General features: G+C 68.8%; 51 protein-coding genes, 1 tRNA gene and 1 pseudogene (1 of these 53 running past the window's edge). 39 read left to right on the top strand and 14 right to left on the bottom strand.

Annotated features, from left to right (window positions below; genetic code table 11):
- From ftsH to folP, 3 genes are all read left to right on the top strand, one after another.
- A protein-coding gene (gene ftsH / locus ASD38_RS10100; protein ID WP_056440965.1) for an ATP-dependent zinc metalloprotease FtsH crosses the window boundary here: on the top strand, positions 1 to 974 show its 3' portion. The gene continues 901 nt to the left of window position 1, outside the view; the window shows 974 of its 1,875 coding nt (coding positions 902–1,875); the start codon falls outside the window, past its left edge; its stop codon occupies positions 972 to 974.
- A gap of 125 nt (positions 975 to 1,099) precedes the next feature.
- Positions 1,100 to 1,576 carry a YbjN domain-containing protein gene (locus tag ASD38_RS10095; protein WP_056440968.1) on the top strand — a complete coding sequence of 159 codons (477 nt, stop codon included), beginning with the start codon at positions 1,100 to 1,102 and terminating at the stop codon, positions 1,574 to 1,576.
- 159 nt (positions 1,577 to 1,735) lie between these two features.
- Complete coding sequence (gene folP, locus ASD38_RS10090) at positions 1,736 to 2,602, top strand: dihydropteroate synthase (protein WP_056459768.1); 867 nt, start codon at positions 1,736 to 1,738, stop codon at positions 2,600 to 2,602.
- Here the strand turns inward: folP and ASD38_RS10085 are convergent.
- Positions 2,599 to 2,961, bottom strand: a complete 363-nt coding sequence (locus ASD38_RS10085) for a DUF2200 domain-containing protein (RefSeq protein WP_056459763.1) — start codon at positions 2,959 to 2,961, stop codon at positions 2,599 to 2,601. The genes folP and ASD38_RS10085 overlap by 4 nt on opposite strands.
- A 308-nt stretch (positions 2,962 to 3,269) precedes the next feature.
- Positions 3,270 to 3,599 (bottom strand): hypothetical protein, encoded by a 330-nt coding sequence (locus ASD38_RS10080; protein WP_056440975.1) that lies wholly within the window; start codon positions 3,597 to 3,599, stop codon positions 3,270 to 3,272.
- 268 nt (positions 3,600 to 3,867) lie between these two features.
- Here ASD38_RS10080 and ASD38_RS10075 point away from each other — a divergent pair, with 268 nt between their 5' ends.
- The 5 genes from ASD38_RS10075 to ASD38_RS10055 all read left to right on the top strand — a co-directional run bounded on the left by ASD38_RS10075 (position 3,868) and on the right by ASD38_RS10055 (position 8,520).
- Positions 3,868 to 4,488: a GNAT family N-acetyltransferase gene (locus tag ASD38_RS10075; RefSeq protein WP_056459762.1), complete on the top strand. Its 621-nt coding sequence runs from the start codon at positions 3,868 to 3,870 to the stop codon at positions 4,486 to 4,488.
- Between the two features lie 67 nt (positions 4,489 to 4,555).
- Entirely contained in the window at positions 4,556 to 5,938 is a 1,383-nt protein-coding gene (locus tag ASD38_RS10070; protein ID WP_056459759.1) for a M20/M25/M40 family metallo-hydrolase, read from the top strand.
- Between the two features lie 200 nt (positions 5,939 to 6,138).
- Positions 6,139 to 6,957, top strand: coding sequence for a bifunctional hydroxymethylpyrimidine kinase/phosphomethylpyrimidine kinase (gene thiD / locus ASD38_RS10065; RefSeq protein ID WP_056459756.1), 819 nt, complete (start codon positions 6,139 to 6,141; stop codon positions 6,955 to 6,957).
- Entirely contained in the window at positions 6,954 to 7,538 is a 585-nt protein-coding gene (locus tag ASD38_RS10060) for a nucleotidyltransferase family protein (protein ID WP_056459753.1), read from the top strand. The genes thiD and ASD38_RS10060 overlap by 4 nt, the downstream gene beginning before the upstream one ends.
- 97 nt (positions 7,539 to 7,635) lie before the next feature.
- Positions 7,636 to 8,520, top strand: a complete 885-nt coding sequence (locus tag ASD38_RS10055) for a PhzF family phenazine biosynthesis protein (RefSeq protein WP_056459751.1) — start codon at positions 7,636 to 7,638, stop codon at positions 8,518 to 8,520.
- A 23-nt stretch (positions 8,521 to 8,543) separates the two neighbouring features.
- On the opposite strand, the gene ASD38_RS10050 is transcribed toward ASD38_RS10055, so the two are convergent.
- Both ASD38_RS10050 and ASD38_RS10045 read right to left on the bottom strand, forming a co-directional pair.
- Positions 8,544 to 8,918, bottom strand: a complete 375-nt coding sequence (locus tag ASD38_RS10050) for a hypothetical protein (RefSeq protein WP_056440994.1) — start codon at positions 8,916 to 8,918, stop codon at positions 8,544 to 8,546.
- A 264-nt stretch (positions 8,919 to 9,182) separates the two neighbouring features.
- Complete coding sequence (locus ASD38_RS10045; protein WP_056440997.1) at positions 9,183 to 11,066, bottom strand: ATP-binding protein; 1,884 nt, start codon at positions 11,064 to 11,066, stop codon at positions 9,183 to 9,185.
- Positions 11,067 to 11,237: 171 nt separating this feature from the next.
- On the opposite strand from ASD38_RS10045, the gene ASD38_RS10040 reads away from it, so the two are divergent.
- The 5 genes from ASD38_RS10040 to ASD38_RS10020 all read left to right on the top strand — a co-directional run bounded on the left by ASD38_RS10040 (position 11,238) and on the right by ASD38_RS10020 (position 15,733).
- Positions 11,238 to 11,573 carry a hypothetical protein gene (locus tag ASD38_RS10040; protein ID WP_056459748.1) on the top strand — a complete coding sequence of 112 codons (336 nt, stop codon included), beginning with the start codon at positions 11,238 to 11,240 and terminating at the stop codon, positions 11,571 to 11,573.
- 57 nt (positions 11,574 to 11,630) lie between these two features.
- Positions 11,631 to 12,056, top strand: coding sequence for a hypothetical protein (locus tag ASD38_RS10035; RefSeq protein ID WP_056441003.1), 426 nt, complete (start codon positions 11,631 to 11,633; stop codon positions 12,054 to 12,056).
- Between the two features lie 135 nt (positions 12,057 to 12,191).
- Positions 12,192 to 13,364 (top strand): phosphoserine transaminase, encoded by a 1,173-nt coding sequence (locus ASD38_RS10030; RefSeq protein WP_056441006.1) that lies wholly within the window; start codon positions 12,192 to 12,194, stop codon positions 13,362 to 13,364.
- Between the two features lie 136 nt (positions 13,365 to 13,500).
- Entirely contained in the window at positions 13,501 to 15,081 is a 1,581-nt protein-coding gene (serA, locus tag ASD38_RS10025) for a phosphoglycerate dehydrogenase (protein WP_056459745.1), read from the top strand.
- A gap of 286 nt (positions 15,082 to 15,367) precedes the next feature.
- Entirely contained in the window at positions 15,368 to 15,733 is a 366-nt protein-coding gene (locus ASD38_RS10020; protein WP_056459743.1) for a VanZ family protein, read from the top strand.
- Positions 15,734 to 15,885: 152 nt separating this feature from the next.
- Here ASD38_RS10020 and ASD38_RS10015 read toward each other — a convergent pair whose 3' ends face one another.
- On the bottom strand, positions 15,886 to 16,647 hold the full coding sequence (locus ASD38_RS10015) for a crotonase/enoyl-CoA hydratase family protein (protein WP_056441017.1): 762 nt from the start codon (positions 16,645 to 16,647) through the stop codon (positions 15,886 to 15,888).
- A gap of 99 nt (positions 16,648 to 16,746) precedes the next feature.
- Here ASD38_RS10015 and ASD38_RS10010 point away from each other — a divergent pair, with 99 nt between their 5' ends.
- The 3 genes from ASD38_RS10010 (at position 16,747) to ASD38_RS10000 (ending at position 22,633) form a co-directional block, all read left to right on the top strand.
- The gene (locus tag ASD38_RS10010) at positions 16,747 to 17,526 is read left to right on the top strand and encodes an ImuA family protein (protein WP_056459740.1); all 780 of its coding nucleotides are present in this window, start codon (positions 16,747 to 16,749) and stop codon (positions 17,524 to 17,526) included.
- A gap of 169 nt (positions 17,527 to 17,695) precedes the next feature.
- Positions 17,696 to 19,126 (top strand): Y-family DNA polymerase, encoded by a 1,431-nt coding sequence (locus ASD38_RS10005; RefSeq protein WP_156390720.1) that lies wholly within the window; start codon positions 17,696 to 17,698, stop codon positions 19,124 to 19,126.
- 126 nt (positions 19,127 to 19,252) lie between these two features.
- Positions 19,253 to 22,633, top strand: a complete 3,381-nt coding sequence (locus ASD38_RS10000) for an error-prone DNA polymerase (protein WP_056459737.1) — start codon at positions 19,253 to 19,255, stop codon at positions 22,631 to 22,633.
- Between the two features lie 16 nt (positions 22,634 to 22,649).
- On the opposite strand, the gene ASD38_RS09995 is transcribed toward ASD38_RS10000, so the two are convergent.
- The 4 genes from ASD38_RS09995 to ASD38_RS09980 form a co-directional block, all read right to left on the bottom strand.
- Positions 22,650 to 24,497 carry a response regulator gene (locus ASD38_RS09995; protein WP_056459734.1) on the bottom strand — a complete coding sequence of 616 codons (1,848 nt, stop codon included), beginning with the start codon at positions 24,495 to 24,497 and terminating at the stop codon, positions 22,650 to 22,652.
- Positions 24,498 to 24,685: 188 nt separating this feature from the next.
- Positions 24,686 to 26,656, bottom strand: a complete 1,971-nt coding sequence (locus tag ASD38_RS09990; protein ID WP_056459731.1) for a nucleoside-diphosphate sugar epimerase/dehydratase — start codon at positions 26,654 to 26,656, stop codon at positions 24,686 to 24,688.
- A 106-nt stretch (positions 26,657 to 26,762) separates the two neighbouring features.
- Positions 26,763 to 27,989, bottom strand: coding sequence for a molybdopterin molybdotransferase MoeA (locus tag ASD38_RS09985; RefSeq protein ID WP_268760964.1), 1,227 nt, complete (start codon positions 27,987 to 27,989; stop codon positions 26,763 to 26,765).
- A gap of 178 nt (positions 27,990 to 28,167) precedes the next feature.
- Positions 28,168 to 29,010 carry a ferredoxin--NADP reductase gene (locus ASD38_RS09980; RefSeq protein WP_056441029.1) on the bottom strand — a complete coding sequence of 281 codons (843 nt, stop codon included), beginning with the start codon at positions 29,008 to 29,010 and terminating at the stop codon, positions 28,168 to 28,170.
- A gap of 284 nt (positions 29,011 to 29,294) precedes the next feature.
- On the opposite strand from ASD38_RS09980, the gene ASD38_RS09975 reads away from it, so the two are divergent.
- The 9 genes from ASD38_RS09975 to ASD38_RS09935 all read left to right on the top strand — a co-directional run bounded on the left by ASD38_RS09975 (position 29,295) and on the right by ASD38_RS09935 (position 34,874).
- Complete coding sequence (locus ASD38_RS09975) at positions 29,295 to 29,684, top strand: hypothetical protein (RefSeq protein WP_056441032.1); 390 nt, start codon at positions 29,295 to 29,297, stop codon at positions 29,682 to 29,684.
- Positions 29,685 to 30,118: 434 nt separating this feature from the next.
- Positions 30,119 to 30,194 (top strand) — tRNA-Trp (locus ASD38_RS09970).
- 63 nt (positions 30,195 to 30,257) lie between these two features.
- The gene (gene secE / locus ASD38_RS09965) at positions 30,258 to 30,587 is read left to right on the top strand and encodes a preprotein translocase subunit SecE (protein ID WP_056441035.1); all 330 of its coding nucleotides are present in this window, start codon (positions 30,258 to 30,260) and stop codon (positions 30,585 to 30,587) included.
- A gap of 8 nt (positions 30,588 to 30,595) precedes the next feature.
- Positions 30,596 to 31,153, top strand: a complete 558-nt coding sequence (gene nusG / locus ASD38_RS09960; protein WP_056441038.1) for a transcription termination/antitermination protein NusG — start codon at positions 30,596 to 30,598, stop codon at positions 31,151 to 31,153.
- A gap of 311 nt (positions 31,154 to 31,464) precedes the next feature.
- Entirely contained in the window at positions 31,465 to 31,710 is a 246-nt protein-coding gene (locus ASD38_RS09955; RefSeq protein ID WP_056459728.1) for a hypothetical protein, read from the top strand.
- Positions 31,711 to 31,751: 41 nt separating this feature from the next.
- Positions 31,752 to 32,210, top strand: coding sequence for a GNAT family N-acetyltransferase (locus ASD38_RS09950; protein WP_056441042.1), 459 nt, complete (start codon positions 31,752 to 31,754; stop codon positions 32,208 to 32,210).
- 212 nt (positions 32,211 to 32,422) lie between these two features.
- A complete protein-coding gene (gene rplK / locus ASD38_RS09945) occupies positions 32,423 to 32,854 on the top strand; it encodes a 50S ribosomal protein L11 (protein ID WP_007661528.1) in 432 nt (143 codons plus the stop codon).
- Positions 32,855 to 32,858: 4 nt separating this feature from the next.
- Positions 32,859 to 33,548 (top strand): 50S ribosomal protein L1, encoded by a 690-nt coding sequence (rplA, locus tag ASD38_RS09940; RefSeq protein WP_056441045.1) that lies wholly within the window; start codon positions 32,859 to 32,861, stop codon positions 33,546 to 33,548.
- A gap of 111 nt (positions 33,549 to 33,659) precedes the next feature.
- Complete coding sequence (locus ASD38_RS09935; RefSeq protein WP_056459725.1) at positions 33,660 to 34,874, top strand: NAD(P)/FAD-dependent oxidoreductase; 1,215 nt, start codon at positions 33,660 to 33,662, stop codon at positions 34,872 to 34,874.
- Here the strand turns inward: ASD38_RS09935 and ASD38_RS25110 are convergent.
- Positions 34,868 to 34,991 (bottom strand): annotated as a pseudogene (locus tag ASD38_RS25110) (hypothetical protein); the annotation flags it as partial. The gene ASD38_RS09935 and the pseudogene ASD38_RS25110 overlap by 7 nt on opposite strands.
- Before the next feature lies 1 nt (position 34,992).
- Positions 34,993 to 36,354: an alpha/beta fold hydrolase gene (locus tag ASD38_RS09930; protein ID WP_056459721.1), complete on the bottom strand. Its 1,362-nt coding sequence runs from the start codon at positions 36,352 to 36,354 to the stop codon at positions 34,993 to 34,995.
- 478 nt (positions 36,355 to 36,832) lie between these two features.
- On the opposite strand from ASD38_RS09930, the gene rplJ reads away from it, so the two are divergent.
- The 8 genes from rplJ to ASD38_RS09895 all read left to right on the top strand — a co-directional run bounded on the left by rplJ (position 36,833) and on the right by ASD38_RS09895 (position 48,537).
- Positions 36,833 to 37,351, top strand: a complete 519-nt coding sequence (gene rplJ, locus ASD38_RS09925) for a 50S ribosomal protein L10 (protein ID WP_056441053.1) — start codon at positions 36,833 to 36,835, stop codon at positions 37,349 to 37,351.
- 44 nt (positions 37,352 to 37,395) lie between these two features.
- Positions 37,396 to 37,779 (top strand): 50S ribosomal protein L7/L12, encoded by a 384-nt coding sequence (gene rplL / locus ASD38_RS09920; RefSeq protein ID WP_056441056.1) that lies wholly within the window; start codon positions 37,396 to 37,398, stop codon positions 37,777 to 37,779.
- A gap of 183 nt (positions 37,780 to 37,962) precedes the next feature.
- A complete protein-coding gene (locus ASD38_RS09915; protein ID WP_056441058.1) occupies positions 37,963 to 38,343 on the top strand; it encodes a hypothetical protein in 381 nt (126 codons plus the stop codon).
- A 55-nt stretch (positions 38,344 to 38,398) separates the two neighbouring features.
- A complete protein-coding gene (locus tag ASD38_RS24305; RefSeq protein ID WP_200941426.1) occupies positions 38,399 to 38,557 on the top strand; it encodes a hypothetical protein in 159 nt (52 codons plus the stop codon).
- Positions 38,558 to 38,900: 343 nt separating this feature from the next.
- On the top strand, positions 38,901 to 42,983 hold the full coding sequence (rpoB, locus tag ASD38_RS09910; protein ID WP_056441061.1) for a DNA-directed RNA polymerase subunit beta: 4,083 nt from the start codon (positions 38,901 to 38,903) through the stop codon (positions 42,981 to 42,983).
- 98 nt (positions 42,984 to 43,081) lie between these two features.
- On the top strand, positions 43,082 to 47,272 hold the full coding sequence (rpoC, locus tag ASD38_RS09905; protein ID WP_056441064.1) for a DNA-directed RNA polymerase subunit beta': 4,191 nt from the start codon (positions 43,082 to 43,084) through the stop codon (positions 47,270 to 47,272).
- A gap of 101 nt (positions 47,273 to 47,373) precedes the next feature.
- On the top strand, positions 47,374 to 47,916 hold the full coding sequence (locus ASD38_RS09900; RefSeq protein ID WP_056459718.1) for a hypothetical protein: 543 nt from the start codon (positions 47,374 to 47,376) through the stop codon (positions 47,914 to 47,916).
- Positions 47,917 to 48,018: 102 nt separating this feature from the next.
- Positions 48,019 to 48,537 (top strand): hypothetical protein, encoded by a 519-nt coding sequence (locus tag ASD38_RS09895; RefSeq protein ID WP_056459715.1) that lies wholly within the window; start codon positions 48,019 to 48,021, stop codon positions 48,535 to 48,537.
- On the opposite strand, the gene ASD38_RS09890 is transcribed toward ASD38_RS09895, so the two are convergent.
- Complete coding sequence (locus tag ASD38_RS09890) at positions 48,534 to 49,433, bottom strand: LysR family transcriptional regulator (RefSeq protein WP_056459712.1); 900 nt, start codon at positions 49,431 to 49,433, stop codon at positions 48,534 to 48,536. The genes ASD38_RS09895 and ASD38_RS09890 overlap by 4 nt on opposite strands.
- 94 nt (positions 49,434 to 49,527) lie before the next feature.
- On the opposite strand from ASD38_RS09890, the gene ASD38_RS09885 reads away from it, so the two are divergent.
- Positions 49,528 to 50,151 carry a glutathione S-transferase family protein gene (locus tag ASD38_RS09885; RefSeq protein ID WP_056441077.1) on the top strand — a complete coding sequence of 208 codons (624 nt, stop codon included), beginning with the start codon at positions 49,528 to 49,530 and terminating at the stop codon, positions 50,149 to 50,151.
- A 67-nt stretch (positions 50,152 to 50,218) separates the two neighbouring features.
- Positions 50,219 to 51,067, top strand: coding sequence for a pyridoxamine 5'-phosphate oxidase family protein (locus tag ASD38_RS09880; protein WP_235523814.1), 849 nt, complete (start codon positions 50,219 to 50,221; stop codon positions 51,065 to 51,067).
- Positions 51,068 to 51,083: 16 nt separating this feature from the next.
- Here the strand turns inward: ASD38_RS09880 and ASD38_RS09875 are convergent, their stop codons facing one another.
- On the bottom strand, positions 51,084 to 51,860 hold the full coding sequence (locus ASD38_RS09875; RefSeq protein ID WP_056441081.1) for a hypothetical protein: 777 nt from the start codon (positions 51,858 to 51,860) through the stop codon (positions 51,084 to 51,086).
- Between the two features lie 114 nt (positions 51,861 to 51,974).
- A complete protein-coding gene (locus tag ASD38_RS09870; protein WP_235523813.1) occupies positions 51,975 to 52,679 on the bottom strand; it encodes a hypothetical protein in 705 nt (234 codons plus the stop codon).
- Between the two features lie 389 nt (positions 52,680 to 53,068).
- Between ASD38_RS09870 and rpsL the strand changes: the two genes are divergently transcribed.
- From rpsL to ASD38_RS23330, 4 genes are all read left to right on the top strand, one after another.
- Positions 53,069 to 53,440 (top strand): 30S ribosomal protein S12, encoded by a 372-nt coding sequence (gene rpsL, locus ASD38_RS09865; RefSeq protein WP_007661566.1) that lies wholly within the window; start codon positions 53,069 to 53,071, stop codon positions 53,438 to 53,440.
- A 13-nt stretch (positions 53,441 to 53,453) separates the two neighbouring features.
- The gene (gene rpsG, locus ASD38_RS09860; protein ID WP_007661568.1) at positions 53,454 to 53,927 is read left to right on the top strand and encodes a 30S ribosomal protein S7; all 474 of its coding nucleotides are present in this window, start codon (positions 53,454 to 53,456) and stop codon (positions 53,925 to 53,927) included.
- A gap of 114 nt (positions 53,928 to 54,041) precedes the next feature.
- Positions 54,042 to 56,120, top strand: coding sequence for an elongation factor G (gene fusA / locus ASD38_RS09855; RefSeq protein ID WP_056441086.1), 2,079 nt, complete (start codon positions 54,042 to 54,044; stop codon positions 56,118 to 56,120).
- Positions 56,121 to 56,238: 118 nt separating this feature from the next.
- The coding region (locus tag ASD38_RS23330) for a GTP-binding protein (RefSeq protein ID WP_199225306.1) at positions 56,239 to 56,336 on the top strand (98 nt) is incomplete at its 3' end.

The following is a 56,336-nucleotide window of genomic DNA, read 5'->3' as shown; positions in this document are numbered from 1 at the left end:
ACGTGCTGGACCCGGCCCTGCTGCGTCCGGGCCGCTTCGACCGCCAGGTCGTGGTGCCCAATCCGGACGTCATGGGCCGCGAGAAGATCATCCGCGTGCACATGAAGAACGTGCCGCTGGCCGCCGACGTCGACGTCAAGACCCTGGCCCGCGGCACCCCCGGCTTCTCGGGCGCGGACCTGGCCAACCTGGTCAACGAGGCGGCCCTGACCGCCGCGCGCAAGAACCGCCGCATGGTCACCATGCACGACTTCGAATACGCCAAGGACAAGGTGATGATGGGCGCCGAGCGTCGCTCGATGGCCATGAGCGAGGACGAGAAGAAGCTGACGGCCTATCACGAGGGCGGCCACGCCCTGGTGGCCCTCAACGTCGCCATCGCCGACCCGGTCCACAAGGCCACCATCGTGCCGCGCGGCCGGGCCCTGGGCATGGTCATGCAGCTTCCCGAGGGCGACCGCTACTCGATGAGCTACGACATGATGACCTCGCGTCTGGCCATCATGATGGCCGGCCGGGTGGCCGAGGAGCTGATCTTCGGCAAGGAGAAGATCACCTCGGGCGCCTCCAGCGACATCAGCGCCGCCACCAGCCTGGCCCGCAACATGGTCACCCGCTGGGGCTTCTCCGACGAGCTGGGCACCGTGGCCTACGGCGACAACCAGGACGAGGTGTTCCTGGGCCACTCGGTGGCCCGCACCCAGAACGTCTCGCCCGACACCATGATCAAGATCGACAGCGAGGTCCGTCGCCTGGTCAAGGGCGGCGAGGACGAGGCGCGCCAGATCCTGACCGAGAAGCTCCCCGAGCTGCACCTGGTGGCCAAGGCCCTGCTGGAGTTCGAGACCCTCAGCGGCGACGAGATCATCAACGTGATGAAGGGCGTCCAGCCGACCCGGATCGAGGACGAGAGCAACAAGATGCCGACCGGGCCGGTGGCCTCGGTGCCGGTGTCGACGGGCGTCACCGCCTAGGGCTTGGGTCCAGACAGCGTTGGAAAAGCCGGACCGGTTCGCCGATCCGGCTTTTTCTTTGCCTGCCGCATCGACGGGGCTAACCTGCGCCTTGGCCGCGACGAGCGGCGGGGGAGGGGTTTGAGATGAAGACGGTGATGATCGCCCTGGCGGCCGCCATGGCGCTTTCGACCGGCGCCGGCGCGGCCCAGGCCCAGAGCATCGACAAGGACGGCATGACCGGTCCCGAAGTGTCGGCGTGGCTGCAGAAGGGCGGCTACAAGGCCGAGCTGACCAAGGACGGCAGCGGCGATCCGATGATCAACAGCGCCGCCGAGGGCCAGACCTTCAAGATCTATTTCTACGACTGCAACGACGCCAAGCGCTGCAAGGCCTTGCAGTTCTCGGCCGGCTTCGACCTGAAGACTCCGCTGGCGCTGGAGAAGGCCAACACCTGGAACCGCAAGAACCGCTATCTGAAGGTCTATCTCGACGACGACGGCGACCCCTACGTCCAGTACGACGTCAATGTGAACGCCGGCCGCACGATCTCGGGCCTGGACGACGACTTCGGCGTCTGGACGGGGATGATCGGGGATTTCACCAAGTTCATCGACTGGTAGGGCTGGAGACGCCCCCTCCGTCGGGCTTCGCCCGCCACCTCCCCCGTTTCACGGGGGAGGAGAGGCCGCCGCATCCTCCTCGCCCGCGAAGCGGGGGAGGTGGCGCGATGCGAATACGCATCGTGACGGAGGGGGCGTCGCGGGCCTAAAACCCCAACCATGACAGCCCAGCCCGTCCGCCCCCGCGTCATGGGGATCGTCAACGTCACGCCCGACAGCTTCTCTGACGGCGGGCGGTTCTTCGATCCCGCCGCGGCCCTGGACCAGGCGCGGCGGCTGATCGACGAGGGGGCCGACATCCTCGACATCGGCGGCGAAAGCACCCGGCCCGGCGCGACGCCCGTACCGGCGGCCGAGGAGATCGCCCGGGTCGTGCCGCTGATCGCGGCGATCCGCGCCGTCAGCGACGTGGCGATCTCGATCGACACCATGAAGCCCGCCGTGGCTCGCGCCGCCGTCGCCGCCGGGGCGACGATCTGGAACGACGTCGCCGCCTTGCGCTTCGCCCCAAGGACTTCGGAGATGGGCACTTCGGAAATGGGCGCCCCCGAGGTCGCCGCCGAGCTGGGCTGCGAGGTGATCCTCATGCACATGCTGGGCGAGCCCGGCACGATGCAGGACGATCCGCGCTACGACGACGTGGTCGCCGAGGTCGAGGCCTTCCTGCTGGCCCGGGCCCTCACGGCCATGGCCGCCGGGGTCGAGCGCGAGAAGATCTGGCTGGACCCGGGCATCGGCTTCGGCAAGACCCCCGCCCACAACCTGGCCCTGCTGGCCGCCCTGCCGCGCTTCGTGGCCCTGGGCTATCCGGTGCTGCTGGGCGCGAGCCGCAAGCGGTTCATCGCGACGCTGGACCCGTCGGGGGCCGAGCCGACGGCGCGTCTGGGCGGCTCCCTGGCCGCTCATCTGCACGGCGCGGCGGCGGGCGTGGCGGCGGTGCGGGTCCACGACGTGCGCGAGACGGTCCAGGCCTTGGCGGTGTGGGGCGCGATCGGGGGCGCCGCCCAAGGTCGCCCGCGGCCCTAGGCGGGCGCCTGGCGTCGCAGGATCTTGTCCATCGCCTTGCCCTTGGCGAGTTCGTCGACGAGCTTGTCCAGGTAGCGGATCTCCCGCATCAACGGCTCGGCCACCTCCTCGACGCGAACGCCGCAGACCAGACCCTTGATCTCGGTCCGCGCGGGATTCAGTTCGGACGCCCCGGCGAAGAAGGTCTCGAAGTCCGATTTCTTCGCCAGATGGGCGTCGAATTCCGCCCGACTGAAGCCGGTCAGCCAGAGGATGATCTCGTCGACCTCGGCCTTGGTCCGCCCCTTCCGCTCCGCCTTGGCGACATAGAGCGGATAGACGCTGGCGAAGCTGGTCGTGTAGAGGCGGTGCTTGGTCATCACGATCTGGTCCGCTGGGCGAAGACCCGCATCCCCCGGCTGGGGCCGCGCCTGAAGCCTTGGCGGATCGGAGCGCCGGGGTCTGGCCGTGTCAAGGCGCGGACTCTGGCGGCCTGGCCGCCGCGGGCGGACGTTTGACCTGGATCCGCTCCCTAGCCGCCGTCATCCCGGGCCTTGTGCCCGGGACCCCTCTGTCCGCCGCAAGGGCGGAGGAGTGGCGCGCTGGCGCGCCAAAGCGCTTCACCGTCGGCTGAACCAGGGGTCCCGGGCACAAGGCCCGGGATGACGGAGCTTTATGAAAAAGGTCCTCACAACCGCCCGCGCCGTCCGCCCTTGAGCTTTTCGAACGCCCGGCGGGCCTGTTCGGCCTGGGCGGCGACGGGGGCGAGGGCGGGGGCGAGGTCGGCGAACGCCGGCGCCGCGGCGGCCATGGCCGGCGCCGCCCGCGCCATCGGCAAGATCAGCGCCACCTTCCGCGCGACGGCGGCCAGCTCGCCGCAGGCCTTGGCCTTGTCGCGGGCCCGGCGGATCTCGGCGGGGTCGTCGCTGTGTTCGAGGATCGCCCAGGCCGCGTCGAGGGCGGCCATGAGCTTGGCTTGCAGGGCCTGGCACCAGGCGGGGATGTTGGTTTGGGTCATGCCCTGAGTGTGCGGCCGTCCTGGAGGGTGGGGATCGGAAACGTGCGTTTTTGTGTAAGAGGTTGGATTCACGTGGGTTTGTGTCGGGATGTGCGGGGATAGACGCCTTCGCGCTCACCTCCCCACCGTCATCCCGGGCACAAGATCCGGGATGACGAAGCGAAAAGAAGAAGAGGGTCACCCCTGTGGATAACTTTCACGACCCATCCCGGCCTGGCCACGCGCCGCGCCCATGCTAGCCTTCCCAAAAAGAGGGGGAGGCTCGTTGATGCTTCGGATCGAACCGGCCGAGGGGCTGCGCCAGGCGGCGCGTGACGACTGGCGGACGCTGGGGGCGATCACCGCCGAGGCCTTCGCCGAGGACCCGGTCGCGACCTGGACCTTCGACGGCAAGCCGTGCCTGAGGCCGGTCTTCCAGCGCCTGGCCCGCGACGTCTACCTGCCGCGCGGCGTCTGCCACCTGGCGGACGGCGCCGATGGGCGCGAAGTCGGCGCGACCATGTGGCTGCCCCCGGGACCGAGCAAGGAGCTGCCGCCGCTGTCGCTGCTGGGCGCGGCCGCCCGGCTGCTGGTCGACGGCGGACCCCGGGCCATGGGCCGCGCCCTGGCCGTCGACGCCGAGATGACGCGGCGCAAGCCCAAGGCGCCGCACGTCTATCTGTTCTCCATCGGCGTGATGGCCGCCGCGCGCGGCAAGGGCCTGGGCCGGCGGCTGCTGGCCCCGGTCCTGGCGGCCTGCGACGCGGCGGGCCTGCCGGCCTATCTGGAGAACAGCAATCCGCTCAACACCCCGCTGTACCAGGGGGCGGGCTTTCGCACGCTGGAGGTCTTCGCGCCCGCGCCCGGCGCCCCGCCGCTGGCGGCCATGTGGCGCGATCCGCGCGGCTGACCCCGCACCCGGCCCTTGCGTCCGGCGGCGGAACCGCCAAGCTGCCTCGTCTGTCCGGGGAGACTCCATGCGTTCCGTTCTCGTCCTCGCCGCCGCCCTGGCCCTGGCCGGTCCCGCCGTCGCCGCGCCGGCCGCCGCCCCAAACCCCGCCCCAAGCCCCGCCAAGCCGCAGCCCGTCCTGAAGACCATCGCCGCCGACGTCGATCCCAAGGCGCTGGAGGCGACGATCCGCGCGCTGGTCGGCTTCGGCACCCGCCACACCCTGTCGGACACCACGTCCGACACCCGGGGCATCGGGGCGGCGCGGCGCTGGACGGCGACGCGGTTCGCGGCGATTTCCAAGGCCTGCGGCGGCTGCATCACGGTGGAGATGCCGACCAAGACCTTCACCGGCAAACGCGCCCCCAACGGCGTCGAGATCGTCGACGTGCTGGGCGTTCAGCGCGGGACCACCGACCGCGAGCGGGTGGTGATCATCGCCGGCCACATCGACAGCCGGGTCAACGACGTGATGGACGCGACCACCGACGCGCCCGGCGCCAATGACGACGCCTCGGGCGTGGCGGCGGTGCTGGAGGCGGCGCGGGTGCTGTCCAAGCACAGGTTCCCCGCCACCATCGTCTACGCGGTGCTGTCGGGCGAGGAGCAGGGCCTCTACGGCGGCCAGCTGCTGGCCGAAACCGCCAAGGCCGAGGGCTGGAAGGTCGAGGCCGACCTGAACAACGACATCGTCGGCAATGTCCACGGGATCGGCGGGGCGGTCGACCGCGCCCACGTGCGGGTGTTCTCAGAGGGCACCAAGGCGGTCGAGACCCCGGAACAGGCCGACGCCCGGCGCTACAACGGCGGCGAGGTCGACAGCCCGTCGCGCAACCTGGCCCGGTTCATGGACGGCCTGGCCGAACGCTATGTGCGGGACCTCGACGTCGTGATGGTCTATCGCACCGACCGTTTCGGCCGGGGCGGCGACCAGGTCCCGATGCTGGAGGCCGGCTATCCGGCGGTGCGGGTCACCGAGGCGGCCGAGCACTATGACCGCCAGCACCAGACCGTGCGCGTCGAGAACGGCCGGGCCTATGGCGACGTGGTCGAGGGCGTCGACTTCCCCTACCTGGCCCAGGTGACGCGCCTGAACGCCGTGACCCTGGCCGCCCTGGCCTCGGCCCCGGCCCCGCCGTCGGGCGTCAAGATCGAGGGCGCGGTCAGCGCCGACACCAAGGTCTCGTGGGCGCCGGCGGCGGATGCGGCTGGCCACCGCGTCTGGTGGCGCGGCACGACCGAGCCGACCTGGAGCCACGCGCGGTCGGTCGGGGCCGAGACCTCGACGGTGCTGACCAATGTGGTGATCGACGACTGGTTCTTCGGGGTGTCGAGCGTCAGCGCCGACGGCTGGGAGAGCCCGGTGGTGTTTCCTGGGGCGGCGGGGAGTTTCGAGAGCGGGGCGAAGTAGGGACGTGGGATCACACCCACTTGCCCCCACCTGACCGCTTCGCGGTCTGTCCGCCCCCATAGGGGGCGGAGGACGAACGCGGCTCCTCTTCCCCCTATGGGGGAAGACGGTCGCGAAGCGACCCGTAGGGGGCAAGTGAGTGAGCCACTTGCCTAAAACCGCCTACCCCGCACCCCCCACTTCCCGCTAGAACCACCCTCATGACTCAAACACATCAGGGCCGGGTGCTCGTTCTCGCCGGATCGGATTCCGGCGGCGGGGCGGGGATCCAGGCCGACATCAAGACCATCACCGCCCTGGGCGGCTACGCGGCCACGGCGATCACCGCGATCACCGTGCAGAACACCCTGGGCGTGACCGGCGTCCACCCGATCCCGCTGGACGTCATCGAGGCCCAGGCTCGCGCCGTGCTCGACGACATCGGGGCCGACGCCTTCAAGACCGGCATGCTGGGCGACGTCGCCACGGTCGAGGTCGTGGCCCGGGTGCTGGACAGCGCCAAGGAGGTTCCGGCCGTCATCGACCCGGTGATGGTCGCCAAGGGCGGGGCCTCGCTGCTGACCGACCAGGCGGTCGGGGCGCTGAAAAGCCTGCTGATCCCCCGCGCCGCCCTGCTGACCCCCAACGCCCCCGAGGCCGCCGCCTTGACGGGCCTGAGCGTCGAGACCACCGACGACCTGCGCCGGGCCGGCGAGGCCCTGCTGGAGCTGGGCGCCCACGCGGTGCTGATGAAGGGCGGGCACGTGCCAAAAAGCGAAAGAGGGGCCGAGCGCGTGATGGATCTGCTGATCACCCGCCTGGGCGAGACCGCGTTCGAGGGCGAACGGATCGAGACCCGCCACACCCACGGCACCGGCTGCACCCTGGCCAGCGCCTGCGCCACGGGCCTGGCCCAGGGCATGAGCCTGACCGAGTCGGTCGCCCGGGCCTGGAACTATGTCCACGAGGCCATGCTGCGCGCGCCGGGGTTCGGCGCGGGCCACGGACCGCTGGACCATGCCTGGATGACCCGCAAATGAACGCTCTGGACTCCCGCCTCGTGGACATCATCCGCGGCGTGCCGACCACGATGCAGGTGCTGCGGACGGTCCGCGACCTCGAGCTGCCCGATGCGATGATCTTTTCCGGCGCGGTCTACCAGCCGGTCTGGAACCACCTGACCGGCCGGGCGCCCGACTACGGGATCAAGGACTACGACGTGGCCTATCACGACGATTCCGACATCTCGTACGAGGCGGAGGACGTGGTGATCCGGCGCGTGGCGGCCCAGTTCGACGAACCGCTGAAGAGTCTGGTCGAGGTGCGCAACCAGGCCCGCGTGCACCTGTGGTTCGAGAAGAAGTTCGGGGCCGACGAGCCCTATCCGCCGCTGCTGACCAGCGCCGACGCCCTGAAGCGCTTCGTGGCCACGGCCTTCTGCGTGGGCGTGCGGATGGAGGCCGACGACAGCCTGTCGGTGTTCGCGCCGTTCGGGTTGGAGGACCTGTTCGCGATGCGCCTGCGGCCCAATCCCCTGAGGGTAAAGGGCGCGGGCGGCTGGGAGCGCACGACCGGCTCGGCCCAGGCGCGGTGGCCGGAGATCACGGTGGAGGGGCAATAGGGTCCGGAAAACATTGTCATCCGAGACAATGTTGCCTTTGATCCTGTGACGCCTTGGCCCTAGGACCGCGAGAGCCGCCGTTTTCCGGAGCCTCGCCATGCGCCAGTGGACCATCGACGCTTTCGCCTCGGGCCCGTTCAAGGGCAATCCGGCCTGCGTGGTCGAACCGTTCGACGCCCAAGACGGTAAAGGATGGCCGGACACGGCCTGGATGCAGGCTCTGGCGGCCGAGAACAATCAGGCCGAAACCGCCTTCCTGCTGAAGACCGCCGATCCGGCGCGCTTTGCCCTGCGCTGGTTCACGCCGACCGTCGAGGCGCCGATCTGCGGTCACGCCACCCTGGCCAGCGCCCACGCCCTGTTCGAGGAGCTGGGCGTCGACGCGCCGCTGCTGACCTTCGACACCCTCGCGGGTGACCTGACGGTGCGCCGGGCGGACGGGGTGTTCGGCGGGCCGGGGCTGGAGATGGACTTCCCGGCCGACCCGCCGCGCCGGGTCGAGGCCGGGCCGGACCTGGCCAGGGCCCTGGGCGTGACGCCGCTGGAGGTCTGGGCGGGCCAGTATCTGCTGGCCGTGGTCGCCGACGAGGCGACGGTGCGGGGGCTGTCGCCGGACCTGGCGTTGCTGAACACCATCGGGGCGGACCTGGCCAAGGGCGGGGCGGGGCAGGTGATCGTCGCCGCCTTGGCCGATCCTGGGGCCGATCCTGGGGCCGATCCGAGCCGGGACTACGCCGTGGTCAGCCGGTTCTTCGCGCCGGGCTGCGGCATTCCCGAAGACCCGGCCACGGGGTCGGCCCACTGCATTCTCATGCCGTTCTTCGGCGATCGGCTGGGCGCGGCGACCCTGCGGTTCCATCAGGCCTATCCCGGCCGGGGCGGGGACCTGGAGTGCGAAAACCGCGGCGCGCGCGTTCTTCTGCGCGGCCGCGGCTTCACCATGGTCGAGAGCCGGTTGAGGGTGGAGCCGGCGCTCGGCTAGGCCTCTCTCGAGGCGTCCGGGTCTTAGTAGCGACGGCCGTAGCCGTAGTCGCGGTCGTGGCGCTCGTAGCGGATCTGGGCGCTGATGCGGTCGTAGCGGCGATCCAGGTCGGCGCGTTCCCAGCCGCTCAGGCCGCCGCGACGATAGCGGGCTTCCAGGCGGGCGGTTTCACGCAGGTCGCCCTTCAGGCGCCAGGCTTCGCCACGGGTCAGGCCGCCGCTGCGGATGCCCACGTCGATACGTTGGTCGAGGCGGGCGACGCGGTCGCCGCCGACATCCTGGTAGCCGCGGTCATAGCCGCGATCATGGCCATAGCCATAGGCTTGGGCCGAGGCGACGGCGGGGACGACGGCGGCGACGGCCGAGGCCGCGGCGATCGAAAGCAGGATCTTTTTCATCGGTACGGTTCCTCTCGAAATGTTTTCCGACGCCCGACGGGACGACGTTGACCTCAAGAGACCACACCCAGGCTGAAGCGGTTCTGAGCCGCTCGTTATGTTGTGTTCAGGTAGGTGAATGCCCCAACGATCCGCTCATCCCGGCGAATGCCGGGACCCAGATCCTGTAGCGGGGAGTCTGATTGGAAGGGCACCGAGCTCTTGGAGCCCATCACACCACCATTCCATCTGGGTCCCGGCATTCGCCGGGATGAGCGGCGTTTTTTAAGCCGCCGCGACCTTCGAGCTGTCGCGCCGGGCGGCGGCCACGGCGGTCTCGATCGCGTCGTAGAGCTTGGTGACCTCGATCGGCTTGGCGACGTGGCCGTCCATGCCGGCGGCCAAGTAGCCTTCGACCTGGTGGACCAGGGCGTTGGCGGTGACCGCCACGATCGGGATGCGCTTGCGGTTCTCGCTGATCTCGAGCGAGCGGATGGTGCGGGCGGCCTCGACGCCGTCCATCACCGGCATGTGGATGTCCATCAGCACGATGTCGTGGCCGCCGCGCTTCCAGGCCTCGACGCAGGCCGCGCCGTCGGCCACCAGCTCGACCTCGGCGCCCAGCGGGGCCAGGACGGCGGCGATGACCTTCTGGTTGGTCGGATTGTCGTCGGCGGCCAGCACGCGCAGGCGGCGCTCGGATTCGATCGGCGGCGGGGCGGCCTGGACCGGCGCGGGGGCGGGGGCCTCGCCGCGGGGCATGGCCACCACGACGGTGAAGGTCGAGCCCTGGCCCGCGCGGCTCTGCACATGGACGCCGCCGCCCATCAGGGTGGCCAGCTCGTTGCAGATCGACAGGCCCAGGCCCGAGCCGCCGAACCGGCGGGTGGTCGAGCTGTCGGCCTGGACGAACTTGTCGAACAGGCGCGGCAAGGTTTCGGCGTCGATGCCGATGCCGGTGTCGACGACGTCGACGCGCAGGCCGCTGCCGTCGTCGGCCGAGGCGAAGCGCACCGAGACGCTGCCCTCCAGCGTGAACTTCAGGGCGTTGGAGACCAGGTTGCCCAGGATCTGGCGCAGACGGTCGGCGTCGCCGCGCCACGAACCCAGCGCTTCCGGCGCGACGAAGACCCCGAACTCCAGGTTCTTGGCCCGCGCCTGGGTGGCGTAGGATTCCCGGATCGACAGGGCCAGGCTGGCCAAGTCGAAGTCGCGCTCCATCAGGTCCAGCCGGCCGGCCTCGATCTTCGACAGGTCGAGCACGTCGTTGAGCACCGACAGCAGCAGGCCGCCCGACTCGCGGATCACCGACAGGCGCTCGCGCTGGGCGGCGGAGAGCTCGCCCATGGCCATCACCTCGGTCATGGCCAGCACGCCGTTCAGCGGGGTGCGGATCTCGTGGCTCATATTGGCCAGGAAGTGCGACTTCAGGACGTTGGCGGCGTTGGCGTCGTCGCGCGCCTTGACCAGTTCGGCCATCGCCCCGCGCAGGTCGTGATCGTTGACCTCCAGCCGCGCGACCAGGTGGTTGAAGCTGTCGGTCAGGCTCTGGAAGACGTCGTCGTCGGCCGCCTGCTCCACCGGCTTGAAGCGGCCGTCGGCGGCGACCTCGCGCATGGCGTTTGACAGGCGCTCCATCGGCTTGGTCATGCGGCGGGCCAGGCCGTTGGCCAGAAGGATCGCCAGGCCGGCCGAGCCGAAGAACAGGGTGCCGGTCAGGGCCAGGTCGCGGGCCATGATGTCGCCCAGGCTGGGGCGGCGGGCCGACAGGGACAGCGAGCCGACCCGCCGGTTGCCCAGCTTGATCGGGCGAACCAGGGTGTCGACCTCGGCGTCCTTGGCCGCGCCGACCTGGGCGACCACCTGGCCGTTCATGTCGGTCAGCCGCACGGACACGACGTTGGGCGCCTTGGCCACGGCCTCGAGGGCGCGATAGGCGCCGACCGTATTGTGATCGGCCATCGGCGCGGCGGCGCCGGCCGCCACCATCTGGGCCAGGATCTCGTGGTTGGCCTGGGATTCCTGGCGGGCGACGCTCCACTGCTGGAGCATGAAGCACAGACACGCGGCCAGCAGCGCGGCCACGGTGGTGGTCAGCGCGACAGCCGAGATTCGCGCTTGCAAGGGCGCGTGCGTCGCGGCTCCGGAGCTGCGGCTGTCGTCGATCATTTCCCGTCCCAGGAGAATCCTAGAGGTCCATCTTCCCGCAATCTTACTAACGCTTCGCTTCCAAGATACCGCCTTGCGACCGCAAAACAACGCTAACGCGTGTTTCTCATTGCGCCCGTCTTAACTTTTCGTTTACCTCTTCCCTTAGTCTTTCATTAAGGAGATGGGGCGTTGGAAAAGATTTTCGTTGTCAAACGTGTGGCCGCGAAGCTGCATGGAACGGAAGCGGCGATCGACGCCGCGATGGTGCAGGCCGCTGAAATGATGGCGGATTTGGTTCAGGCTCGTAAGGATCTGGGCCTGGCCGCGACCGTCGGCGCGACCACGACCGCCAAGGTCATGTCCGCCCTGGCCGCCCTGTCCGAAGCCCGCACCGCGATGGTCGATGCTCACGCCGAACTGGATCAAACCCGTCTGCGCCTTGGCGTCCGCACCAAGATGATGGGCTGGGACAAGATGGAAGGCTCGGCCCAGGTCGCCGACGAGCGCATCGCCGAAGCCAGCTAAGCAATATTGCAAGAGTTTAATCCCTAGGGTCTCTAATTCGCGCTAGAGACTCTAGGGATGCATATTCAGCTCGTCGCAATTTTGGGATGGACGGCCACCTTAGCGGTGTGCGGTTTGGCCTGGATTCGCGGCGGCCCGGCCGAGCGGTGGGGTTCGCTCATCGTGTTGGCCGGATCGATCGTCTATTCCTTGATCCAACTGTTCCTGCCGCCCGCCTCTCAGTCGGTCGTCAATCTGTTGTGCGAAGGAATCTACGGTTTCGCCTTCTTGACGTTGGCCCTGCGTTACACCAGCCCCTGGCTGGGCGGCGCGATGTTGCTGCAAGCGATCCAGTTCAGCCTGCACGCCTACTATATCGTCGGCGAACGTCCGCACGACACCACCTACGGCATGGTCAACAATCTGAACTCCATCGGCGTGCTGATCTGCATCCTGCTGGGCATCGTGTCGTCCTGGCGCCGCCGAACCCGCGCCGCAAAATAATTTCCCGGGTCGGACGATTTGTCCGCCGCGCGGCAAAATCTCTCCTTGCCTTCGCCGCCGAAACGAGGTTTCTCGCCGGCGGGCCACATCCCCCCAACGGGATGCAGTCCATCTGTAAGGATGGGAGACATCGATATGACGACCCTCGCCAAGCCGGCGATCCGCCCGGCTCGCCCCGAGTTCTCTTCCGGCCCCTGCGCCAAGCGCCCAGGCTGGACCCCCGAAAATCTCAGAAACGCCGTGCTCGGCCGGTCGCACCGCTCGAAGCTGGGCAAGGGCCGCCTGAAGGCCGCCATCGACCAGACGCGCGAAGTGCTGGAAGTCCCCGCCGACTTCCTGATCGGCATCGTCGCCGGTTCGGACACCGGCGCCGTCGAGATGGCGATGTGGTCGATGCTGGGCGCCAGGCCCGTGCAGCTGCTGGCCTTCGAGTCCTTCGGCAAGGACTGGGTCACCGACGTCACCAAGCAACTGAAGCTGCCCGACGTCGAGGTGCTCGACGCGCCCTACGGCCAGCTGCCCGACACCTCCAAGGTCGATCCGGCCAAGGACCTGGTCTTCACCTGGAACGGCACCACCTCGGGCGTCCGCGTCCCGAACGCCGACTTCATCTCGGCCGACCGTGAAGGCGTCGTCATCTGCGACGCCACCAGCGCCGCCTTCGCCCAGGAGCTGGACTGGACCAAGCTGGATGTCGTGACCTTCTCCTGGCAGAAGGCCCTGGGCGGCGAAGGCGCGCACGGCGTGCTGATCCTGTCGCCCCGCGCCGTGGCCCGCCTGGAGAGCTACACCCCCGCCTGGCCGATGCCGAAGCTGTTCCGCATGACCAAGGGCGGCAAGCTCGCCGCGGACATCTTCGAGGGCGCGACCATCAACACGCCTTCCATGCTCTGCGTGGAAGACGCCCTGGACGCCCTGAAGTGGGCCGCGTCCATCGGGGGCCTGGAAGCCATGCAGGCCCGCGCCGACCAGAACCTGGCGGTCATCGCCGACTGGGTCGCGCGCACCCCGTGGGTAGAGTTCCTGGCGGCGACGCCGGAGATCCGCTCCAACACCTCGGTGTGCCTGAAGGTCGTCGATCCCAAGATCGCCGCCCTGCCGGAAGACGCCCAGGCCGACTTCGCCAAGAAGCTGGCCGGCCTGCTCGAGAAGGAGGGCGCGGCCCTCGACATCGGCGGCTATCGCGACGCCCCGGCCGGCCTGCGCATCTGGTGCGGCGCCACCGTCGAGGCCTCGGATCTCGAGGCCCTGACGCCGTGGCTGGACTGGGCGTTCGCCTCGGTCTCGGCCGAACTGGCCGCCGCTTAAAGCTCGCAATGCGCCCTCCCTCCCCCTTGATGGGGGAGGGGCAGGGGTGGGGGTGAACCCCGCCACCTCAGCACGCACCCCCATCCCAACCCTTCCCCCATCAAGGGGGAAGGGCTCGAAATCGGAGAACACCTCCATGACCGCTCCCCGCGTCCTCATCGCTGACAAGCTCAGCCCCGCCGCCGTCGACATCTTCAAGAACCGCGGCGTCGACTTCGACATCAAGACCGGCCTGACCAAGGACGAGCTGATCGCCGTGATCGGCGACTATGACGGCATCGCCATCCGCTCGGGCGCCAAGCTCGACAAGGACGTGATCGCCGCCGCCAACCGGCTGAAGGTCATCGCCCGGGCCGGCATCGGCGTCGACAATGTCGACATCCCGGCCGCCACCGCCAAGGGCGTGGTGGTGATGAACACCCCGTTCGGCAACTCGATCACCACGGCCGAGCACGCCATCGCCATGATGTTCGCCCTGGCCCGCCAGCTGCCGGCGGCCGACGCCAGCACCCAGGCCGGCAAGTGGGAGAAGAACCGCTTCATGGGCGTGGAGCTGTACGCCAAGACCCTGGGCCTGATCGGGGCCGGCAACATCGGCGGCATCGTCGCCGATCGCGCCCTGGGCCTGAAGATGAAGGTCGTGGCCTACGACCCCTTCCTGAGCCCTGAGCGCGCCATCGAGATGGGCGTGGAGAAGGTCGAGCTGGAGGACCTGCTGGCCCGCGCCGACGTCATCACCCTGCACACCCCGCTGACCGACAAGACCCGCAACATCCTGTCGGCCGAGAACCTGGCCAAGACCAAGAAGGGCGTGCTGATCGTCAACTGCGCCCGCGGCGGCCTGGTCGACGAGGCGGCCCTGCGCAAGCTGCTGGACGACGGCCATGTGGGCGGCGCGGCCTTCGACGTGTTCGTCACCGAGCCGGCCAAGGAAAACCCGCTGTTCGGTTCGGACAAGGTGGTGGCCACCCCGCACCTGGGCGCCAGCACCAACGAGGCCCAGGAGAACGTCGCCCTGCAGGTCGCCGAGCAGATGAGCGACTACCTGCTGACCGGCGCGGTCACCAACGCCCTGAACAGCCCGTCGATCACCGCGGAAGAAGCCCCCAAGCTGAAGCCGTTCGTGGCCCTGGCCGAGAAGATCGGCGCCCTGGCCGGCCAGATGGTCGACTTCGGCATCTCCGCCATCGACATCGCCTTCGAGGGCGAGGTCTCCAAGCTGAACGTCAAGCCGATGACCTCGGCGGCCCTGGCCGGGATCCTCAAGCCGATGCTGGCCGAGATCAACATGGTCTCCGCGCCGGCCGTGGCCAAGGAGCGCGGCATCACCGTCTCGGAAAGCCGCCAGGAGGTCAGCCCCACCTATGACAGCCTGATGCGCGTGACCATCACCACCGAGAAGGGCAAGCGCGCCTTCGCCGGCACGGTGATCGCCGGCGCGCCGCGCATCGTCGAGGTCAAGGGCATGGAGCTGGACGCGGGCTTCTCGCCGGCCATGCTCTACATCAACAACCTGGACAAGCCGGGCTTCATCGGCGCCCTGGGCATGCTGCTGGGCGAGGCGGGCGTCAACATCGCCACCTTCAACCTCGGCCGGCTTTCCGCTGACGAAGATGCGATCGCCCTGGTCGGCGTCGACCAGGCCCCGGACGAGGCCCTGCTGGCCAAGATCCAGGCCCTGCCGCACGTCAAGGAAGCGCGAGCGCTGACGTTCTGACGGGCTCTCTGATCCTTCTCCCCTTGCGGGAGAAGGTGGCCCGAAGGGCCGGATGAGGGGTCTCTCAAAACCATCCGCCGCGCCCAGCCTGACCGCTGGGCGCGGCGTTTGCGTTGGTGCGGCCCCTCACCCGGCGTCCTTCGGACGCCACCCTCTCCCGCAAGGGGAGAGGGAAGAGGGTGCAGATCCCGTGCAGCCGGCGAGGCGATGCGACGAAGACGCCGTCCCGCCATTTTCAAGCCTCACCGGACCGGCTAGGTGCGAGGGAGCCCAGCCAGGAGCCCCGATGTCCATCCGCGCCCGCAAGATCAACCGCCTGGTCTTCATCGTCTTCCTGGCCGCCTCGGCCTACGCCCTGGCCCGGGCCTTGCTGCCCGACGACGACAGCCTGGGCCTGATCCCCTGGGACAAGGCCAAGCACTTCATCGTCTTCTATGTGTTGAGCGTCCTAGCCAGCCTGGCCCTGCCGCAGAGCCGGCTGCACCGCATCGGCCTGGTGATCCTGGCGTTCGGCGGGGGGATCGAGATCCTGCAGGGCCTGGTCGGCCGCGACGCCTCGTGGTTCGACCTGTTCGCCGACGCCTGCGGCATCAGCGCCGCGTTCGGGCCGATGCTGGTCAGCCAGTGGTGGCGCAAGGCCGCGCGGTTTTAGTTCTCAAGAATCCGCTCATCCCGGCGAATGCCGGAACCCAGATCCTATAGCTGAGTGGCTGATTGGAAGGGCGATGCGCGCTTGGCGTCATCCCCACGGCCATTCCATCTGGGTCCCGGCATTCGCCGGGATGAGCGGATCATTTGGAGGGTTCAGAACTTTCCCCCGCGCCCCTCGCCGTCCTTGAACCGCGCGGCGCCGGCCCGGGCCTCGCGGCGCAGCGGCTCCAGCCCGCCGATCCCCTCGACCTTCAGCGCCTCCTCCAGCGAGACGTCCCACTGGGCGAAGGCCGAGGCGCGGTCGGCGCGCAGGCAGACCTGCGGGAAGGCGGCGATCTGGGCGGCCAGGGCCTGGGCGGCGTTCAGCGCCTCGCCCGCCGGCACGACGCGGTCGGCCAGGCCCCAGCTCAGCGCCTCGGCCGCCTCGACCGCCCGGCCGGTCAGGATCATGTCCAGCGCCCGGCCCTGGCCGACGATGCGCGGCAGCCGCACCGTGCCGCCGTCGATCAGCGGCACGCCCCAGCGCCGGCAGAACACCCCGAAGATCGCGCTTTGCGAGGCCACCCGCAGGTCGCACCACAGGGCCAGCTCCAGCCCGCCGGCCACCGCGTGGCCCTCGACGGCGGCGATCACCGGCTTGGACAGCAGACGTCGGGTCGGCCCCATCGGACCCTCGCCGACCGGGTCGTAGCGCTCGCCCTCGCCGGACGCCGCGACGGCCAGGTCGAACCCGGCGCAGAACGTCCCGCCCGCCCCGGTCAGCACGGCGACGGCGGCCTCCGGATCGGCCTCGAAGGCGTCGAACGCGGCCCGCAGTTGCAGGGCGGTGTCGGGGTTCACCGCGTTGCGCTTTTCGGGGCGGTTGATCGTGACGGTCCAGACCGGGCCGTCGGTGCTGAGTTCGACTTCGGTCATCTTGGGCCTCCGCGCGTCCTGGCGGACACCATGAGCGGCTCTGCTTGACTCTCCAAGCCGAGAAGATCAGAACAAAAGTGGAACATTGGAGTGTGGAGCATGCCCGGGGCGAAACCCGCCCTTACGGCTTTGAGAGCCCAGATCGCCGCCCTGGAAGCGGGGACTCGGACTCCGCCTCCCGTCCTGCCGTTCGGCGACCCGCGCCTCGACGGCTGCTTCCCGGCCGGCGGCCTGCAACGCGGCGGCTGGCACGAGGTCGGCGGTTCCGGCCTGGAGGAGGAGACCGGCGCGGCCCCCGCCGCTTTCGCGGCCTTGCTCTTGCGGCCGCTGGCCGCCAAGGGCGCGGTGGTCTGGGTGATGCGGCGCGACGACCTGCACGCGCCGGGCCTGATGGGGCTGGGCTTCCCGGTCGAGCGCCTGATCCAGGTCCGGGCCCGCGACGAGGCCGAGGTGCTGTCGGTTCTGGAGGACGCCCTGGCCACGGTGGGAGTCGCCGCCGCGATCGGCGAGGCCGAGGCGCCGGACCTGAAGGCCGGACGCCGCCTGCAGCTGGCCTGCGAACGGCGGGGATCGACCGGGGTGCTGCTGCGGCGTCGGCCCTATGGCGGACCGGCGGGAAAGGTCAGGGAGGTGTCGGGCTCGGCCGCCCAGACCCGCTGGCGGATCGCCGCCGCCCCCAGCCAGCCGCCGCCCGGCGAGCCGGGCCTGGGCCCGCCGCGCTGGCGGGTCGAACTCGAACGCTGCCGGGGCGGCCGTCCCGGCGCCTGGATCCTCGAACAAGCGGAGGCCGCCGATGGTCCGCATCCTTTCCGTCTGGTGTCGCAACTGGCCGATCACGACGTGGCGGCGGGCGAACCCGAACTTCGGCTCGTCGGCTGAGAATAGGCCCTCCCCCCGTGGGGGAGGCGGTCGCGAAGCGACCGGTGGGGGGAGTGATCGGAAGGTCGATCCTGCCAGTGGTCGGCGGCCTAAAACTCCCCCCTCCGTCGCCTGCGGCGACACCTCCCCCACAGGGGGAGGATCTGTGTCGGCGGTTCCCCCCGTCGCCCTGGTCGCCACCGAGGGCGGGACCCGACGCCTGGCCGCCGTCGACGACGCGGCCGCCGCCCTGGGCCTGCATGTCGGCCAGAAGGCCGCCGACGCCGCGGCCCTGGTCCCCGATCTGGTCACCGCCGACCACGACCCCGAGGGCGACCGCGCGGCGCTGGAGATCCTCTGCGACTGGTGCGTGCGGTTCTCGCCGGCCGTGGCCCTGGACGGGCTGGACGGCCTGCTGCTCGACGTCGAGGGCGTCTCGCACCTGTGGGGCGGCGAGGCGGCGATGCTCGACGACCTGCTGGACCGGCTGGCGCGCTGGGGCGCCCCGGCCCGGGGGGCGATCGCCGACACCCCCGGCGCGGCCTGGGCCCTGGCCCGCTACGCGCCCGACCGCACGATCGCCCCGCCCGGCGGCCAGGCCCCGCTGCTGGCCCCGCTGCCGGTCGCCGCCCTGCGGCTGGACGAGGCGGCCCAGGCCCAGCTGCCGCGCCTGGGCCTGTTCCAGGTCAGCCAGCTGCTGGCCCTGCCGCGCGCCCAGCTGGCCAAGCGGTTCGGGCTGGGCGCGGTGATGCGCATCGACCAGGCCCTGGGCGCGGCCCGCGAGGCCCTGGCCTTCCGCCGCCCGGCCACCCCGTGGTTCGACCGCCTGGCCTTCTTCGAACCGATCAGCGCCCTGTCCGACCTGGAGCGGGTGACCGGCGACATCTGCGCCCTGCTGTGCGCCCGACTGGAGGCCGAGGGGCAGGGCGCGCGACGGTTCGAGCTGGTGTTCCACCGCCTGGACGGCAAGGACCAGCCGGTGCGGGCCGGCCTGTCGCGCCCCGGCCGCGACGCCGTCCGGATCGCCAAGCTGCTGAAACCGAAACTGGACACGGTCGACCCGGGCTTCGGGATCGAGATCGTCACCCTGTGGGCGGCCGACGTCGAGCCGCTGTCGGTCGCCCAGCGAAGCCTGGACGCCGACGGCGGGATCAGCCTGGAGGAGGGCCTGGCGCCGCTGGTCGACCGGCTGATCAACCGCCTGGGCGAGGACCGGGTGTGGCGCGCCGATCCCTATCAGAGCCACGTGCCGGAACGGTCGGTGCGGCGCGCCGCGCCGCTGGACCCGGCGCCGGAAACGGGTTGGGACCCCGACCGTCCCCGGCCGTCCCGCCTGCTGCGCCGCCCCGAGGCGATCGAGGTGCTGGCCAAACTGCCCGACGACCCGCCGGTTCAGTTCCGCTGGCGCGGCAAGTCGCGCCGCGTGCGCCTGGCCGAGGGCCCCGAACGGATCGGCCAGGAATGGTGGCGCAAGGCCTTCGACGAGGTCGGGCCGGGCAAGGTGCGCGACTATTACCGGGTGGAGGACGAGGCAGGCGAACGGTTCTGGATCTTCCGGGCGGGGCTGTACGCGGACGGGGAGAAGGTCCCGAAGTGGTGGTTGCATGGCTTGTTTGGCTAACCAGGTCCTCCCCCCGTGGGGGAGGCGATCGCGCAGCGATCGGCGGGGGGAGTGGTCGGCCCTCTCAGCAAACTCCCCCCACCGTCGGCTTCGCCGACACCTCCCCCACAGGGGGAGGGCCTGGCCATGAAAACCCACGCCTACGCCGAGCTCCAGGCCACCACCAACTTCTCCTTCCTGCGCGGGGCCTCCCACGCCCAGGAGCTGATGCTGACCGGCCAGGCCCTGGGCCTGAGCGCCGTCGGCGTGACCGACCGCAACAGCCTGGCCGGGGTGGTGCGGGCCTGGACGGCGGCCAAGGAGCTCAAGAAGCAAGGTTTGGCGATCCGCGCCCTGACCGGCTGCCGGCTGGACTTCATGGACGGCGCGCCCAGCCTGCTTTGCTACCCCAGCGACCGCGAGGCCTTCGCCCGCCTGACCCGTCTGCTGACCGTGGGCCAGCGCCGGGCCGAGAAGGGCGAATGCCACCTGTTCTGGAAGGACTTTCTCGAGCACGCCGACGGCCAGCTGGCCCTGATCGTGCCGCCGGCGAAACTGGACGGGGCCTTCGAGACCGACCTGACCCGCATCGCCGGCGAGCTGCGCGGCCGGGTCTGGCTGGCCGCCAGCCGGGCCTACGCCGCCCAGGACCTCAAGCGCCTGTCGCGGCTGGCCGAGCTGGCGCGCGACGCCCGCGCCCCGATGGTGGCCACCAACGACGTGCTCTATCACGGCCCCGAACGGCGGCCGCTGCAGGACGTGATGACCTGCATCCGCGAAGGCTGCTCGATCGCCGAGGCGGGCTTTCGGCTGGAGGCCAACGCCGAGCGGCACCTCAAGACCCCGGCCGAGATGGCCCGGCTGTTCGAGCGCTGGCCCCAGGCGGTGGAGCGCACGCTCGAGATCGTCGAGCGCATCGGCTTCGATCTGGGGGATCTGAAGGAGCAGTACCCGGACGAGCCGGTGCCGCCCGGCAAGACGGCCATGGGGCACCTGACCGACCTGACCTGGCAGGGCGCGGCCTGGCGCTATCCGAAAGGGGTTCCCGACAAGGTCGCCGACCAGCTGCGTGAGGAGCTGCGGCTGATCGCCAAGATGGACTATCCCAACTACTTCATCACCGTGCACGACATCGTCCACAAGGCGCGGGAGATGGGCATCCTGTGCCAGGGGCGCGGCTCGGCGGCCAATTCCTCGGTCTGTTTCTGCCTGGGGGTGACGGCGATCGATCCCACCGAGCACCGGCTGCTGTTCACCCGCTTCATCTCCGAGAACCGCGGCGAGCCGCCGGACATCGACGTCGACTTCGAGCATGAGCGGCGCGAGGAGGTGATGCAGTACGTCTACGAGCGCTATGGCCGCGAATACGCCGCCATCTGCGGCACGGTGATCCATTACCGGCCGCGCAGCGCCATCCGCGACGTCGGCAAGGCCCTGGGCCTGACCGAGGACATCACCGCCATCCTGGCCAACACCGTCTGGGGCAGCTGGGGCGACGGCCTGCCCGACGAGCACATCAGGCAGACGGGGCTGGATCCGAACAATCCGCAGATCGCCCGGGCCATCGCCCTGGCCACCGAACTGCTGCAGCACCCCCGCCACCTGTCGCAGCACGTGGGCGGCTTCGTCCTGACCAAGCGGCGGCTGGACGAGACCGTGCCGATCGGCAACGCGGCGATGAAGGACCGCACCTTCATCGAGTGGGACAAGGACGACATCGACAGCCTGGGCCTGATGAAGGTCGACGTGCTGGCCCTGGGCATGCTGACCGCCATCCAGCGGGCGTTCGGCATGCTGCGGGCCGAGCATGGCCAGCCGATCGTCGATCTGGCCGACGTGCCGGTCGAGGTGAAGGGCGTCTACGACATGCTGTCCAAGGCCGACAGCGTGGGGGTGTTCCAGGTCGAGAGCCGGGCCCAGATGTCGATGCTGCCCCGGCTGCGGCCCAACCGGTTCTACGACCTGGTGATCGAGGTGGCGATCGTGCGGCCCGGCCCGATCCAGGGCGACATGGTCCATCCCTATCTGCGGCGGCGCAACGGCCAGGAGCCCGTGGAATGGCCCGCGCCCTCGCCGGAGCATGGTCCGCCCGACGAACTTTTCGGCATCCTGGGCAACACCTTTGGCGTGCCGCTGTTCCAGGAGCAGGCCATGAGCCTGGCCATCGAGGCGGCCAAGTTCACGCCCGACGAGGCCGACGGCCTGCGCAAGGCCATGGCCACCTTCAAGCACGACGGCGATCCGGCCCAGTACCGCGACAAGTTCGTCGAGGGCATGGTCGCGCGCGGCTACGAACGCGACTTCGCCACCCGCTGCTTCAAGCAGATCGAGGGCTTCGGCTCGTACGGCTTCCCGGAAAGCCACGCGGCCAGCTTCGCCAAGCTGGTCTATGTCTCGGCTTGGATCAAATGGGCCTGGCCGGACGTGTTCTGCGCGGCCCTGATCAACTCCCAGCCGATGGGCTTCTACCAGCCGGCCCAGCTGGTGCGCGACGCCCGTGAGCACGGGGTCGAGGTGCGGGCTCCGGACGTGCTGATGAGCGACTGGGACTGCACGCTGGAGGGCCGCGCCTTTTCCTCACCCGCCCACTCCTCCTCACCCGCAAAGCGGGGGAGGTGGCGCGATGCGGATACGCCGCCGCAAGACGCCCCCTCCGTCACGTCGCCGATGGCGACGCGCCACCTCCCCCGTTTCACGGGTGAGGAAAGGCAACCCGCCCCCGACAAGCTCTTCAACCCCGACACCCGCCCTTACTGGAAGGCCGTCCGCCTGGGCCTGCGCCAGATCAAGGGCCTGAAGGAGGACGACGCCACGCTGCTGGTCGCGGCCCGCGCCGCCGGGGCCCGGTCGCCGGCCGACTTCGCCCGGGCCGGGGTCTCGCAGCGCGGGCTGGAGCTGCTGGCCGAGGCCGACGCCTTCGCGTCCGCGGGCCTCTCCCGACGCGACGCCCTGTGGGCGGTCAAGGGGCTGAAGGGCGAAATCAAGGTCGACAGCCAGGCGCCGCTGCTGGCCGGCCTGCCGCTGTTCGAGGACGCCGTCGCCCTGCCGGTCATGGCCTTGCCGCAAGCCGTGGCCGAGGACTACCGCACCACCAGCCTGTCGCTGAAGGCGCACCCCTTGCGGTTCTTCCGGCCGATGCTGGACCGGCTGAACGTCACGACGGCCGAGCGGCTGAAGGGCGTCCGCGACGGCCGCAAGATCAGCGTCGGCGGCCTGGTCCTGATCCGCCAGCGGCCGGGCACCGCCAAGGGCGTGGTGTTCCTGACCCTGGAGGACGAGACGGGCGTGGCCAACGCGGTGGTCTGGAAGGACTGCTTCGACGCCCACCGGCGCACGGTGATGAGCGCCTCGTTCCTGATCGTCCATGGCAAGGTCCAGGCCGCCGACGGGGTGATCCACGTGGTGGCCGAGGGCTTCACCGACCTGTCGGCCGAACTGGCGCGGATGAAGGAGGACCCCGAGGCCCCGGCCCCGACGGTGCGGATGCGGACGTCCGGACGGCTGCAGCGGAGCCGGGATTTCCACTGAGATGTCCCTCCCTCTCTCAATGAGAGAGGGATTCGGAGGCGCGGCTTGTCTCGGCCGCCGCCTTCTTCTCCGCCACCTGCGCCAGCATCGCGAACAGGGCCACGGTGTCGATCGGCTTGCGCAGCACGCCGTCGGCGCCGTCGGCCCGGTAGCGGGCGACGTCGTCGTCGAAGACGTTGGCGGTCAGCATCCAGACCGGCGTGCGGGGGCGCGGCGTCGAGGTCTCGAGCTCGCGGATCCGCGCCAGGGCCGCCACGCCGTCGAGCACCGGCATGTTGACGTCCATCAGCACCAGGTCGAAGGCCTCGGCCCGCCAGGCGTCCAGCGCCTGGGCCCCGTCCTCGGCGAACACCAGTTCGATCGGCGAGGCGGCCAGCAGGGCGGCCAGCACCCGGCGGTTGGCGGGGTTGTCCTCGGCCGCCAGCACCCGGATCGGCGCGATCACCCTGGCTTCCGCCGGCGAGCCCGCGGCCAGTTCCGCGGCGGGCGGCGCCAGGGTCGCGGCCTCGAAGGCGAACCAGAAGACCGCGCCGCGCCCGATGCTCTTGCCTTGGGCGCTCCGGCCCCTCCGGGCCTCGCCGCCCGGAAGGTCGTCCACGCCGATCTCGCCGTCCATCAGGGCCAGGTTGGCCGCGCAGATCGACAGGCCCAGCCCGCTGCCGCCCAGGTTTCGGCCGCGTTCGGTCTGTTCGAAGGCGTCGAACATCCGCGCGCGGTCTTCCGGCGGCACGGGCGCGCCGGTGTCGCGCACCTCGACCAGGGCGCTCAGCGTCTGGTCCTTGGCCACGCCGGCCAGCCGGACCACCACCGCGCCGCCCGACGGCGAGGCTTTCAGCCCGTTGGAGACCAGATTGACCAGGGTCTGCTCCAGCTTGGCCTCGTCGGCCAGCAGGCCGTAGGCCAGGTCGGGATCGGCGTCCTCGAAGCTCAGCACCACGCCGACGGCCTGGGCGTGGGCGCTCCACACCCGCACCACCGCGCGGACCAGGCGTCGAAGGTCGACCGGCGCCAGCGTCAGCGCCGCCTGGCCGGTTTCGACCTTGGTCAGGTCCAGCACGGTGTCGAGCAGCCGGGTCAACTGGGCGCCGCCCTCCAGCACGCCCTGGGCCAGGTCGGCCTGGGTCGGGGTCAGGAAGGTGTCACGGCGCAGGGCGTGGGCGAAGCCGAGCACGGCGTTGAGCGGGGTGCGGATTTCGTGGCTGGCGACGGTCAACAGGTCGGACTTGGCGCGGCTGGCGGCCTTGGCCTCGGCGATGGCCTCGGTCAGGTCGGCGTTCTTGCGGGCCAGGTCGCGCAGGGCCTGGGCCAGGGCGCGGTCGGTGGTCTGCTGGCGCCAGGTGGCGGCCAGGACGGCGACGACGAACAGCAGCATGGCGGCCGCGTAGTGGTTGTCGGTCAGCGGCGCGTGGCGGTCGAAGGCGATCCACAGCAGCGTCGCCACCGGCGGCCCGGCGGCGGTGACGTAGCTGACCTTGCCGGTGTGCACCCGCAGGGCGGCGAACATCAGCACGCAGATGGCCAGCAGGGCGGCCTCCATCCGCATGATCGGGTCGCCCATGAGCCGCAGCTTGACGGCCAGGATGCAGGCGTTGAGCGACAGCAGGAAGACCAGACTGATCGATCGCCAGCGCAGCTGTCGAAAGGCCACGACGGGATCGGCATGGCGCAGCGCCGCCTCGGTCGCCAGGAACAGCGTCGCATAGATGCCCAGCTCGACCACGCCGAACAGGGCCAGGTTCACCCGGGTGTAGAGCGCCAGCAGACCCACGAACACCGCGACCAGGACCAGCCGGGCGCGCACGATGCCGCGCGTGTATCGAACGAACCCGTCCAGGCGGGTGACGTCCACCGTCTGTTCGAACATCCAGGTTCCCGCCGACGCTACTGATGTCCCAAGGATGAGACGACTCGCCCTTGCAAGCGCGGCAAGCCAGAGCATGGGAAGCTGATTCTGGCTTTTGCGCTCGCCTCATAGGCGATGGATTGGGGCGATGGATTGGGGCGACGGGGCGGGCGAAGGGCTGGAGACGAAGGGCCGGGAATCAATCCGGATCAGACCCGGGTTTTGGCCGCGGCGGACTTGCCTCTGTTCGCTCTGCTAGGGCTCGCCTTGACGGACGCGACCTGGTCGGGCGACACGGCCCGCAGCTGTTCGACCAGGGCGAACAGCTGGACGCGGACGCTGAACTCGTCGCCGGCCAGGGCAGCGGCTTCCAGGGCGGCCAGGGCTTCGGACGAGATCGGCGTCAGCGGCGTCAGCGGCGTGGCCTCGGTGACGCCCTCGGCCTTGGGCCGGGCGGTTTCGTTGACGTCGACCAGGGCCTCGGTCAGCTTTTCGCCGGGGCGCAGGCCGGTGATCTTGATCTCGATGTCGCGCTCGGGAACCAGGCCCTGCAGCTCGATCATCCGCCGGGCCAGATCGATGATCTTGACCGGTTCGCCCATTTCAAGCGTCAGGACCCCGGTCGGCGGGGCGACGTCGCCGGCCGACAGGGCCACGGCGCGCAGAACCAGCTGCACGGCCTCGGGAATGGTCATGAAATAGCGTTCGACCTCGGCGTCGGTCAGGGTCACCGGACCGCCGCGGGCGATCTGGTGCTGGAAGATCGGCACCACCGATCCGGCCGAGCCGAGCACGTTGCCGAACCGCACGACGCTGACGCGGGTGTCGCCGCCGGCGCCGTTCGGCCCGCCCGCGAACTGGCGGACCAAGGCCTCGGCCACCCGCTTGGTCGCGCCCATCACGCTGGCGGGAGCGACGGCCTTGTCGGTGGAGATCAGCGCCAGGTGGGCCGCGCCGCAGGCCTTGGCGGCGGCGGCGACGTTGCGGCTGCCCAGCACGTTGGTGCGCACGCCCTCGCAGGGGTGGTTCTCGACCAGGGTCACATGTTTGAGGGCGGCGGCGTGGAAGATCAGTTCGGGCTTCTCGGCGGCGAACACCAGGTCCAGGCGGGCGGCGTCGCGCACGTCGCACAGCACGTCGCGGCGGGGCAGCTGAGGCCAGGCCTCGCCCAGCTCGCGGTCGATATGGAAGAGGTTGGCCTCGGCGGCGTCCAGCAGGGTCAGCTGGGCGGGGCCGCTGGCGGCGATCTGGCGGGCCAGTTCCGAGCCGATGCTGCCGCCGGCCCCGGTGACCAGCACCCGCTTGCCGGCCACGAGGGCGCGGACCGGCTCGGGGTCCAGGCGGACGGGGGCGCGGCTGAGCAGTTCCTCCAGGCTGATCTCGCGCAGGGCGGAGCCGCCGGCCCCAGGGGCGCCCATGTCGACAAGCCCGCCCTGGCGGCGCAGCAGGCGCACGCCCTCGGTCTTCAGCCGGCCCAGCCGCTCGGTCCCGAAGGCGCTGAGCGGGCCGTCGGTCAGGAACAGCAGGGCCGACGGCTGCAGGCCGCCGTCGCGCAGCTGGGCCATGACCGCGTCGAAATCGTCGATGGCGCCCAGGATGCAGACCCCGCCCAGCTCGTCGCCGGTCTCGCGGGCCTCGGGGGTCAGCACCCCGACCGGGGCGTAGCGTTCGCCCAGGGCGGCGGGGGCGCGCAGGAAGGCCTCGGCCTCGCTCGCCGAGCCGACGATCAGCAGGCGGGGCAGGGCGGCCGAGGCGGGCGCCGGGCGCAGGCGGGTCAGGGCGTCGACCAGCACCTGCTCGTGCAGGGCGCGGCGCACGATGCGCAGTCCGGCCAGCAGGGCGGTCAGCAGCAGGAAGGCGGCGGCCAGGGTGCGCAGGCCGCCCGGCTGACGCACGTCGGCCAGGCGGGCGACCAGGGCGAAGGTCAGGACCGCCAGCAGGGCCGAGCGCGCCAGGCGCAGGCCGTCGCTGGCCGCGAAGAACCGCCACGGCGAGCGTTCGACCTGGAACAGGATCTCGACCAGCAGGGCGCAGCCGGCGAACAGGGCCGCGAGGGCCAGGGCGGACAGGGCGAGGCTGGAAGGGGTGAAGGGCGTGGCGCCGGTGGTCAGCGCCTGAGCCAGCAGCATGGCCACGAAGGCCAGCACCATGTGCGCCGCGATCTTGCCCATACGACCCATGAACACAAACTCCGCCGCGGTCGTCGGGAAACCGCTTCGAACGCGGCTTAGCACGCTCCGCGTGCGTCGTCGCCAGTCGTGGCGACCACCCTGTCGGCCTGGCGCATCAACCCCGCGCCAAAGGCAGCAGTTCCACCACGTCTCCCGCCGCGACCGCCGGCGCGCCGGCCGGGCGCAGGACCAGGCAGTCGGCGCGGGAGAACACGCCGATCAGCGAGGAGTCCTGGTCGGGGAAAGGCGTGACCCACACCCGGCCTTCGACGTCGACGGCGCGGGCGGCGCGCATCCAGTGTTCGCGCGGACCGGCGGCGGGCAGGGCGGCGGTCAGGGCGCCGGCGCTGATCGTCAGGGTCGGATCGGCGCCGGTCAGGGCGGCCAGCAGCGGCCGCAGGAACAACTCGGCGCAGACCAGGGCCGAGGCCGGGTTGCCGGGCAGGCCCAGCACGCGGCGGCCGTCCTTTAGGGTTCCGAACCAGGTCGGCTTGCCGGGGCGGACGGCGACGGTCTGGACGCGCAGGTCGAGCCCCAGGGTCGCCAGGGCCGGCTTGACCAGGTCGTGGTCGCCGACCGAGGCCCCGCCGACGGTGACGATCAGGTCGGCCTCGGCGGCGTCGACCGCGCGGGCGATGGCGTCCAGGTCGTCGGCCTGGGCCTTCAGCCTGACCGCCTCGCCGCCCCAGGCCGCGACCAGGGCCGCCAGGCTGAACGAACCGGACTCGAAGATCTGGTCGGGGGCCGGGGTCGCGCCGGGCGGGACCAGCTCGTCGCCGGTGGCCAGGATGGCGACGCGGGGCCGGCGCGCCACGGCCAGGTCGGCGCGCCCGGCGGCGGCGGCCAGCGCCAGCCGCCAGGCGTCGATCCGCGCGCCTTCCGCCAGCAGGGCGTCGCCGGACCGGAAGTCGCCGCCGGCCGGCCGGATGTTGCCCGGCGGCGGGTCGCGGTCGATCGTGAAGCTGACGGTGTCGCCGTCGCGCGCGGCGTTCTCCTGGACCACCACCAGGTCGGCCCCCGGCGGCACGGGGGCGCCGGTGAAGATTCGCACCGCCTGGCCGGCCTCGATGGGCTGGACATGGGCCCGACCGGCGGCGCTCTCGCCGACGATCCGGAACCGCGCGTCGGGCGACAGGTCGGCGCGGCGGATCGCCCAGCCGTCCATGGCCGAGGCGTCGAACGGCGGCTGGTCGCGATCGGCGACGATCGGCGCGGCCAGCACCCGGCCGATCGCGTCGGCCAGGGCGACCTGCTCGATCCCCAGCCGCGCGGCGTCGGCCAGCATGCGGCCGCGCGCCTCCGCGACGGTCAGGTTCTTCAGTTGAAGCTTGTCACCGCCCACGCCCGCACTCCCGCAACCATGAGCCCAGAGTTCTACTTAAATCCGCTCATCCCGGCGAATGCCGGGACCCAGATGGAAAAGCTGGGACGGGCTCCAGAATGCTCCGAGTTCTTCCCGTCAGACCCACCGCCAAGGGATCTGGGTCCCGGCATTCGCCGGGATGAGCGGAGGATTTGGATTACCCCACGAACGCCCGCTCGATCACGAAGTCGCCCGGCTCGGCGTTGGAGCCTTCCTTCATGCCGTGGGCTTCCAGCAGGGCGGCGGTGTCCTTGATCATCGCCATCGAGCCGCACAGCATGGCGCGGTCGTGCTCGGGATCGAACTTCACCTGGTCCAGGCCGAGGTCCTTGAACAGCTGGCCCGAATTGATCAGGTCGGTGAACCGGCCCTGGCGCTCGAACGGCTCGCGGGTGACCGTGGGATAGTAGACCAGCTGGGCCTTGGCCTCGTCGCCGACCAGCGGGTCGTCGTGGATCTCCGACGTGAACAGGTCGCGATAGGCCAGTTCCTTCACCTCGCGCACGCCATGGGCGACGATCACCTGCTCGAAGCGGCTGTAGGCGTCGGGGTCGCGGGCCACCGACAGCCAGGGCGCCAGGCCCGTGCCGGTGCCGAACAGGAACAGGCGCTTGCCGGGGCGGACGGCGTCCAGCACCAGGGTGCCGGTCGGCTTCTTGCCCAGCAGGATCTGGTCGCCTTCCTTGATCTGCTGCAGGCGCGAGGTCAGGGGGCCGTCGGGCACCTTGATCGAGAAGAACTCCAGTTCCTCGGCGAAGTGCGGCGAGCCGATCGAATAGGCGCGCAGGATCGGCTTCTTCTCGCCCAGCTCCTCGCGGGGCGGCAGGCCGATCATCACGAACTCGCCCGAGCGGAAGCGGAAGCTGGCCGGACGGGTGATCGCGAAACTGAACAGGCGATCGGTCCAGTGCTTGACCCACAGCACGGTCTCGGTGTGCCAGGCGGCTTCCTTGGCGGCCGGGGGGGCGGGCGGGGCGGCGGTGGTTTCGATGGCCGTCATAATCTGCGTTTCAAGTCCTGGACGCGCGGCGGACCGCGAGATTCTAAGAGGGCGTCGCCACGGCCCTGAAGCGACTGCGTCTCATGTGAGCACAGGCGCGTGGATGTCAACTTTGGTGGTCTGAAAGGGCTTTGAGAAAATCTTCCCCAAAAGCGTCAAAATGGCGGGCGCGTGTTTTTTGAACCGTGTCAAAATTGTGATTGCCGCCTCCCCAAACGGGGCGCACTCTTCCTCTTGTTTCCGCGCCAGAAGACGTCGCGGAGGCCAATGATACGGAGGAACGTATGCGGGTAAGGTTCGTAAAGGCCGCCGCGGCGGCCAGTCTGTTAGCGTTAAGCGTAGCTGCCTGCGGGCAGGAAACCGGCGCCACCGGTCAGCAAGCTCAACAAGTCTCCCTCGAAGGCAAGGCGGTCACCGCCTCCGGCTGCGTCCGGCCGGTGGAATCGACCTCGTGCATCGTGGTTCGCGGCCCAGGCGGCGGCTACTACGACATCTCCGGAGCCGCGCCGGCGCCGGATCCGGCCAAGGGCGTGGCGATCTCTCTTCAAGGACGCGACCTGGGTGAGAACACCCAATGCGGCCGCAAGCTCGCGGACGTGAAGTGGTCGTACCTGAACATCCAATGCGCCGCCCTTACCCCGGCGCCCGCGCCGGAAGCGGAAAAGGCCGGCTGATCGTCTCAGGCTTCGCCGGAGCCCGGATCCGTCCGGGTTTTCGGTGAAGTCGAGCTGCCTTTCGCGCCGCTAGGCTCGGTCGCGGGACGCGGCGCCTGGCCATCGGCGCCCTGTGCGGGGCGCTGGTTCTCGTTCTCCACCTCTCGGTTTGACGGCCGGTTCGGGTTCGGGCTGGCGGGCGTTGGCATGGCGCGTCTCCTCCGGGCTTCGATCTGGCGCCAAGGCCTAACGCGTCGCGGCGACGGCTGATCCTTCGCGGCCGAAGCCGTCGAAAGCGCGGATCGCGCTCCGGCCGCTTGCCGGGCTCGAACGACCCTGCTAAACGACGCGGCTCTGGCGATGAGACCAACGCGCTGGCGGGCTTCAAAGAGCCTACCGGCGCGATGTTCATTGTCGGAAAGCCGGAATCTCCGTTAAGGGGGTCGCGGTTCCGCAGGAGTGTAGCTCAGCTGGTAGAGCATCGGTCTCCAAAACCGAGGGTCGTGGGTTCGAGTCCCTCCACTCCTGCCACTATATGTCATCGGTCACCCGGTTTTCGGGCTGACCTATCGAAAGTCGCGAGCCTCTTAAGTCATGGCCAGGAAACCGGGTTCTAGCCCGTCTGCGATCAAGAACCGCGCCGCGAAGACGGCAGCGGCGCTCGCGCCCGCCGGTCAGGCGCCGGCCGCCAAGGGCGCCGCCGCCAAGGCCCCGGCTCCGCCGAAAAAGCCGATCAATCCGGTTCGCTTCGCGCAGGAAGTCCGCGCCGAGGCCCGCAAGATCACCTGGACCACCCGCAAGGAGACCTGGATCACCTCGGTGATGGTCTTCATCATGGTGGTGCTGGCTTCGCTGTTCTTCACCTTCGCCGACTGGATCCTGGGCCTGGGCGCCAACCTGCTCCTCAAGATCGCCGCGGGATAAGAAACATCATGAGCACCGACACCGCGTCCAATCCGAACCACAAGTGGTACATCGTCCACGCCTACTCGAACTTCGAGAAGAAGGTGGCCGAGAGCATCCGCGAACAGGCCAAGAGCCACGGTCTGGAAGACAGCTTCTCCGAGATCCTGGTTCCGACCGAGGACGTCGTCGAGATCCGTCGCGGCCGCAAGGTCAACGCCGAGCGCAAGTTCTTCCCCGGCTACGTGCTGGTGAAGATGAACCTCTCGGACGAAGCCTATCACCTGATCAAGAACACCCCGAAGGTCACGGGCTTCCTGGGCAGCGCGTCGAAGCCGCAGCCGGTCTCCGAAAAGGAAGTCCAGCGCATCATCGGCACGATCGAAGAGGGCGTCGAGCGTCCCAAGACCGTGGTGCTGTTCGAGGTCGGCGAGAACGTCCGCGTCACCGACGGTCCGTTCGCCAGCTTCAACGGCTCGGTCGAGCAGGTCGACGAGGAGCGGGCCCGCCTGCGCGTCACCGTCTCGATCTTCGGCCGCGCCACTCCGGTGGAGCTGGAATACAGCCAGGTCGAGAAGATCAGCTGATTTTCAGTCACGGCTGACCGAGTTTTCGAAAACCCCGCGTCGGAAACGGCGCGGGGTTTTTGCTGTCCGGAATTCAAAAGCTAGCGCCGCACGCTCGATCACTTGCCCCCTACGGGTCGCGGTGCGTGCGTCCTCCTCCCCCTGTGGGGGCGGACAGGCCGCGAAGCGGCGAGGTGGGGGCAAGTGTTAGCCGGCGCGACCCCTCCGGTAAGCCTTATGCCGGCTTTATGTCGTGAGCCCGAACCCGAATGGATCGCTTATGCCGTTCGGCGCGACAAAGGCTGTGTTGTCTTCCGTCCGGGATCCGTCCGATGTCGGTCTTCCATTGCAGACTCGCCTCCCTGGCCTTGGCCCTGGCCGCTGTCGGCGGTTTCGTCCTGCTGCTGGTCCTGGCCGCCCAGCACCCGCAGGCCGGGCCGCTGCTGCGCATCCTGGCCTTCCTGTGGCTGGTCGCCGCCGGGGCCTCCAAGCTGGTCTTCGACCTGACCGAGACGGTCGGTCGCGAGGACCGCGCCAAGGTCTCGCGCGCCGCGTCATTGCATCGCTTCCGAGAATAGGGAGGATGCGGCCGCCCGCCGCCGCTTCGTAGGACCCGACCATGGCCGACATCGTGATTCGTCCCGTCACCCGCGCGGACCGCGAGCAATGGCTGCCGCTCTGGGACGGCTACAACGCCTTCTACGGCCGCTCGGGCGACACGGCCCTGGATCCGGCGGCGACGGCCATGACCTGGTCCCGGTTCTTCGACGCCTACGAGCCCGTCCACTGTCTGGTCGCCGAGCAGGACGGCCGCCTGCTGGGCCTGACCCACTATCTGTTCCACCGCAGCACTATCTCGGTCGAGCCCAGCTGCTACCTGCAGGACCTGTTCACGACGGCGCAGGCGCGGGGCAAGGGCGTGGGTCGGGCGCTGATCGAGGCGGTCTACGCGGCGGCCAAGGCGGCCGGCTCGCCGCGGGTCTACTGGCAGACGCACGAGACCAACGCCACGGCGATGCGGCTCTACGACCAGGTGGCCGAGAAGTCGGGGTTCCTGGTCTATCGGAAGCTGCTCTGAGTCCTAGACTTCTCCTCGCGGGAGGAGGACCCATCGCTAGACTCCCCCGTCCCCACCTGCTACACGCCCCGCCTCGCTCCAGGACTCCGTCCCGGGGCGTGCTCGCCGTTATCTGTCCGAGTATGGCGAGATCAAATCCGTGGGAGGGACGCCAAGCCCGCACCACGGCCAACCAGCGAAGGCCGTTAGCTCGGCTTTCTTGAGAGGATACAATGGCTAAGAAGATCCTGGGCTATATCAAGCTCCAGGTGAAGGCCGGCTCCGCCACGCCTTCACCGCCCATCGGCCCCGCACTGGGCCAGCGCGGCGTCAACATCATGGGCTTCTGTAAGGAGTTCAACGCGCGCACCGAGAACGTCGAAAAGGGCACCCCCCTGCCGACCGTGATCACCGTGTACCAAGACAAGTCGTTCACCTTCGTCACCAAGACGCCCCCGGCGACGCACTATCTGAAGCAGATCACCGGCCTGAAGTCCGGCGCCAAGCTGACCGGTCGCGAGACCGTCGGCGAAGTGACCCGCACCCAGCTGCGCGAGATCGCCGAAAAGAAGATGAAGGACCTGAACGCCAACGATCTCGAGGCCGCGGCCAAGATCATCGAAGGCTCCGCCAAGGCCATGGGCCTGAAGATCGTGGAGGCCTAAGACCATGGCCAAGCAACCCAAGCGCATCCAAGCCTGGACCGGCGATCGTGAAGCCGCCCACGCCGTCGCCGACGCCATCGCCCTGGTCAAGGCCAACGCCAAGGCCAAGTTCGACGAGTCGATCGAGATCTCGGTCAACCTCGGCGTCGATCCGCGCCACGCCGACCAACAGGTCCGCGGCGTCGTGAACCTGCCGTCGGGCACCGGCCGCGACGTCCGCGTCGCCGTCTTCGCCAAGGACGCCAAGGCGGCCGAAGCCACCGCGGCCGGCGCCGAGCACGTCGGCGCCGAAGATCTGTACGAAAAGATCGCCGGCGGCTTCATGGACTTCGATCGCGTCATCGCGACCCCGGACATGATGGCCCTGGTCGGTCGCCTCGGTAAGGTGCTGGGCCCGCGCGGCCTGATGCCGAACCCGAAGGTCGGCACCGTGACCCCGAACGTCGGCCAAGCCGTGAAGGACGCCAAGGGCGGCGCCGTCGAGTTCCGCGTCGAGAAGGCGGGCATCGTCCACGCCGGCATCGGCAAGGTCTCGTTCACCGACGAAGCCCTGCTGCTGAACGTGAAGGCCATGGTCGACGCGCTCAACAAGGCCAAGCCGACCGGCGCCAAGGGCATCTATGTCAAGCGCATCGGCCTGTCCTCGACGATGGGCCCGGGCTTCAAGATCGACGTCGCTTCGATCAACGCCTAAGCCTTTCGACCTAGACCATGCGAGCGGGCGCTGGAGCGATCCAGCGCCCGCTTTGCGTTTGGGGGTCTATAAGAGCGACGACCTCATCTCGCTGACGGACATCCAGCCCGCGTGACCGATCCCCAAGTTCTCGACGTCGCCGTGATCGGCGGCGGGCCGGCCGGGCTGATGGCGGCCGAAGCGCTGAGCGGCGCCGGGTTGTCGGTGGCGGTGTTCGAGCGGATGCCGACCCTGGGCCGCAAGTTCCTGATGGCCGGGCGCGGCGGGTTGAACCTGACCCATTCCGAGGACTTCGAGCGCTTCGTCGGCCGCTACGGCGGAGCGGCGCCGATCCTGCGGCCGATGCTGGAGGCGTTCACGCCCGCCGACCTCGTGGCCTGGGCCGATGGGCTGGGGCAGGCGACCTTCGTGGGCACCAGCGGGCGGGTGTTCCCCAAGGCGCTGAAGGCCTCGCCGCTGCTGCGGGCCTGGATCGCGCGGCTGGAGGGGCGGGGCGTGGCGCTGAACCTCCGCTCGACCTGGACCGGCTGGAACGCGGCCGGCGACCTGACCTTCGACACGCCCGACGGGCCGCGCGCCACGCGGCCGCGCGCCACGATCCTGGCCCTGGGCGGGGCCAGCTGGGCCAGGCTCGGCTCGGACGGCGCCTGGGCCCCGCTGCTGGCGGCGCGGGGCGCGGCCGTGACGCCGTTCCGGCCGGCCAATGTCGGGTTCACCGTGGCTTGGACCGAGGTGTTCCGCGAGCGGTTCGCCGGGGCGCCCTTGAAGAACATCGCGCTGAGCTTCGAGGGCGCCGGTTCGCGCGGCGACGCCCTGGCGGCGGGCTACGGCCTGGAGGGCGGGGCGGTCTACGCCCTGTCGGCGGCCCTGCGCGACGCGATCCAGGCGCGGGGCGCGGCGAGGCTGGAGATCGACCTGCGGCCCGACGTTTCCCTGGCCCAGCTGACCGCGCGCCTGTCCAGGCCGCGGGGCGGACAGTCGCTGTCGAGCTGGCTGCGCAAGGCCGCCCACCTGTCGCCGGTCGAGATCGGTTTGCTGCGCGAAGCGCACGGCGTGGCCCTGCCGGTCGCGCCCGACACCCTGGCGGCGGCGATCAAGGCCGCGCCGATCGTGCTGACCGGCGCGCAGGGTCTGGAGCGGGCGATCTCCTGCGCCGGCGGGCTGTCGTTCGAAGCGCTGGACGGGCTGGAGCTGAAGGCCGCGCCCGGCGTGTTCGTGGCCGGCGAGATGCTGGACTGGGAAGCCCCGACCGGCGGCTACCTGCTGCAGGCCTGTTTCGCGACGGGCGTGGCGGCGGCGCGGGCGGTGATCGAGCGGTTGGGCTGACGCCGTGCGTCCTTCGAGGCCCGCGTCGCGGGCGCCTCAGGATGAGGAATTCGGAGCCAATCCACAGTCCTCATCCTGAGGTGCGAGCCGAAGGCGAGCCTCGAAGGACGCACGGCGATCAGGGCTTCATCGCCCCTCTGATCTTCGCCGCCACGGCCTCGATGGCCTTGGGATCGCCCTTCTCGTTCTCGACGAACATCAGCGGTTTGCCGGCCACGCGCGGAATGACGTGGATGTGCAGGTGGGGCACGCTCTGGCCGACGCCGTTGTTCTGGACGATCGTGAAGCCCTCGACGCCCAGGCCGTCGACCTGGGCCTGGCCGACCCTGGCGGCCACGGTCATGATCCGCGACAGATCCTGGGGCGAGATCTCCAGGATGTTGCGGGCCTTGGAGGTCTTGGAGATCACCAGCACGTGGCCCGGCTCGGCCGGGGCGTGATCCATGAAGGCCAGCACCTGGTCGTCTTCGTAGACCTTGGGCACGACCATCTCGCCGCGCAGGATCCGGGCGAACGGGTTGGTCTCGTCATAGGCGGCCTTCAGCGGGATCTGCGGCGTGCCGGGCTTGGCCGAGGCCGGATCGAACCGGCCCAGCCACCGCAGCACCTCGGCCTCCAGCGCGATGCGGCTGTCGGAGAAGCTGTGGTCGGTGTCCATGTAGGTTTCGGTCAGCGCCTTGGCCCGGGCCTGGCGGGCGGCGGCGGCCAGCTTGCGGGTCGTGGGGGCGCCGGCGTGCTCGGCCCCGATCATCAGCACCGGCCGGTCGGCGATGCGGGCGCTGAGCGCCTCCAGGTCCAGCTTGGCGGACGTGGTCTCGATCTCCGTGACCAGCAGGGTGGCGCTGGTCCCAGCCAATGGAACGGTGTCGGGCGTCATGCCCTTGATCGCGGCCTTGCGGGCGGCGGCGTCGGTGATCCCGGCCTTCTCCTTGCCGATGTCCCAGGCGTCGATCAGCACCGTCCCGGCCACGCGCGGATCGGCGGCCGAGGCGTCGGCGGCCATGAAGCCGCCCATGCTGTGGCCGGCCACCACGATCCGGCTGGTGTCGATGTGATACTTGGCGACGTTGGCCGGGTCGAACAGGAAGGCGGTGGCCGCCTCGCCGTCGAGCCGGGCGTTGGCGAACGAGAACTTGCCGGGACTGCCCCACGAGCCGCGATAGTTGATCTTCAGCACGTTCCAGCCGGCCCGGCGCACGGCCTGCATCAGGTCGATATTGGTCTCGTTGCCCGGGAAGCCGTGCAGGAACAGCATCGTCGGATGCGGCTGGTCGCCCGAGGCCAGGTACATCAGCGCATTGACCCGCACGCCGCCGGTCGGGACCGTGAAGGCGGCCATGTCGGCGGGGTGGGCCGCGTCGCGCGGAGGGTCGGCCACCACCGCCTTGGGGATCGGGGCGAAGCGCGGCTCGGCGTGGGCGGGCGCGGCGAGACAGACGAGCATCAGGGCGGCGAGGCCGGCGGTGAGCGTGCGCTTCATGGTGATCCCCCTTGGCGGTTCTCCTTGTTATCCAGGAAACGAGGGGCGAGGCCAGAGCTTCCCCTCTCCCCTTACGGGAGAGGGTGGCGGTCCGTGTGGCCAGATTTGAGAGACCTCTCTTCCGACCTGCTTCGCGGGCCACCTTCTCCCGCAAGGGGAGAAGGATAAGGTGGCCTGTTGAAATCCCTCCCCAAACCGTCTATACGCCGCCCCTTCTCCGTCGGGTTCGCCCGGCGAAGACCTGTTTGTGAACAGCGGGGCGTGGGGTCACCAACGCCATAATCGAGGAAGAGCCCTTCCTCGCCGTCGGGAGACAGGGATGGACAAGACCACGCTATTTTCCGCCTACGGGATGGGGACGCGCGGCTGACTTTCCTTGGAACAGGCTGATGCAACTCGCGTGCGGGAGCGATCCCGCTTGTGACGCGCATTTGGCTGCCGGAATGGTCCGGCCGCTGTAATTGAGTAGGAGACCGCAATGGACCGCGCTCAAAAGCAGGAGTCGATCGAGGCGCTGAAAAGCGTGTTCGCCGACGCCGGCGCTGTCGTCGTGACCCACTATTCGGGCATGACCGTTGCGGAAATGACTGAACTGCGCGCCCGCCTCCGCAAGGAAGAGGGCACGTTCCAGGTGGTGAAGAACACCCTGGTCCAGAAGGCGCTCGACGGCTCGATCGGCGAAAAGGGCGACGCCCTGTTCACCGGCCCGGTCGCCATCGCCTATGGCAAGGATCCTGTCTCCGCCGCCAAGATCGTCACCCAGTACGCCAAGGAAAACGACAAGCTTAAGCTGGTCGGCGGCATCCTGGGCCAGACGAACGTTCTGGACGAAACCGCGGTGCGGGCCCTGGCCACGCTGCCGTCGCTCGACCAGATCCGTGGCAAGCTTATCGGCCTCATCCAGGCTCCGGCGACCAAGATCGCCGGCGTCCTGCAGGCCCCGGCTGGCCAACTGGCTCGCGTCTTCAACGCCTATGCGACCAAAGACGCCGCGTAACGGTCATCTCCGCATAAATCCCTCATCCTCTAAGGAACTTACACATGTCCAAGCTCGAAAAGCTGGTTGAAGAACTGTCCACCCTGTCGGTCCTGGAAGCCGCTGAGCTCTCCAAGCTGCTCGAAGAAAAGTGGGGCGTCTCGGCCGCCGCTCCGGTCGCCGTCGCCGCCGCTGGCGGCGCTGCCGCCGCTCCGGCCGAAGCCGCCGAAGAGCAAACCGAATTCACCGTCGTCCTGACGGACGGTGGCGACAAGAAGATCAACGTGATCAAGGAAGTCCGCGGCGTTCGTCCGGACCTGGGCCTGAAGGAAGCCAAGGACCTGGTCGAAGGCGCTCCGCAGAACGTCGTTGAAAACGTTTCGAAGCAAATCGCCGAAGAAGTCGCCAAGAAGCTGACCGAAGCCGGCGCCAAGGTCACCGTGAAGTAATTCACGTCCCCATGCCCAAGCCTTCAAGGGTGGGCGCATGGGGGACCTGCCGGCGTCAGTTTTCTGACGCACGCGTTGACGGCCCCGGAGGGAAACCTCCGGGGCCGTTTTCTTTTGGCCCGTCGCCGTCTCGTTTTGGCACGAGACTTGCAACCTTCGAGCGAACCGAAAGGAGAGCTGGCGATGGCGATTTCAGGGATTTCGGGCGGGGGCTATTCGACGTGGAGCCCGCTCAGCGCCGCATCGGCGCGCGGCGTGTCGACGACGGCGATCGAAACCGCCAGCGACCTGGACAAGGTCCGCGACAAGGGCCTGGTGGCCTTCGCCAAGGAAGCCAAGAAGGACGCTTGGGAGGAAAAGCTCAAGGCCTGGAAGGCCGAGGCCATGAAGAACGCGGGCCTGACCGAGGAGAGCCTGGCGGCCATGTCGCCCGACCAGCGCACCGCGGCGCTCCAGCAGGTCGACGAGGCCGTGAAGGCCAAGATCAAGGAGGCCATGGACGGCGCCAAGGCCCAGGCCAAGAGCGGCCTGGCCGTTCCCAACTTCGTGGACCTCAGCGTCTAGGACAAATCCCGAGCGGCGCGCGGCAACCTTTGCCGCCTATCGGAGTTATCTGCCCATGCTCAAGCTCGCCGCCATCCTGCTGGTTCTGATGATCGTGTTCGGGATCCTCGGCTTCGTCATGCATGTGGCCGTGGCCATCACCAAGATCGCCTTCTTCGTCTGCCTGGTCGGGCTGGCGATCTCGGTGGTCGGCAAGGCGATGAACCGGACCTAGCCTTGGGTCCGAGACCCAAGATGAGGATCGCGCGGCCGGTTCCCGGCGCGGGCGCGATCTTTTGTGGATAAACCCCCTTCCCAACCCCGGCGGGTTGTCCTATATCCGCCGGCTCACGAAGATATTCGGCGGAGCGCGTACGCGTGTGTCCGCATGATACGCCCCGAGGCGCGGTCAGCCGCCCTCCGACCAGCGCGAAGGGGCGCCCGTCAGGCTTCCGGTCCCGGTTGCCCTGACAGGGGAATTCCAGCGTCCGCGGTTCTCCTGGATGGAGAGCGGCGAGGGTGGACGCTAGGTACATTCGAATTCACGCGCGGAGTCCGTCCGCGCCCAGGGAAAAAACATGGCGCAATCCTTCACCGGCAAGAAGCGGATCCGGAAGTCTTTCGGCCGCATCCCCGAAGCTGTGCAGATGCCGAACCTGATCGAGGTTCAGCGCTCCTCCTACGAGCAGTTCCTCCAGCGCGAAGTCCGTCCGGGCGTGCGCAAGGACGAGGGCATCGAAGCGGTCTTCAAGTCCGTCTTCCCGATCAAGGATTTCAACGAGCGCGCGGTGCTCGAATACGTCTCGTACGAATTCGAAGAGCCCAAGTACGACGTTGAGGAATGCATCCAGCGCGACATGACCTTCGCGGCGCCGCTGAAGGTCAAGCTGCGCCTGATCGTGTTCGAAACGGAAGAAGAAACCGGCGCCCGGTCCGTCAAGGACATCAAGGAGCAGGACGTCTACATGGGCGACATCCCGCTCATGACCGACAAGGGCACCTTCATCGTCAACGGCACCGAGCGGGTCATCGTCTCGCAGATGCACCGTTCGCCCGGCGTGTTCTTCGACCACGACAAGGGCAAGACCCACGCCTCGGGCAAGCTGCTGTTCGCCGCCCGCGTGATCCCCTATCGCGGCTCGTGGCTGGACTTCGAGTTCGACGCCAAGGACGTGGTCTATGTCCGCATCGACCGCCGCCGCAAGCTGCCCGCCACCACCTTCCTCTATGCCCTGGGCATGGACGGCGAAGAGATCCTGACCACCTTCTACGACGTCGTGCCCTTCGAGAAGCGCACCGCGGCCGGCGCCGAAGGCTGGGCCACCCCGTACAAGCCCGAGCGCTGGCGCGGCGTGAAGCCGGAATTCGCCCTGATCGACGCCGACACCGGCGAGGAAGTGGCTCCGGCCGGCACCAAGATCACCGCCCGCCAGGCCAAGAAGCTGGCTGACGGCGGCCTGAAGACCCTGCTGCTGGCGCCGGAAGCCCTGACCGGCCGCTACCTGGCCCGCGACGCCGTCAACTTCGAGAACGGCGAGATCTACGCCGAAGCCGGCGACGAGCTGGACGTCACCTCGATCCAGGCCCTGGCCGACCAAGGCTTCAGCACCATCGACGTGCTGGACATCGACCACGTCACGGTCGGCGCCTACATGCGCAACACCCTGCGGGTGGACAAGAACGCCGTCCGCGAGGACGCGCTGTTCGACATCTACCGCGTGATGCGTCCGGGCGAGCCGCCGACCGTCGAAGCCGCCGAAGCGATGTTCAAGTCGCTGTTCTTCGACGCCGAGCGCTACGACCTGTCGGCCGTCGGCCGCGTGAAGATGAACATGCGCCTGGAGCTGGACGCTTCGGACGAGATGCGCGTGCTCCGCAAGGAAGACGTGCTGGCCGTCCTGAAGCTGCTGGTCGGCCTGCGCGACGGCCGCGGCGAAATCGACGACATCGACAACCTGGGCAACCGCCGGGTGCGTTCGGTCGGCGAACTGCTGGAAAACCAGTACCGCGTCGGCCTGCTGCGCATGGAACGCGCCATCAAGGAACGCATGTCGTCCGTCGACATCGACACCGTGATGCCGCACGACCTGATCAACGCCAAGCCGGCCGCGGCCTCGGTGCGTGAATTCTTCGGCAGCTCGCAGCTGTCGCAGTTCATGGACCAGACCAACCCGCTGTCGGAGATCACCCACAAGCGCCGTCTGTCGGCGCTTGGCCCGGGCGGTCTGACCCGCGAGCGCGCCGGCTTCGAAGTCCGCGACGTTCACCCGACCCACTACGGCCGCATCTGCCCGATTGAAACGCCGGAAGGCCCGAACATCGGTCTGATCAACTCGCTGGCCACCCATGCCCGCGTGAACAAGTACGGCTTCATCGAGAGCCCCTACCGTCGCGTCGCCGACGGCAAGCCGCTCGACGAGGTCGTCTACATGTCGGCCATGGAAGAGTCGAAGCACGTCATCGCCCAATCCAACATCAAGGTGTTGAACGGCGAGATCGTCGACGACCTGGTCCCCGGCCGGATCAACGGCGAACCGACCCTGCTCCAGAAGGAGCAAGTCGACCTGATGGACGTGTCGCCGCGCCAAGTCGTGTCGGTGGCCGCGGCCCTGATCCCCTTCCTGGAAAACGACGACGCCAACCGCGCCCTGATGGGCTCGAACATGCAACGTCAGGCCGTGCCGCTGGTGCAGTCCGACGCCCCGCTGGTCGGCACCGGCATGGAAGCCGTGGTCGCCCGTGACTCGGGCGCCGTGGTCATCGCCAAGCGCACCGGCGTCGTGGAGCAGATCGACGGCACCCGTATCGTCGTCCGCGCCACGGAAGAGACCGACGCCGCCCGTTCGGGCGTCGACATCTACCGTCTGAGCAAGTTCCAGCGTTCCAACCAGTCGACCTGCATCAACCAGCGCCCGCTGGTGAAGGTGGGCGACCGCATCAGCGCCGGCGACATCATCGCCGACGGTCCGTCGACCGAGCTGGGCGAACTGGCCCTGGGCCGCAACGCGCTCGTCGCGTTCATGCCCTGGAACGGCTACAACTTCGAAGACTCGATCCTGATCTCCGAACGCATCGTCCGCGACGACGTCTTCACCTCGATCCACATCGAGGAATTCGAAGTCATGGCCCGCGACACCAAGCTCGGTCCGGAAGAAATCACCCGCGACATCCCCAACGTCGGCGAGGAAGCCCTGCGCAACCTCGACGAAGCGGGCATCGTGGCGATCGGCGCCGAAGTCCAGCCGGGCGACATCCTGGTCGGCAAGGTCACCCCGAAGGGCGAAAGCCCGATGACGCCGGAAGAAAAGCTCCTGCGCGCCATCTTCGGCGAAAAGGCCTCGGACGTCCGCGACACCAGCCTGCGCCTGCCCCCGGGCGTCGCCGGCACGATCGTCGACGTGCGCGTGTTCAACCGTCATGGCGTCGACAAGGACGAACGCGCCCTGGCCATCGAACGCGCCGAGATCGACCGCCTGGGCAAGGACCGCGACGACGAATTCGCGATCCTGAACCGCAACATCTCGGGCCGCCTGCGCGAACTGCTGATCGGCAACGTCGCCCTGTCGGGTCCCAAGGGCCTGTCGCGCGGCGCGATCACCGCCGAGGGCCTGGCTGAAGTCCAGCCGGGTCTGTGGTGGCAGATCGCCCTCGAGGACGAGAAGGCGATGGGCGAACTGGAAAGCTTGCGTCGTCTGTTCGACGAGAACCGCAAGCGCCTGGACCGTCGCTTCGAGGACAAGGTCGACAAGCTGCAGCGCGGCGACGAACTGCCCCCGGGCGTGATGAAGATGGTCAAGGTCTTCGTGGCCGTGAAGCGCAAGCTTCAGCCGGGCGACAAGATGGCCGGCCGTCACGGCAACAAGGGCGTCATCTCGCGCATCCTGCCGATCGAGGACATGCCGTTCCTCGCCGACGGGACGCATGTGGACGTCGTTCTGAACCCGCTGGGCGTGCCTTCGCGCATGAACGTCGGCCAGATCTTCGAAACCCACCTGGGCTGGGCCTGCGCCAACCTCGGCAAGCAGATCACCGTCCTGCTGGAAGACTGGCAGGCCGGCGGCCAGAAGAAGGCCCTGGTCGATCGTCTGACCGAGATCTACGGCCCGGACGAGGAACTGCCGGAAACCGAGGAAGAGCTGGTCGAACTGGCCCGCAACCTCGGCAAGGGCGTTCCGATCGCCACCCCGGTGTTCGACGGCGCGCGCATCGGCGACATCGAAGAGCACCTGGTCATGGCGGGCGTCGATCCGTCGGGTCAGTCGATCCTGTTCGACGGCCAGACCGGCGACCAGTTCAAGCGTCCGGTCACGGTCGGCTACATCTACATGCTGAAGCTGCACCACCTGGTCGACGACAAGATCCACGCCCGTTCGATCGGTCCGTACTCGCTCGTCACGCAACAGCCGCTGGGTGGTAAGGCCCAGTTCGGCGGTCAGCGCTTCGGGGAAATGGAAGTGTGGGCTCTGGAAGCCTACGGCGCGGCCTACACCCTGCAGGAAATGCTGACGGTGAAGTCCGACGACGTGGCCGGCCGGACCAAGGTCTACGAGTCGATCGTCCGCGGCGACGACACGTTCGAAGCCGGTATCCCGGAAAGCTTCAACGTGCTGGTCAAGGAAATGCGCTCGCTCGGCCTGAACGTCGAGCTGGAGAACAGCTGATCCGGATTTCCCTCCCTGGCCCGAAGGCCGGGGAGGGGCCCCGTCAGCCCGCTCTCCAACTTTGAATTTTCGCGGGTAGACCCGCAGAAGGAACCAAGATGAACCAGGAAGTCCTGAACATCTTCAATCCGGTCCAGGCCGCTCCGACCTTCGACCAGATCCGCATCTCGCTGGCCTCGCCGGAAAAGATCCGCTCGTGGTCGTTCGGCGAGATCAAGAAGCCCGAAACCATCAACTACCGCACGTTCAAGCCCGAGCGTGACGGCCTGTTCTGCGCCCGTATCTTTGGCCCGACCAAGGACTACGAATGCCTGTGCGGCAAGTACAAGCGCATGAAGTACAAGGGCATCATCTGCGAAAAGTGCGGTGTTGAAGTCACCCTGGCCCGCGTCCGTCGCGAGCGCATGGGCCACATCGAACTGGCCTCGCCGGTCGCCCACATCTGGTTCCTGAAGTCGCTGCCCTCGCGCATCGCCATGATGCTCGACATGCCGCTGAAGGACATCGAGCGCGTCCTGTACTTCGAATACTACATCGTCACCGAGCCGGGCCTGACCCCGCTGAAGCAGCACCAGCTGCTCAGCGAGGACGACTTCATGCGCGCCCAGGACGAGTACGGCGACGACAGCTTCACCGCCGAGATCGGCGCCGAAGCGGTTCAGAATCTGCTGAAGGCCATCGACCTCGACAAGGAGGCCGAGAAGCTGCGCGAAGAGCTGGCGGGCAACCCGTCGGACATGAAGCAGAAGAAGTTCAGCAAGCGCCTGAAGATCCTCGAAGCCTTCTCCGAGTCCGGCAACCGCCCGGAATGGATGGTGCTGACGGTCGTTCCGGTCATCCCGCCGGAACTGCGTCCGCTGGTGCCGCTGGACGGCGGCCGCTTCGCGACCTCGGACCTGAACGACCTGTATCGCCGGGTCATCAACCGTAACAACCGTCTGAAGCGCCTGATCGAGCTGCGCGCCCCCGACATCATCATCCGCAACGAAAAGCGGATGCTGCAGGAGTCGGTCGACGCCCTGTTCGACAACGGCCGTCGCGGTCGCGTCATCACCGGCGCCAACAAGCGTCCGCTGAAGTCGCTGGCCGACATGCTGAAGGGCAAGCAAGGCCGCTTCCGTCAGAACCTGCTGGGCAAGCGCGTCGACTATTCGGGCCGTTCGGTCATCGTCGTGGGTCCGGACCTGAAGCTGCACGAGTGCGGCCTGCCCAAGAAGATGGCCCTGGAGCTGTTCAAGCCGTTCATCTACGCGCGCCTGGACGCCAAGGGCCTGTCGGGCACCGTCAAGCAGTCCAAGCGCATGGTCGAGCGCGAGCAGCCCCAGGTGTGGGACATCCTCGAAGAGGTGATCCGCGAGCACCCGGTGATGCTGAACCGCGCGCCGACGCTCCACCGTCTGGGCATCCAGGCGTTCGAGCCGAAGCTGATCGAGGGCAAGGCCATCCAGCTGCACCCGCTGGTCTGCGCCGCGTTCAACGCCGACTTCGACGGCGACCAGATGGCCGTTCACGTCCCGCTGAGCCTCGAGGCCCAGCTGGAAGCGCGCGTCCTGATGATGTCGACCAACAACATCCTGTCGCCCGCCAACGGTCGCCCGATCATCGTGCCGTCGCAGGACATCGTCCTGGGTCTGTACTACCTGTCGGTCGCCCGCGACGGCGAGCCGGGTGAAGGCAAGATCTTCGCCGACCTGGGCGAAATCGAAGCCGCCATGGACGCCGGCGTCGTGTCGCTGCACGCCAAGATCAAGTCGCGCTTCACGGAAATGGACGCCGACGGCGTCATCCGTCGCCGGGTGATCGACACCACCCCGGGCCGGATGAAGATCGCCGCCCTTCTGCCCCAGCACACCGCGATCGGTCACCGACTGATCGAGAAGGCGCTGACCAAGAAGGAAATCGGCAACCTGATCGACGTCGTCTACCGCCACTGCGGTCAGAAGGCGACGGTGATCTTCGCCGACCAGATCATGGGTCTGGGCTTCAAGGAAGCGGCCAAGGCCGGCATCTCCTTCGGCAAGGACGACATCATCATCCCGAAGCGGAAGGAGGCGATCGTCGCCGAAACCCGCACCCTGGCCGAGGAGTACGAGCAACAGTACGCCGACGGCCTGATCACCAAGGGCGAGAAGTACAACAAGGTCGTTGACGCCTGGGCCAAGGCCACCGATCGCGTCGCCGACGAGATGATGGCCGAGCTTCAGATGAAGCATAAGGACGAGAACGGCCGCGAGAAGGAAATCAACGCCATCTACATGATGGCCCACTCCGGCGCCCGGGGTTCGCAAGCCCAGATGAAGCAGCTGGGCGGCATGCGCGGCCTGATGGCCAAGCCCTCCGGCGAGATCATCGAGACCCCGATCGTCTCGAACTTCAAGGAAGGCCTGACCGTTCAGGAGTACTTCAACTCGACCCACGGCGCCCGTAAGGGCCTGGCGGACACCGCGCTGAAGACCGCCAACTCGGGCTACCTGACCCGTCGTCTGGTCGACGTCGCGCAGGACTGCATCATCGTCGAGGAAGACTGCGGCACCACGCGGGGCATCACCCTGCGCGCCGTGGTCGAAGGCGGCGACGTGCTGGTCTCGCTGGGCGCCCGCGTCCTGGGCCGTTTCTCGGCCGAGGACATCAAGGACCCGGCGACCGGCGAGATCATCATTCCGGCCGACACCTACCTGACCGAGAACATGGCCGACGCCATCGAAGCCGCCGCGGTGCAGTCGGTGAAGGTGCGTTCGGTCCTGACCTGCGAGGCCAAGATCGGCGTCTGCGGGGCCTGCTACGGCCGCGACCTGGCCCGCGGCACCCCGGTGAACATCGGTGAAGCGGTCGGCGTCATCGCCGCCCAGTCGATCGGCGAGCCCGGCACCCAGCTGACGATGCGGACCTTCCACATCGGCGGCACCGCCCAGGTGGCCGAGCAGTCGTTCTTCGAAAGCAGCAACGACGGTACGGTCCGCGTCAGCGGCGCCACCGTGGTCGGTTCGGACGGCCAGCTGGTCGTCATGAGCCGCAACACGGCCGTGAGCGTGCTGGTCGACGGCAAGGAACGCGAGAACTACAAGCCGCCGTACGGCGCGCGCCTGAAGGTCAAGGACGGCGACAAGGTGAAGCGCGGCCAGCGCCTCGCCGATTGGGACCCCTACACCACCCCGATCATCACCGAAGTGGCCGGCCGCATCCGCGCCGAAGACCTGGTGGACGGCTTCTCCGTCCGCGAGGAGACCGACGAAGCCACCGGCATCGCGCAACGCGTGATCGCCGACTGGCGGACCTCGGCCCGCGCCTCGGACCTGCGTCCGGCCATGGGCGTGCTGGGTGAAGACGGCGCCTATGTTCGCCTGGCGAACGGCGGCGAGGCTCGCTACCTGATGTCGGTCGGCGCCATTCTCTCCGTCGCCGACGGGGACATGGTCAAGCCGGGCGAGGTCATCGCGCGGATCCCGACCGAAGGCGCCAAGACCCGGGACATCACCGGTGGTCTGCCGCGCGTCGCCGAACTCTTCGAAGCCCGCCGTCCCAAGGACTGCGCGGTCATCGCGGAAATGGACGGCCGTGTCGAATTCGGCAAGGATTACAAGAACAAGCGCCGGATCAAGATCACCCCGGAAATCGACGCAGACGGCAACCAGCCCGAAGCGGTCGAATTCCTGATCCCGAAGGGCAAGCACATCGCGGTGCATGATGGCGACTTCATCACGCGCGGCGAGTACATCATCGACGGCAACCCGGATCCGCACGACATCCTGCGCATCCTGGGCGTCGAGGCCCTGGCCAACTTCCTCGTGGACGAAATCCAGGAGGTCTACCGACTGCAGGGCGTGCCGATCAACGACAAGCACATCGAGACGATCGTTCGTCAGATGCTGCAGAAGGTCGAGATCGTCGAGCCGGGCGACACGGGTCTGATCAAGGGCGATCACCTCGACAAGCCCGAGTTCTACGTCGAGCAGGACAAGGCCGTCGCGCGCGGCGGCCGTCCGGCCACGACGCAGCCCGTGCTGCTCGGCATCACCAAGGCGAGCTTGCAGACCAAGAGCTTCATCTCGGCCGCGTCGTTCCAGGAAACGACCCGCGTCCTGACCGAAGCCTCGGTGCACGGCAAGACCGACACCCTGGAAGGCCTGAAGGAAAACGTCATCGTGGGTCGCCTGATCCCCGCCGGCACGGGTTCCTATCTGCGCAGCCTGCAGCGCGTCGCCGCCAAGCGCGACGAGCAGCTGGCCCAGCAGCGCGAAGAAGCGATGGAGCCGCTGCCGGCCGTGATCGCCACGGCGGACGCGGAATAGCCGGACGGCGACAACCCTCAAGGTTGTGCTAGTGAAGAGCGGTCGGGACTTTAAGTCCCGGCCGCTCTTTGCGTTTTGGCCGCACGTGTTTCGGGGGGAACGTGGTCCGTAAGATTATCTTCTGGGCGCTCGGCCTGAGCCTGGCGGCGGCGGGGGCGACCTTCGTCCTGTACAAGCCGCCCGCGCCGCCACCGAAGCCCGAGCCGTCCGATCGCTTCGCCGCGGCCGCCGACAAGGCCTTCGTCGATCTCGCCGCGGGCAAGATCGCCAAACGGTTCGGTTCGCCGGAAGACGTCAGTTTCTGGGATCCGGTGATCAGCCGCATGCCCAACGGCGCGGAGGCGCTTTGTGTCGACGCCAGCGGCCCTGGTCGAGACTGGACCGGCACGATCGCCGTCCATGAGCATGACGCGGCCGGCTTCGTGATCTATTGGGGGGGCGACACCCTCGCCGCCAAGGCCCGTGCCCAGTGCCGCGCGATCCTTCGACGCGCGCTCCAGGGCCCTGGTCCGGCTCCCATCTCGGTGATGACGGAATATGTCCAGGCCGGATGCGAGAGGCAGCTCGACCCTCGCTACATGTATGCCTACGCGCGCTACTGCACGGGCGTCGAAACCCGTCCGGCGCCGGTGGGGCCGTCTTAACGGCAGGGCTCCCCCGATCGGGCGCATGTGCTAGTCGAAAGTATGGCGGGTTGAGTCGACGCCGCCTTTTCGCGTTCGGGGGAAGCGATGACGAGACGGGGAATGTGGGCCGCGACGGTCGTGACGATGCTGGCTCTACAGGCCTGCGCGCCGGAGCCTCCGCCCGAACCCAAGCCTTCCGACGGCTTCCTCCTGCCGGCCGACCGAGCCTTTGTCGAGGCCGCCTGGGCCAAGGTCGCGGGGACCTACAAGGAGCCGGGGACCGTGCAGTACGGCGCCCTGACCATCAGCGAGGACGCCGGCGGACGGACCCTGTGTGGAGAGTCGGCCGAGCCCGATCAGTTGCCGCGAGGCTTCGTGGCCACCCAGGAGACGGGCAAGACCGCTTTTGAGATCATCCGTGAGCGCGACAACATCAGTCCCCGGGCGGTGAAGGCGTGCAAGCCGCTGATCCGCAAGCACATGGGTCAGAAAAGCGTCGACACCCCCGAGATCCAGCAGGCCATCGTCCAGAACGGCTGCGCCAATATCGATACGGTCTATTGGAGAGCCCACAAGGACCGTTGCTACAAGACCCTGACCGTCGCCGGCGGCGTCGCGACGCCCGCGCCGCCGCCCTAGCTCTCCCGCAACACCGCCAGCCGCTCCAGCCTCGGCGCGGCGAAGTCCAGGAACACCCGCACCAGCGGCGGCATGAACCGGCCGCCCACCGTGACCAGTTGCACCGGCAGGGGCGGGGGCTCGAAGTCGGGCATCAGGCGGACCAGCCGTCCCGCCGCCAGGTCCGGCGCCACCTGATAGGACAGCGCCCGGCCGATCCCGCGGCCGGCCGCCATCGCCGCCAGGGCCGCCTCGACATTGTTGACCCGCAGCCGGGGCTCCAGCCGCACGGCGCGGGCCTTGCCCTGCTTCTCGAACCGCCACTCGGGCGAGGCCGAGACCACGGTGGTCAGGATCAGGTCGTGCCCGGCCAGGTCGGCGGGCTCCAGCGGCGTCCCGCGCCCGGCCAGGTAGTCGGGCGACGCCACGACCACGCGGCGCACCTCGCCCAGCTTGCGGACCAGCAGGCTGGAATCGGCCAGCGGCCCGATCCGCAGGGCCACGTGCAGCTCGCCCTCGATCAGGTCGAGATTTCGATCGTGCAGGGTCAGGTCGGCCTGGACGGCCGGATGCGCGGCCAGGAAATCAGCGACGACCGGGGTCAGGTGGCGGCCGCCGAACACGGTCGGGCCGGTGATCCGCAGCGTGCCGCGCACCGCGTCCGGGACGGGGGCCTGAAGGGCGGTCTCGTAGTCGGCCAGCAGCCGCCGGGCCCGCTCGGCCAGGTCGCGGCCCGCCTCGGTGGGGGCCAGGCGGCGGGTGGTGCGCTCGATCAGCCGCGCGCCCATCCGCTCTTCGAGAGCCGCCAGGGCCCGGGTCATGGCGGCGGGCGAGCGTCGCAGCTTGCGCCCGGCCGCGGCCAGGCCGCCGGCGTCGATCACCGCGACCAGCAGGGCCAGCTCGTCCAGACGGTCCATTTCACGATCCGCAATTATGACTTGTCGATTTGCTCAATTCATTCCGGATGGCGCAAGAGCGAAGCTCCCCCATCGCAACACGGGGAGGCTTCCCATGACCAAGACCGAGATCGTCCTGCACGGCACGGGCCTGTCGGGCCACACCCATCGGGTGGGGCTGATGCTTAACGCCCTGGGCCTGAACTACCGGTTCGTCGACGCGCCCAAGGAGGTCCGCGCCGCGCCGGCCTTCCTGGCCCTCAATCCGCTGGGACAGATCCCGGTGCTGCGGGACGGCGACCTGACCCTGGCCGACAGCAACGCCATTCTGGTCTATCTGGCCCGCCGCTACGCCCCCGACAGCGCGTGGCTGCCCCAGGAACCGGCGGCCGCGGCCCGGGTCCAGCGCTGGCTGTCGATCGCCGCCGGCGAAGTCATGCACGGCCCGGCCGTCGCCCGGATGATCGCCCTGTTCGACTTCCCCGACGATCCGGCCCGCGCCGCCCGCATCGCCGCCCGGGTGCTGACCTTCATGGACGGCCACCTGGCGGACCGCGCCTTCCTGGCCGCCGACCACGTCACGATCGCCGACCTGGCCTGCTACTCCTATGTCGCCCACGCCCCGGACGGCGGCGTCGACCTGGAGCCCTATCCGGCCGTCCGCGCCTGGCTGGCCCGGATCGAGGCCCAACCCTGGTTCCAGCCCATGCCCGCCTTCGCGACCGCCAAGGCCGCGTGACGTGGAGGGTCCCTTCCATCGCGGAGAGCTGATCGCCCAGGTCATGGCTGGGACGGGGACGCCCGGCATGACGGGCATCCGGCCGTTCATGCCCGACCAGCATCGGGAGTTCTTCGCGCTGCTGCCCTACCTGTTCATCGCCACCACCGACGCCGACGGCTGGCCGGTCGCCACCGTGCTGACCGGTCCGCCGGGCTTCGTCCAGAGCCCGGACCCCAACACCCTGACCGTCGCGGCCCTGCCGCGCGCGGGAGAACCGGGCGCCGAGCTGTTCGCCGCCGGTCGCCCGTTCGGCGCCCTGGGCCTGGACTTCGCCACCCGCCGCCGCAACCGCGCCAACGGCCTGATCGCGGCGGCGGGGCAGGGCGGGCTTACGCTCCAGATCCTCCAGAGCTTCGGCAACTGCCCGCAATACATCCAGACCCGCGCGGTCGAGCCGGGACCGGCCGCCACCGCCCCGGCCGAGCCGATCGCCTTCCCGACGGCCGAGGCCCTGGCCCAGATCGCCCGCGCCGACACGATGTTCGTGGCGACCCGGGCCGCTGGCGAGAACGGCGGCGTCGACATCTCGCACCGCGGCGGCCTGCCGGGCTTCGTCAAGGCGAGCGGCGACGTGCTGACCATCCCCGACTTCCGGGGCAACCGGTTCTTCAACACCCTGGGCAACCTGGTGCTGGATCCTCGCGCGGCCCTGCTGTTCGTCGATTTCGAGACCGGCGACCTGCTGCACCTCCAGGGTCGGGCCGAGATCGACTGGAGGCCGACCGGCGACGACCTGATCCAGCGCCGGTGGCGGCTCACGGTCGAGCGCGCCTGGCGCCGTCCGGCCGCCCTGCCGCTGCGCTGGGCGTTCGGCGACTATTCCCCGGTGACGCTGAACACGGCCGCCTGGAACGCTTTGACGCTTGTCGCCTGACCCTGGCGCGGCGGCGCTAGCGCTGGTCGTTCTCCCGCTCGGCCTTCTTTCGACGCTCGTCGGCCTTGTCGGCGTCCTGCAGTTGCTTGAGGCGCTGCTGGGCGGCCGACCTCGGATTGCCCAGCCCGTCCTGCTCGGCGCCGCCGACCCACGGAATCTCCTTCATGGTTCCCGGCCCTTCGCGGCTGCGATGGTCCACGCCCACGCCGACCGGGGCCTCGCGCGCCGCGCGCGCGGCGTCCTGGCGAATGGCCTGCTCGTCGAAGCCGCGCCGCTTGCCCGCTTCCATCGGCGCGTCATAGACCGGCGCGTTGCGGGCCGTCGCGCCGAACTTCTCGTCGCAATGCTCCTGCTCACGCCGGTTCAGACCGACGGCGTCGGCGTTGGCGCACCCGGCGCTGCTGCCGCGCAGGGCGGTGCGGAGGTCGCCTTCCGGGCCTTGCGGCTTCGGCGGGGTCCCGGTGACGCGGTTGGGCGGAGCGGGCGGTCCCGGAACCGGCCCGACGCCCAGCGGCCGCACCCAGGACGGCGGGGCCAGGCGCGGCGCGCGCGGCTGCACGGGCAGGGCCGCGGCGGCGCGGTCAGGGCTGGCGAGGGTCTCCGGCGCCGGCCTGCGCGGCACGACGCTGCGCTCCAGGGTGACGCTGAGCGCGTCCTCGTCGTTCGACCGGTCCTGGAAGCGCGTCATCACCGGCCAGCCCAGGGCGGTCAGGATCGCGGCGTGCAGCAGCAGCGACCCGCAGAAGACGGCGCCGTTTCTCAGCCGGGTTTTGCGCGCCGCGTTCAGGGACAAAGAGGAAAGCTCGACAGGAACAGAAGGACGAACCTTGCCACCGCAAGTGGCGAAACCGTGTCCTCCAAACGCCTAGATGGGGCGATCAAGCGCTTGCGCCAGTGGGGTTTGACCCTAGTAGGGCTTGCGAATGTCCCCTTCGGGCGTCAACGAGCCGACGGGCGGCTGAATGAAGCAGGGGCCGGCCCGCAGAGCGTTGGGCGGTCCCTTGGGGGCCTTATCGGCGTTAGGCCCGAACTTCACCGAGCAGCCGACGCGCGGGCCGTGACCCGGAAAAACGTTGTCGTCGACGGCGAACATGCCGCGCCCTCCGCGCGCGGTCAGCGGGACCATCTGGCCGGGATTGCGATAGGCCTCGGCGACAGCGTCGTAATAGGCGCGCTTGGCCGGATCGATCGGGGCGGGAAGAGGCGGGGCGTTCAGCGCCAGAGCGCCCAGCTTCTCCTGGCACCGCGCGCGTTCCTCGGGCGAGAGCAGGGCGTTGCGTCCGCCGGCGCAGGCGTAACCGCCAGCCCGCAGGGCGGCGGCGAGGCCGCCCTTCGAACCGGGTGTCGCGCCGACGATCGCCGGGGCGAGACCCGGCGGGGCGGCCGGCGCGGGCAGGGCCTCCACGATCGAGGGCGCGGCCAGCGACGGGCGATGTGGGGCCAGCGCGGTCGTCTCGGATCGCGCCGTCGGCCGCGTCGAGCGTCTGGACCGGTCCAGGCTCACCTCGATAGCCCCCTCGTTGGTGGAGCGGTCGGGGAAGACCAGCGCCACCGGGCGGGTCAGCAGGAACAGCACCAGGCCGTGCAGCCCTAGGGTCGCGGCCAGGATCACGCCTCGCTCCAGGCGTCCGCGAGGGGTCTTCGACAGGCGCAAGGCGGGCTCGGGAATGGCGGGACAAGGCTCGCCAGGCTCGCCACCTCAGGTGGCGAAAGCGTGGCCGTTAGGGGGCCGTTAACCGACGCAAACCCGCGAAATGACTCGGCATTGACGTGGGAGACGTTCGCGAGTAGTTTCCGCGCTCTTTTCGAGGCGGACCCTGTCCGTCCTGATGAGCGCCCGTCCCTTACCCGACGGATAGCCCGCCGGAACGCCTTCCGCGTCCCGGCGAGTTTCGTGTTTATCAGGTCCCCATCCGGGGCCGAGACAAGCCGGAATAAAATGACAAGGACCCTGAAGCGCCTCGGCCGAAAGGCACACGCTTCCATCAGAGCAGAGACTTAATGCCTACCGTCAACCAGCTCATCCGCAAACCGCGCCAGCCTAAGCCGGTCCGGAACAAGGTGCCCGCCCTGAAGGGCTGCCCCCAACGTCGCGGCGTTTGCACCCGCGTCTACACGACGACCCCGAAGAAGCCGAACTCGGCTCTGCGTAAGGTCGCCAAGGTCCGTCTGACCACCGGCATCGAAGCCGTTTGCTACATCCCGGGCGAAGGCCACAACCTGCAGGAGCACTCGGTGGTGCTCATCCGCGGCGGCCGCGTCAAGGACTTGCCCGGCGTCCGCTATCACATCCTGCGCGGCGTCCTCGACACCCAAGGGGTCAAGGATCGTAAGCAGCGTCGTTCGCTCTACGGCGCCAAGCGTCCGAAGTAAGGAATAGAAGAAGATGTCCCGCCGCCGTCGCGCCGAGAAACGCCAAGTCCTGCCGGATCCCAAGTTTGGAGATCTGATTGTCACGAAGTTCATGAACTACGTGATGTACGAGGGCAAAAAAGCCGTCGCCGAAAACATCATCTATGGTGCTTTCGACATCCTGGAAAACAAGCGCAAGGACCAAGGTCCGCTTGAGACCTTCCACTCCGCCCTGGACAACGTCGCCCCGGCGATCGAAGTCCGGTCGCGCCGCGTCGGCGGCGCCACCTACCAGGTGCCGGTGGAAGTCCGTCCGGACCGCCGCCGCGCCCTCGCCATCCGTTGGCTGGTGACCGCCGCCCGCAAGCGCGGCGAGAACACCATGACCGAAAAGCTGGCCGGTGAGCTGCTCGACGCCTCCAACAACCGCGGCACCGCGGTGAAGAAGCGCGAAGACACGCACAAGATGGCTGAAGCCAACCGGGCGTTCTCGCACTACCGCTGGTAACCTTTCTTACCAGCACTCTTTCAGGCGCGGGCGGTTTGAGATAAACCGCCCGCGCCGCACGTTTAAATGTCCCTGCCCCAGCTTGGGGTCGGGCTGTCACGCAGAGCTAGATCCATGGCCCGCCAGCATAAAATCGAAGACTACCGTAACTTCGGCATCATGGCGCATATCGACGCCGGAAAGACGACGACGACCGAGCGGATCCTGTATTACACGGGTAAGTCGCACAAGATCGGCGAAGTCCACGACGGCGCCGCCACCATGGACTGGATGGACCAGGAGCAAGAGCGCGGCATCACGATCACGTCGGCCGCGACGACCGCTTTCTGGAAAGACAAGCGCCTCAACATCATCGACACCCCCGGACACGTCGACTTCACGATTGAAGTCGAGCGCAGCCTGCGCGTCCTCGACGGCGCCGTGGCGGTGCTGGACGGCAACGCCGGCGTCGAGCCGCAGACCGAAACCGTCTGGCGTCAGGCCGACAAGTATCGCGTTCCGCGCATCGTGTTCGTCAACAAGATGGACAAGATCGGCGCCGACTTCGACAAGTCGGTCGAATCGATCCGCGACCGCCTGGGCGCCAAGGCCGTTCCGATCCAATTCCCGATCGGCTCGGAATCCTCGCTGAGCGGCCTGGTCGACCTGGTCCGCATGAAGGCCGTCATCTGGGACAACGACGCCCTGGGCGCCAACTTCCGCGACGAAGAGATCCCCGCCGACCTGATGGCCAAGGCCGTGGCGGCCCACGCCTATCTGGTCGAAGCCGCCGTCGAAATGGACGACGAGGCGATGGAAGCCTATCTGGGCGGCGAAGAGCCCTCGGAAGCCGTGCTGAAGAAGTGCATCCGCAAGGCCGTGCTGACCGGCGCCTTCTATCCGATCCTCTGCGGCTCGGCCTTCAAGAACAAGGGCGTGCAGACGCTGCTGGACGCCGTCGTCGACTACCTGCCGTCGCCGCTGGACATCCCGCCGACCAAGGGCATCGACTTCAAGACCGAAGAAGAAGTCGTGCGTCGCGCCTCGGACGAAGAGCCGCTGTCGGTTCTGGCGTTCAAGATCATGGACGACCCCTTCGTCGGTTCGCTGACCTTCTGCCGCATCTATTCGGGCAAGCTGGAAACCGGCATGGGCCTGCTGAACGCCACGCGCGACAAGCGCGAGCGGGTCGGCCGCATGCTGCTCATGCACTCCAACAACCGCGAAGACATCAAGGAAGCCTATGCCGGCGACATCGTCGCCCTGGCCGGCCTGAAGGACACCCGCACCGGCGATACCCTGTGCGATCCCCTGAAGTCGCCGGTCATCCTGGAGCGCATGGAGTTCCCGGCCCCGGTCATCGAGATCGCCGTCGAGCCCAAGTCCAAGGCCGACCAGGAAAAGCTGGGCGTCGCCCTGCAGAAGCTGGCCGCCGAGGATCCGTCCTTCACCGTCTCGACCGACTTCGAAAGCGGCCAGACGATCCTGAAGGGCATGGGCGAACTGCACCTGGACATCAAGATCGACATCCTGAAGCGGACCTACAAGGTCGAAGCCAACATCGGCGCGCCGCAGGTGGCCTATCGCGAGTCCCTCGGCAAGCGCGCCGAGATCGACTACACCCACAAGAAGCAGACCGGCGGTACGGGCCAGTTCGCCCGCGTCATGATCACCTTCGAACCGGGCGAGCCGGGTTCGGGCTTCGTGTTCGAAAGCGCCATCGTCGGCGGCGCGGTGCCGAAGGAATACATCCCCGGCGTCCAGAAGGGCCTGGAGTCCGTCAAGGACAACGGCCTGCTGGCCGGCTTCCCGCTGATCGACTTCAAGGCGACCCTGACGGACGGCAAGTACCACGACGTCGACTCCAGCGTGCTGGCGTTCGAAATCGCGTCGCGCGCCGCCTTCAAGGAACTGCGTGAAAAGGGCGCTCCCAAGCTGCTCGAGCCGATCATGGCCGTCGAGGTCGTGACCCCGGAAGAGTATCTGGGTTCGGTCATCGGCGACCTGAACGGTCGTCGTGGCATGATCCAGGGCCAAGACATGCGCGGCAACGCTACGGTGGTGAACGCCTTCGTGCCGCTGGCCAACATGTTCGGCTACGTGAACACCCTGCGCGGCATGTCTCAGGGCCGCGCCCAGTTCACCATGCAATACGACCACTACGAGCCGGTGCCGCAACACGTCGCCGACGAAGTGATCAAGAAGTACGCGTAAGCTTTTTCCCCGGAAAAAGCGTACGAGATGAATAGGGTGGGCTCTGATGGAGCCCACCCGCCCACCACCCCAGAAGTTCAACCATTGAAGGCCCCTCTGGGGTCCTGGAGCTAAGAAAATGGCCAAGGAAAAGTTCGAACGTAACAAGCCGCACTGCAACATCGGCACGATTGGTCACGTTGACCATGGCAAGACGACGTTGACGGCGGCGATCAC

The organism is Caulobacter sp. Root487D2Y (genome assembly GCF_001427165.1).
Taxonomy (GTDB): Bacteria; Pseudomonadota; Alphaproteobacteria; order Caulobacterales; family Caulobacteraceae; genus Caulobacter.
This window is presented reverse-complemented; position numbering and strand designations above follow the sequence as displayed.

Bases quoted from the DNA above. Each gene is read 5' to 3' on its own strand.
- ASD38_RS10095 (WP_056440968.1), top strand. From the start codon at position 1,100: ATGAAGACGGTGATGATCGCCCTGGCGGCCGCCATGGCGCTTTCGACC.
- folP (WP_056459768.1), top strand. From the start codon at position 1,736: ATGACAGCCCAGCCCGTCCGCCCCCGCGTCATGGGGATCGTCAACGTC.
- ASD38_RS10085 (WP_056459763.1), bottom strand. From the start codon at position 2,961: ATGACCAAGCACCGCCTCTACACGACCAGCTTCGCCAGCGTCTATCCG.
- ASD38_RS10080 (WP_056440975.1), bottom strand. From the start codon at position 3,599: ATGACCCAAACCAACATCCCCGCCTGGTGCCAGGCCCTGCAAGCCAAG.
- ASD38_RS10075 (WP_056459762.1), top strand. From the start codon at position 3,868: ATGCTTCGGATCGAACCGGCCGAGGGGCTGCGCCAGGCGGCGCGTGAC.
- ASD38_RS10070 (WP_056459759.1), top strand. From the start codon at position 4,556: ATGCGTTCCGTTCTCGTCCTCGCCGCCGCCCTGGCCCTGGCCGGTCCC.
- thiD (WP_056459756.1), top strand. From the start codon at position 6,139: ATGACTCAAACACATCAGGGCCGGGTGCTCGTTCTCGCCGGATCGGAT.
- ASD38_RS10060 (WP_056459753.1), top strand. From the start codon at position 6,954: ATGAACGCTCTGGACTCCCGCCTCGTGGACATCATCCGCGGCGTGCCG.
- ASD38_RS10055 (WP_056459751.1), top strand. From the start codon at position 7,636: ATGCGCCAGTGGACCATCGACGCTTTCGCCTCGGGCCCGTTCAAGGGC.
- ASD38_RS10050 (WP_056440994.1), bottom strand. From the start codon at position 8,918: ATGAAAAAGATCCTGCTTTCGATCGCCGCGGCCTCGGCCGTCGCCGCC.
- ASD38_RS10045 (WP_056440997.1), bottom strand. From the start codon at position 11,066: ATGATCGACGACAGCCGCAGCTCCGGAGCCGCGACGCACGCGCCCTTG.
- ASD38_RS10035 (WP_056441003.1), top strand. From the start codon at position 11,631: ATGCATATTCAGCTCGTCGCAATTTTGGGATGGACGGCCACCTTAGCG.
- ASD38_RS10030 (WP_056441006.1), top strand. From the start codon at position 12,192: ATGACGACCCTCGCCAAGCCGGCGATCCGCCCGGCTCGCCCCGAGTTC.
- serA (WP_056459745.1), top strand. From the start codon at position 13,501: ATGACCGCTCCCCGCGTCCTCATCGCTGACAAGCTCAGCCCCGCCGCC.
- ASD38_RS10020 (WP_056459743.1), top strand. From the start codon at position 15,368: ATGTCCATCCGCGCCCGCAAGATCAACCGCCTGGTCTTCATCGTCTTC.
- ASD38_RS10015 (WP_056441017.1), bottom strand. From the start codon at position 16,647: ATGACCGAAGTCGAACTCAGCACCGACGGCCCGGTCTGGACCGTCACG.
- ASD38_RS10010 (WP_056459740.1), top strand. From the start codon at position 16,747: ATGCCCGGGGCGAAACCCGCCCTTACGGCTTTGAGAGCCCAGATCGCC.
- ASD38_RS10000 (WP_056459737.1), top strand. From the start codon at position 19,253: ATGAAAACCCACGCCTACGCCGAGCTCCAGGCCACCACCAACTTCTCC.
- ASD38_RS09995 (WP_056459734.1), bottom strand. From the start codon at position 24,497: ATGTTCGAACAGACGGTGGACGTCACCCGCCTGGACGGGTTCGTTCGA.
- ASD38_RS09990 (WP_056459731.1), bottom strand. From the start codon at position 26,656: ATGGGTCGTATGGGCAAGATCGCGGCGCACATGGTGCTGGCCTTCGTG.
- ASD38_RS09980 (WP_056441029.1), bottom strand. From the start codon at position 29,010: ATGACGGCCATCGAAACCACCGCCGCCCCGCCCGCCCCCCCGGCCGCC.
- ASD38_RS09975 (WP_056441032.1), top strand. From the start codon at position 29,295: ATGCGGGTAAGGTTCGTAAAGGCCGCCGCGGCGGCCAGTCTGTTAGCG.
- secE (WP_056441035.1), top strand. From the start codon at position 30,258: ATGGCCAGGAAACCGGGTTCTAGCCCGTCTGCGATCAAGAACCGCGCC.
- nusG (WP_056441038.1), top strand. From the start codon at position 30,596: ATGAGCACCGACACCGCGTCCAATCCGAACCACAAGTGGTACATCGTC.
- ASD38_RS09955 (WP_056459728.1), top strand. From the start codon at position 31,465: ATGTCGGTCTTCCATTGCAGACTCGCCTCCCTGGCCTTGGCCCTGGCC.
- ASD38_RS09950 (WP_056441042.1), top strand. From the start codon at position 31,752: ATGGCCGACATCGTGATTCGTCCCGTCACCCGCGCGGACCGCGAGCAA.
- rplK (WP_007661528.1), top strand. From the start codon at position 32,423: ATGGCTAAGAAGATCCTGGGCTATATCAAGCTCCAGGTGAAGGCCGGC.
- rplA (WP_056441045.1), top strand. From the start codon at position 32,859: ATGGCCAAGCAACCCAAGCGCATCCAAGCCTGGACCGGCGATCGTGAA.
- ASD38_RS09930 (WP_056459721.1), bottom strand. From the start codon at position 36,354: ATGAAGCGCACGCTCACCGCCGGCCTCGCCGCCCTGATGCTCGTCTGT.
- rplJ (WP_056441053.1), top strand. From the start codon at position 36,833: ATGGACCGCGCTCAAAAGCAGGAGTCGATCGAGGCGCTGAAAAGCGTG.
- rplL (WP_056441056.1), top strand. From the start codon at position 37,396: ATGTCCAAGCTCGAAAAGCTGGTTGAAGAACTGTCCACCCTGTCGGTC.
- ASD38_RS09915 (WP_056441058.1), top strand. From the start codon at position 37,963: ATGGCGATTTCAGGGATTTCGGGCGGGGGCTATTCGACGTGGAGCCCG.
- ASD38_RS24305 (WP_200941426.1), top strand. From the start codon at position 38,399: ATGCTCAAGCTCGCCGCCATCCTGCTGGTTCTGATGATCGTGTTCGGG.
- rpoB (WP_056441061.1), top strand. From the start codon at position 38,901: ATGGCGCAATCCTTCACCGGCAAGAAGCGGATCCGGAAGTCTTTCGGC.
- rpoC (WP_056441064.1), top strand. From the start codon at position 43,082: ATGAACCAGGAAGTCCTGAACATCTTCAATCCGGTCCAGGCCGCTCCG.
- ASD38_RS09895 (WP_056459715.1), top strand. From the start codon at position 48,019: ATGTGGGCCGCGACGGTCGTGACGATGCTGGCTCTACAGGCCTGCGCG.
- ASD38_RS09890 (WP_056459712.1), bottom strand. From the start codon at position 49,433: ATGGACCGTCTGGACGAGCTGGCCCTGCTGGTCGCGGTGATCGACGCC.
- ASD38_RS09885 (WP_056441077.1), top strand. From the start codon at position 49,528: ATGACCAAGACCGAGATCGTCCTGCACGGCACGGGCCTGTCGGGCCAC.
- ASD38_RS09880 (WP_235523814.1), top strand. From the start codon at position 50,219: ATGACGGGCATCCGGCCGTTCATGCCCGACCAGCATCGGGAGTTCTTC.
- rpsL (WP_007661566.1), top strand. From the start codon at position 53,069: ATGCCTACCGTCAACCAGCTCATCCGCAAACCGCGCCAGCCTAAGCCG.
- rpsG (WP_007661568.1), top strand. From the start codon at position 53,454: ATGTCCCGCCGCCGTCGCGCCGAGAAACGCCAAGTCCTGCCGGATCCC.
- fusA (WP_056441086.1), top strand. From the start codon at position 54,042: ATGGCCCGCCAGCATAAAATCGAAGACTACCGTAACTTCGGCATCATG.